This is a genomic window from Polaribacter sp. HA6-7 (genome assembly GCF_055693625.1).
On the sequence record NZ_CM146338.1, the window covers coordinates 2599387 to 2657057 of the forward strand.

Genomic DNA, 57671 nt, shown 5'->3' on the forward strand with positions numbered 1-57671 from the left:
TAGAGTTTAATCGAGATTGGAATCTGTTAACAAACAATGCAACTAAAAACTATTTTCAATCAGAAATAAACCTTCAAAATAAAAATAAAGATTACGTTTTATATAGTTTTAAAAATCTTAATTATTTAAACACTTACAACGGTAATAAACATCTTCTTGCATCTAAAATAAAACTTAAAAAAACCTCTTTTTTTGTAAATGCTAGTTTACTAAACAATACATCTACATTAGAAAATAACACATTTTTAAGGGCAAAAGCTACTATAGAGCATTCGTTTAAAAAAAGCTGGCTAGGTGCTTTTACTAATATAGAAACTAATAACAGAAAACTTACCGAAACGAATACCTACGCAAATACAAGCCACAGATTTAAAGAGTTTGAAACCTATTTTGGTTTAGGAGACACCACAAAAGTATTTGCGAAGTTTGGTTTTAATTACAGAAATAATGATAGTATTAAATCGAACGCTTTTTCCGAAATTAATAATAGAAAGTCTTTTTATATAAACAGTAAGTTAATCAAAAATGAAAGTACAAATTTAGCTATTTATGCAAATTACAGACTTACTAATAATGCTTTTACCAACGATGAAAAATCTTTAAACTCGAGAGTTCTTTTCAATCAAAAATTATTTAAAAACTTTGTTAACTTAAGCACTCTCTACGAAACCTTTTCGGTAATATTGCAAGGCAAGAATACGTTTATATTAAGACAGAGCCTGGTTTTGGTTTTTATACTTGGATCGATTACAACAATGATGGTGTGCAAGATTTTGACGAATTTGAAATTGCCGAATTTAAAGATCAAGCAAATTATTTAAGAATTTTAAAACCGAACATTCGTTTTATTGCAACACAAAAAGCAAAATTTAGACAAGCAATCAACCTAAATTTTAATCAATGGAAAATGCAAAAAGGATTTAAAAAATTAGTTTCTTATTTTAAAAATGAAAGCTTTTTAAGCATCGAAAATGAACAAGCTAGAAATGGAAACTCTTTTAATTTTAATCCTTTTAATTTTGATGAAAATAATTTAATTGGTCTTAATTATAGTTTAAGAAACAGTTTACATTTTAACAAAAATCTACAAAATTACAGTACAAGTTATACTTATGGCAATCAAAGGAATAAGCAATTGTATTTTATAGGAACGCAAGAAAACATAATTAAGATGCATCAAGTAGATTTTGCTCATAAATTTGCAACATTTTGGGTTTTTAATTTATTAGGAAAAAAATCTACAAATAATTTAGTTACAGAAAATTTTGATAATAGAAATTACAATATAGATACTTATGAATTTCAACCTAAAATAAGTTTTTTACAAAATCAAAACAACCGATTGTCTGCCTTTTATCATTTTAAAAACAAAGAAAACACCTTAGAAGATTTCGAAAGCCTACAACAACATAAATTCGGAATTGAATACTTTTATTTAGGCACTAAAAAGAATCAGATATCCGCAGGTTTAAATGTCTTTCTAAACGATTATAAAGGTGAGACGAACACACCTGTTGCCTACCAAATGTTAGAAGGTTTGCAAGAAGGAAAAAATTATACTTGGAACCTTCTTTTCAACAGAAAATTAAATTCGTTTTTAAATTTAAATTTAAGTTATTTAGGTAGAAAAAGTGAAAATTCTAAAACGATACACACAGGTAGTGTACAATTACGTGCAATTTTTTAATACATTTGGCTAAAAATCAATCTAGAATTATATGAAAAAAATTATCTTATTTGTATTGTTAGTATGCACTAGCATTCAATTAACAGCTCAAGAAAAAGAGAAATTCAAGTATCCGCAAGACAATGCAAAAAAACACGAACTTAAATTAAATGCATTTAGTTTGATTGCTTTTTCGTCTTTAAATGTTAGTTATGAAAATCTATTAAATAAAGATTCCTCTTTTGGTATCGATGTATTTTACAATTTTAACGATATCTCTGATGACTTATATTTTCCGAAGAAATTTTCTTTAACCCCTTATTATAGATGGTTTTTTTCTGAAACAAGATATGCTAGAGGTTTCTTTGTAGAAGGTTTTGGTATGTTAAACACTTATGAGGATCGTTATTATTTTTTTAATAACAATGATGAAACAATTGTAGAGACAGATTTTGCGTTAGGTATATCTGTAGGAGGAAAATTTATAACTAAATCTGGTTTTATTACAGAAATTTATTTAGGTGTTGGAAGAAACTTATTTAATAACAATGATGAAAACGGATTGGAAAATAATTTAATTACTAGAGGTGGTATTTCTTTAGGCTACAGATTTTAAGCAATCATATTTTTAGTAAATTTGTAAAAATTAATAACATGAAAAAAATAGTTTTAATATTAGGACTTCTAGTAAGTTCTTTAGGGTTTTCTCAACAAGAAATTAAGTTAGATGTTGCTGATGCATTAGTTATACGAAGTCTAGAATTTTCTTATGAAAATTATATAAGTGTAGAAAATTCTTTCGGGGTTTCTGCTTTATTTAATCTAGCGAAACAAGATATCGATTTTAGATATAACGAAAACACAATGATAACACCTTATTTTCGTCATTATTTTACTGCAGATGCACAATGGAACTTTTTTGGTGAAGGATTTGTAGGCATAAATTCGGAAAAACAGAAACTGTTAAAGATTCGGCGTTTACGATTTAAAATATACAGATGCTGCTTTAGGTGTAGCAATAGGAACTAAATATTCTTCTGAAGGTGGTTTGGTTATAGATATTTATGGTGGTTTAGGTAGAAACCTTTTTGGTACAGATTCGCCAATTCTTGTACCTAGGCTTGGTGTAAATGTAGGATGGAGATTCTAATATAAATAACAAACCTTTATAAAATAAAAAAACCAGCAAATGCTGGTTTTTTTATTTTATAATAACTTTATCTTATTAAACTACTGCCTCTTTTCTAATTGGCAAGTTTTGGATTAAATCTATATATAAATTCACTTCTTTTTTAAGGTCTTTACGCTCGTAAATAGCATCTAAGAAACCGTGTTCTAAGACAAATTCAGATTTTTGAAAACCTTCTGGTAAATCTTTACCTGTTGTATCTCTTACAACTCTTGGTCCTGCAAAAGCAATTAATGCATTTGGTTCTGCAATATTAATATCACCTAACATTGCATAAGAGGCTGTTGTACCACCTGTAGTTGGATCTGTACATAAAGATATATAAGGTATTTTTGCTTTAGCCAATTGCGCTAACTTAGACGAAGTTTTAACCAATTGCATTAAAGACAAAGATGCTTCCATCATTCTAGCACCACCAGACTTAGAAACCATTAAAAACGGAATGTTGTTTTTAATTGAATAATCGATAGCTCTTGCAATTTTTTCTCCTACTACAGATCCCATAGAACCTCCAATAAAAGCAAAATCCATGGCAGCAATAACTATATCTTTACCTAAAGATTTACCAACGGCAGTTCTTACAGCATCGTTTAATTTTGTTTTTGCTTGCGCAGCTTTTAATCTTTCTGGATATTTTTTTGTGTCTTCAAATTTTAAAGGATCTTTAGAAGTTAAACCTTCATTTAATTCTTTAAACTCATTATTATCAAAAAATAATTCGAAGTATTCTTTACTACCTATTCTTACATGATATCCATCTTCCGGACTAACGTATAGGTTTCTTTTAATTCTTCTGTATCTATAATTTTTCCGCTAGGTGTTTTATACCATAAACCTTTCGGAGTATCTTTTTTATCTTCTGTAGAAGTCTGTATTCCTTTATCTGTTCTTTTAAACCAAGCCATGTTATGTGTTTGTTTTAATTTAATATCTTAAAATAAAAATTCTATTTTAAAATAAATATGAAGTACAAATGTAAAAGATTTTTTCTAATTCTGGTTTCTTCTTTATGTGATTATTCTATTTGAGCTAGATATTTTCATAAAAAAAAGCATTTTGAAATAATTCAAAATGCTTTTTAATTAATTTAATAATAAATACTATAATGTATCTACGTTATTTAAATCTTGAAATGCTTGCTTTAAACGGTTTGTAAAAGTAATTTCCCCTTCACGTAACCATTTTCTTGGATCATAGTATTTTTTATTTGGTAAGTCATCTCCTTCTGGATTACCAATTTGAGTTGCAACATATGCTGCTTTACCATGCATATAATCTCTAATACCTTCTGTAAAAGCAAATTGTAAATCTGTATCGATATTCATTTTGATAACACCATAACCAATAGATTCTCTAATTTCTTCTAAAGTAGAACCAGAACCACCATGAAATACAAAATCGATATGATTATGACCAACATTGTACTTCTCTGAAATATACTCTTGAGAATTCTTTAAAATTTTTGGAGTTAATTTTACGTTTCCTGGCTTGTAAACACCGTGTACATTACCAAATGCAGCTGCAATAGTAAATTGTGGCGATACTTTTAATAATTCTTCATAAGCATACGCAACTTCTTCGGTTGTGTATATAATTTAGAAACATCTACATCAGAATTATCTACACCATCTTCTTCACCACCTGTAATACCTAACTCTATCTCTAAAGTCATTCCCATTTTACTCATACGAGCTAAATAAGTTTTACAAATTTCGATATTTTCTTCTAATGGCTCTTCAGATAAATCTATCATATGAGAACTATATAGAGGCTTACCTGTTTCTTCGAAATGCTTTTCAGAAGCATCTAATAATCCATCAATCCAAGGTAATAATTTCTTTGCACAGTGATCTGTGTGTAAAATAACTGGCACACCATAAGCAACAGCTAATTCGTGTATATGCTTTGCTCCTGCAATTCCACCAGCAATTGCAGCTTTTTGCCCTTCATTAGATAATCCTTTTCCTGCTTGAAATTGCGCTCCTCCGTTAGAAAACTGAATAATAACTGGTGCATTTAAATCTCTTGCAGTTTCTAAAACACCATTAATTGTATTAGAACCAACAACATTTACAGCTGGTAATGCAAATCCTTTTTCTTTTGCAAGTTTAAAAATTTCTTGAACTTCTTTACCTGTAGCAACTCCAGGTTTTATGTTGTGACTCATAGTTATGATATTTTAATTTGTTGATTCTTATATTTCTTCAAAAATACTAAAAATAGGCACTTTTATGTTTAATCGGAGCATAAAATAACGAAAACGTTATAGACTTTTAATGATTTTTTAAAAAGGATAATTAATACCTATATTATAAACTGCACTAGCAAAATTATAATTCTTAAACCACTTACCACCTTCTAAATAAGGTTCGTAGGTTTTAAAACCAACATCAAATCTTAATACAAAAAAATTTAAATCGTATCGAACTCCCATACCAGAACCTATTGCAATATCTTTTAAAGATGATAAACTATTAAATTTTGCGTCTTCGTCTACAAACTCGGCATCAGAAATATCCCAAATATTACCAGCATCTACAAATAAGGCTCCTTTAAAACTTCCTATTAAATTAAATCGATATTCTGCACTCGATAAAAATTTTAAACTACCAACATTAAATTCTAAACCACTGTTTCTGCTTCCTGGGCCTAATTCATATGTTTGCCACGCTCTAATATCATTAGAACCACCTGCAAAATAACTTCTTGTAAAAGGAATATCAGAATTGTCGTAGGTTAAAATAGCGCCTAAAAATGTTCTAAATCCGAAAACAGAATTTAAACCAACATCCCAAAATTGCTTATACTCTAAATCTGTTTTAAAATATTGTGCTAAGGGAATCTTTAAAAATGTTTTTTTACCATTTGCATTATAATCCTTAGAAAACAACCCTAAAATATTACCGAATTTGAAACTCTTAATTTAAAAAATGAAAAATTATTGTCTTTAAAATCTGATTGACTATTATATGTAAATGAATAAGCCAAAGTAGGAATTAAAAAATCTGAAGTAACAATATTGTACCTATTCTGAATATTTAATACAGTATTAAAATCATTTGGGTTTGAGTTTCTAAAACCAGCATTAGACGCAACACTTCTTATAAAAGCTAAAGATTCTGATGCTTGATTTTCTAAATCTGTAGCCAACGGAAAAAAAGATGTATTATTTTCTTGGTCGTAAATTTCTGCTACATTATTTAGGTTTGTAAATTCTGAACCATAAATATCAAAAAAACGATTTACATTTAAATTTTGAATGTATTGTGTGTTAAATATCTCTAACTGAATTGTTTTTTTACTGTTATATTGCCACTTATAATCAGATAAAATGGTAAACGTTTGCCTATCTAAACCAATGTTTTTCTGAAAACTAGATCCTAAAGAAAACAACGTTCTTGGCGACATTCTTTTTGGCACCAATTTATCTAAACCAAAAGGCGCTACCAATCTAGGAAATTCTAAAGATGCGTCTGCACCAATCTCCCAACCCGGACCATTATTCGCATTAAAATAAGAACCTAAAAAAGAAAACTTTAATAATTCTGCACCTTTAAAAGCATTTCTATTGGTTAGAGAAAATTTTGCTGATGAACCAATATTTCTAATATTAGAATGTGTTAGTTCTGTTTCAAAACCTAAAGTATATTTCTCTTTCGGAGACAGAAAAATATCCATTTTTAATTCATCATCTGTACCTTCTATCGGACTAAATGATATGTTTGTAGATTTAAAGTTTTTAAGCGATTTTAAATGATTTCTTGTTAAATTACTTAAAGTATCTTTATAAACATCGCCTGATTTAAAGAAAATAGATTGCGATAAATATTTAGGATTGTATTTTAATTTATCAATTGCTAAAAAATTAATTCCGTTATAATTTACAGAATCTTTATAAACCTCTTCTTTCTTAGTATAAGAATAATCTGTAACTACATTAATTTTACTAACTTTATGTACCTTATAATCTTTCTTCTCGTAAACACCATCTTTCTCTTTAAACCTATCTTTAGCAATTAAAAACTCTACATTGGTTTTGTGATCTGTTCTTGTAGAATCTACATAAAAACCAAGTGCAGATTCAGAAAAATAATAAATTCCGCTGTTTTTAAATAGCTTTACAACGTTACTAGCTTCTTTTCGAAATACTTTGTCGTTGTATTGATTACCACTAACTAACAAAGATTTTATTTTTGAATCCTTATATATAGAATCTAATACAGGCGATTCTATTTTAATCTTTATTGAATCTAATAATGTAGGCTCTCCTTTATTTATGTAATAACTAACTATTGCTTTTTTATCAGTAGAATCTCTATCTATGACTGTCTTAATTTTAGAATCAAAATAACCTTGGGTTTTATAAAAAGCCCATAAATTATCGGCTGTTCTATTCGCTTTACTCTCACTTAAAATTACAGGAGCATCGTAATTTAAAAACCAATTATTTAAACTGATAAAAGCATTTGCATAAGCAATACTTTGTTTTTCTGAAAAAATATTTTTTATAAAGTTATATTTCTTCGGATGCTTCAATCCCCATTCTGTTGGGGTTTTGGGCTTATTATGGTTTCCTATATTATGAAAGTACAGCCCAAAAGGCAAACCTAAAAGACGCGGATTTGGTTTTTGAAGCACGTACTTTTGTAAATCTGCACTTTTATTTTTTACACTGTCAACAAAAATATTATTTTGCGTTAGCATCTGCTTATCTTCAGCAACATGTTTTGTAGAATTACAGGCTGTCAAAAATAAAACAAGTAGAAAGTAAAAAGAAAGTTTTTTCATTACTTTAGCAATACATTTAACATCAAAAATAGTATTTTTCAACGGTTTATTTCTAATTAGATACAATTAATGAGCATCTCAAAAAATCAGTTAAAATTAATAACTAGTTTATCACAAAAAAAGTATAGACAAAAGCATAATTTATTTATTGCAGAAGGTATAAAAGTGGTAAATGAATTATTAAAGTCTTCTTTTGAAGTAGCAACATTATTTTGCACAAATGATTACGAAACTAATCTTACAGAAGATAAAATTGTTAGAATTGATGAAGCCGATTTAAAAAAAATAAGTTCTTTAAAATCACCTAACAAAGTTTTAGGATTGTTTAAAATACCCAAGCTAAATTCTATAAACAACTGGGGATTAATTGTAGCTTTAGATGCTATTAACGATCCTGGTAATTTAGGTACAATAATAAGACTTTGCGATTGGTACGGAGTTACACAATTAATTTGTTCTAAAGATACCGTAGATTGTTTTAATCAAAAAGTTGTGCAAGCATCTATGGGTTCTTTGACTAGAATTGCTATTAACTACGTTAATTTAGAAGCTTACTTAAACGAAACCCATTTACCAACTTATATTGCTGATATGGATGGTGACAATGTGTATAAAACACAATTACCCGCAGAAGGAATTTTAATTATGGGAAATGAAGCTAACGGAGTTTCTAACCAAATTAAAAAATTAATATCTAATAAGATTTCTATACCAAGATTTGGAGAAGTACAAGAAACCGAAAGCTTAAATGTTGCAACTGCAACAGCTATTTTGTTAAGCGAATTTAAACGAAATAGTTAAGATTTACTCGAACGCAAAATTTATAAAGATACCACGAGTTCCCATAAAATTAACTGGCGCCGTCCATCTACTATTTGGGTCATCATCATATTTTATCTCGTTATTCATTGCAAAAACTCCGCGAATTGATGGAGAAAATTTAAAGTAGTATAAATAGAAATCTACACCAACACCAACCTCGTACATAAAATTGTTTGTTTTCATTCGAAATTGTCCTGCAGAATTGTCGTCTTGATTGTCTTCGTTTGAAGAAAAATTATAATCATAGGAAACACCAGCAAGTAAATAAGGTCTAAAGTTTTTATATCTATCCGTACTAAATTTAAATACCAATGGCACATGTAAATATGTAGAACTTACCTCTCTAATGCTGTCTTGCGGATTTGCAGAACCTTTTAAGTGATTAAAAATTATATTTTTAGAGTTACTCATTAAACCAGGTTCTAAACGCAGGTTTAAATTTTTATGCAAACGCAAATCTGCTATTAAACCAACATTAAAACCAGTAGTAGATTCTACAGTAATATTTGCATCTGTAATACTACTTTCTTTAAGGTTTAGTTTAAAATCATTTTGATTTAAACCTAAGTAAAAGCCATAATGCAAAGGTCTTTTATCAAAAGTTGGTAAATAGTCTACACGTTCTCTTTGTGCAAAAAAAGAACTACTAACTAATATAGAAAAACAAAAAAATAAAATTCTTTTACTCATAATTATTTACGTGCTGTGTAAATTGTTGCAACACCAAATGTTACAGGATTATCTTCTGTATGTGTAAACCCATTTTTTTGTAAAATATTGTTGAAAGCTTTACCAAACGGAAAAGAATTTGCAGATTCAGACAAATAAGAATAGGCTACTTTGTCTTTAGAAAACAGTTTACCTACAATTGGTAAAAACAAATTTGTATATAATTTATAACCTTGTTTAAAAGGGAATTTCGTTGGATTAGATGTTTCTAAAATTACTAAAACCCCTGTTGGCTTTAAGACTCTTGCAATCTCTTTAATTCCTTTATCTAAATTGGCAAAATTTCTAACACCAAAAGAAACTGTAATAGCATCAAAAGTATTGTCTTCGAAAGGCATTTCTTCAGAATCACCTACAATCATTTCTATTTTATCAGAAAGTTTTGCTTTGGCTATTTTTTGCTTACCAACTTCTAACATTCCTGCAGAAATATCTAAACCAACAATTCTATCAGGGTTTAAACTAGACATCATTAAAGCTAAATCGCCAGTTCCTGTTGCAATATCTAAAATTTGCTTCGGATTATTTTCACCAACAATTTCTACAACTTTTTTACGCCATTTAACATCTATTCCTAAAGAAATAACTCTATTTAAACCATCGTAATTACCAGAAATATTATCGAACATTTGTGCAACTTGTTCTTTTTTTCCTAATTCAGAATCTTTATAAGGTTTTATAATTTTCGACATACGTTATTTCTTAAGGCTTAAATATTTTGTATTATTATCCGTTTATTGCAACCACTTCATTAATTTGGTTTGGTAGCATTTCTTTTAATAAATTTTCTATTCCGTTTTTTAATGTTGCTGTAGATGATGGGCAACCGCTACAAGCACCTTGTAGAACAACACTTACAACTTTATTCTCTTCATCAAAAGATCTAAAAGCAATATTTCCTCCGTCTCCGGCAACCGCAGGCTTAATATATTCGTCTAAAATATCTACAATTTGAGCAGAAATTCCTTCTAAGGCTACTTCAGGAACTGTTTCTGTAGTATCTGCAGAAGTTGATGCTTCTTGCTTTGGTAATTCTTTGATTATTATTTTTCCTTCCGCTAAATATTCTCTAATGAAAGATCTTACTTCTCCGTACACTTCATTCCATTCTACCATATCATATTTGGTAATAGAAATATAGTTATCAGAAATAAAAACTTCTTTTACAAACGGAAAATTAAAAATTGCTTGCGCTAAAGGAGATGACGTATTCGCTTCGTCTATATTTTTAAACTCAACATCTGTTTGAGTTAATGCTTTGTTAATACCAAACTTCATTACTGCTGGGTTTGGCGTAACTTCTGCATATACCTCTATAGCCTCTTTTTTAGAAGTTTTTTGTTCGTTTACAACAACATTACCTGCATTTATATATGCTTCAATCTGCTCTTTTACTTCTTCTTGTACATCAATCCATTGTACAATATCAAAACGTTGTATTGCTATAAAATTTGCTGTAACAAAAACCTTTTTTACAAATGGTAAATAAAATAATTGTTGTGCTAACGGAGAGTTTTTTGCTTCGTCTATGTTGTTAAACTCATAACTACCACCATTTATTAAAATAGTGTTACTGTTATATTTAATGATTGTATCATTAGTAGTTTCTTGTATGGTAATTTTAGTATCTGACATGTTCTAAAAATTGAATTGCAAAATTAAGGCAAAAAAGATAAATAAGATTATCTAATGCTAAAAACTTCAAGACTCTGTTAGATTTTATAATTAAAATATAAAATCTAACAGAGTCTTAAAAATAAGTTGTTAAATATACTATAGGTTTATAGAAACTGTTGCTGTAAAAAATCGATTATCGATATCTAAATCAGCAGCATTTACATTAAAACCTGAGTAAAAATTATAGGGTGTTGTTCTGTTATTATTACTGTAAGCTAAATCTATTTTAAAGTTTCCAAAATTATAACCACCACCAAAAGAATAACCTTCTAAGTTATCTGAATCTAAAGCCATTTTGTCCGGACTTTGCTCGTATTTATAACCTCCTCTTACACTAAATCTATCAAAACGCCATTCTGAACCAATGTTAATTGCATGTGTATTTCTTAATTCGTTGGCAAAAAAGTTATTTTCATCAGAAAAATCTCCTTCAGAAAGCTGCATATCTTTGTAATTCTTGTTGATATAATCGATGCTCAACAAGCCATTTTTTCCGAAGACAAAAGCAGCACTTGTAGTAAATTTACTAGGCGTCTTTAATCTATAAATTAATCTTTGAGAAGGAAAATTTCCGCCAAAAGTATTATCGTAAGTAGTATTGTTATTACTAACTGTTATTTCTGTATCACCATTATAACCATCATTATCAACAATATTCGTTTCTTCTAACATTTCTGTAAACCAAGTTGGTGTTTGATAAGACATGCCAAATCTAAAATTTTGATGTGCTTTATATATAAAACCGAAATTTAAAGAAACACCTGCACCTGTTGTAAAGTTTTCTTGATATATATTAGCATCTAAGGTATTTCCGTTTCCATCATTATTAAACTCGACCAAAGTAGAACGCTGACTAAAATTTAAATCGTAAAAATTTAAACCTGCACCAACATACAGTTTGTTTCTGTGCACAGATGAAAAAGCAATATTCATTTCACTCAACTCACCTTTATAATCATTAAAAAAACGCTGTTCTTCTGCAATATTGTAATCTATTGTTGGCGTATTGTTATCTAAAGGAAAATCTCTAAAAGTAGCAACACCACTATTACCCATAGCGCTAAAACTATTTGTAAAATCTTTTGTAATTCGATAATTAAAACCTATTGCAAATTTGCTCCAATCAGATTTATAAGCACTGTCAAAAACTAAAACTGCACCGGCTTGCGATAAATTTAAAAATTGTTCTTGATTATTAGTACTGTTTCCATAATACGTTGTGTTAATATCAGTATTTCTAGAATTTAAAGTGGCTGCAAAAGCACTGTTATTAAAAACCGCTAAACCTGCGGGATTGATGTTCATAACAGATAAATCTCCGCCAAGTGCACCAAAAGCACCACTCATAGAAGTAAATCTTGCTGTACCATTATTATCGTCTTGAGAGAAAAGCAATCCTAAATCTTGATATCCTAAAGACTGAGAATAAGACGTTATTGTTACTGCGAATAATACCGCTAATGTTATAATTTTTTTCATTTTAAATTTTGTATTTGTTAATGAATAAGAGTCTTAATTTCTTCTTCTAGACGAAGATGATGAACTTCTACCCGAAGATCTACTACTTCTGTTTGATGAACTTCTACTAGATGTATTTCTAGAAGAAGTTGAAGACGATCTAGAATAACTTCTATTAGAGCTAGACCTATTAGAACTAGTTCTAGAACTTCTATTTATAGTAGCATTATTTCTTCTTGTTGTAGAAGAACCAGATCTTCTTGTACTGCTAGATCCTCTTGAGGTATTACCGAACTTCTTCTAGTAGTATTCGTATTTCTAGAAGTGTTACCATAAGTTCTACTTCTAGTACTAGAAGATCTTCTTCTTGTAGTATTAGAATTTTGTCTTGTACTTGTGCTTCTTCTTCTAGATGAAACTGATGTGTTTCTAGAATTTACATTATACCTTCTGTTGGTGTTATTGTAAACTGTTCTTCTACCGTATGTAGAATTTCTATAATATCTGTTGTTATAATTGTAAAATCTATTATTTCTGTAAGGATTGTAAAATCCATAATAAGGATTTCCATAAAAGCCATAATTAAATCCCCAAGCAAAATTATTATGATAAGGATGCCAGTAAGGATTGTATCCCCAATAGTTATTCCATAATCTGTTTCTAAATCTCCAATTATTATTATAAAAACCGTTGTTAAAGCCCCAATTACCGTAATAAGGCCCAAAATTATTCCAATAAGGATCATTTATTAAATTTACCTGAACAACAACATCATTATTATCATTTGCACCCCAAGAAGGATTGGTATTGTAATTTAAATTGTCTTCTAAATAAATAGAATCTTGTGAATTATAAGAATTAACATCCGTAAAGATTTCAGTATCATTTAGATTTTCTAACCTTTCTAATTCTCTAGTAAAATAATCGTTATTGTAGTTATTATAACCCGCTTCATCTACTACTCTTACGTTACTTTCTGTAACATTAGAATCGCTACCGTAAATTCCGTCATCATTATAAGCACTTTGGTAAGTACCACAAGAAACTAAGAATAAACTAGTAGTTATTAAAAGAAGAATTAAGTTACTATTATTTTTTATGTGTCGTATTTTCATAAGGCGTATTTTATGTAGGTATTATTATTGTTGAAAAAGTACGTTAAACAAAAAAATCTAAACTTTACTTGGTCTCTAACCTTTTTGTAGTAATTTTGTATCGTTTGTATAGAAAAAATATTAAACAATCTTTTAACATAAATTTCACTTTAAAGGTAACAATATTTGTGCCAAACTTTTAATTATGAGTAAACATTTAACAAAAAGGGAAGACGATTATTCTAAATGGTATAATGAGTTAGTTGTTAAAGCAGATTTAGCTGAAAACTCTGCTGTAAGAGGATGTATGGTAATAAAACCCTATGGTTTTGCAATCAGGAAAAAATGCAAGCAGAGCTAGATCGTATGTTTAAAGAAACGGGGCATGAAAATGCTTATTTTCCTTTGTTTGTTCCTAAAAGTTTATTTGAAGCAGAAGAAAAAAATGCAGAGGGTTTTGCTAAAGAATGTGCAGTTGTAACACATTATAGATTACAAAATGACCCAGATAAACCAGGGAAATTAAGAGTAGATCCGGAAGCAAAATTAGAAGAAGAATTAGTAGTTAGACCAACCTCGGAAGCTATTATTTGGAATACATATAAAGGTTGGATACAATCTTATAGAGATTTACCATTACTTATTAATCAATGGGCAAATGTTGTTCGTTGGGAAATGAGAACTCGTTTATTCTTAAGAACTGCAGAGTTCTTGTGGCAAGAAGGCCATACGGCACACGCAACAAAAGCAGAAGCTATTAGCGAAGCAAAACAAATGCAAGAAGTTTATGCAACATTTGCAGAGCAATTTATGGCAATGCCTGTAATTAAAGGTTCTAAGTCTGACAGCGAACGTTTTGCAGGAGCAGAAGACACATTAACTATCGAAGCATTAATGCAAGATGGTAAAGCTTTGCAAGCAGGTACAAGTCATTTCTTAGGACAAAACTTTGCAAAAGCATTCGATGTTAAGTTTACTTCTAAAGAAGGGAAACAAGAACATGTTTGGGCAACTTCTTGGGGAGTTTCAACTAGACTAATTGGAGGTTTAATAATGACGCACTCTGATGATAATGGTTTAGTGTTGCCTCCAAAATTAGCGCCAATACAAGTTGTTATTGTACCAATATATAAAGGTGAGGAACAATTAGAAGCAATTTCAGAAAAAGTAAATGTATTTGTAAAAGAGTTAAGAGTTAAAGGAATTTCTGTAAAGTTTGATAATAGAGATACTTTTAGACCTGGTGCAAAATTTGCAGAATACGAACTAAAAGGTGTGCCAGTAAGAATAGCTATTGGTAAAAGAGATTTAGAAAACGGAACTGTAGAAGTTGCCGGAAGAGATACTTTAGAGAAGCAAACAATAAACCAAGTTGATGTTTCTGATTTTGTAAGTAATCTTTTAGAAGAAATTCAAGAAAACTTATTTACAAAAGCTGTAGACTTTAGAACAGCACACACAACATCTGTAGATACTTTTGATGAGTTTAAAGAAGCAATTAAAAATAAAGGTGGTTTTGTATCTGCGCACTGGGATGGTACAGAAGAAACAGAAGACAAAATTAAAGAAATTACAAAAGCAACTATAAGATGTATTCCTAATGATGCAAAAGAAGAAAATGGTGTTTGTGTTTTTAGCGGAAAACCGTCTTCTAAAAGGGTACTTTTTGCCAAAGCATATTAATTTTAAAAAAATGCATTTTTTTTAAAAAATAGTTGCAGAAGTAAAAAAAGGTTGTATATTTGCACCCGCAATTGAGACATACTAAACATATCGATTGATTGTTATGGTCCGTTCGTCTAGGGGTTAGGACGCATGGTTTTCATCCATGTAACACGGGTTCGATTCCCGTACGGACTACAAAGTTTTAATAAAAAAACGAATTAAGAAATTATGGCAAATCATAAGTCAGCATTAAAGAGAATTAGAAGCAACGAAGCTAAAAGATTACGTAACAAATACCAGCACAAGACAACTAGAAATGCTGTTAGAGATTTACGTACATCAGAAGACAAGAAAGAAGCAGAAGGAAAATTAAGTACTGTTATTTCTATGTTAGACAAATTAGCTAAGAATAACATTATTCACAAGAATAAGGCTGCTAACTTAAAATCTAAATTAACTAAGCACGTAGCTGCATTGTAAGATTTTAATTCTTAAGAATTTAAAAAAACTCTGAATATTTATTCAGAGTTTTTTTGTGCTTTACTTTTTAGACGATAAATATATTAGAGCTATTGAGTTTATTATTTAGTTAGTTAAATAACATCCAAAAAGTAATGATTCTACTTCATGAATTAATTAGTTCTATTAAATGATTTGAATTGGCAGATTGATATCATAAAAGATTTTTACAAACTAAAACATCAGAAACCAAATCAATAATTAAATAATCTATTATATTTTACGTCGATGGATTCACAATTAATAAGTGTTCATTTCAAGGATGAAATAATAAAGAATAATTAGCTTAAATTAGAGTCAAAATAAGGTTATTAAAAGACTTACAAATTATTAATAAGGTTGTTTACCAATCGTACTTTTTATGAGCATCTAGCCTAATAAAAATAAATAAAAGAATTGTAAATCCCCAAAGAGAAGAACCACCATAACTAAAAAATGGCAAAGGAATACCAACTGTAGGCAACAAACCTATTACCATACCAATATTTACAATTACATGAAAAAAAGTATCGAAGCTAAGCTGTAACCATAAATTCTACCAAACTTGTTTGTATGCGTTTCAGATAAATACAATATTCTATACATCATCAGCATAAAAAGAATAATCACAAGAGAGCTACCTATAAAACCCCACTCTTCTCCTATTACACTAAAAATATAATCTGTATGTTGTTCTGGCACAAAATCACCTTGTGTTAAATCTCCTTTTAAAAACCCTTTACCACTAACACCTCCGAACTTATAGTTAATTCAGATTGATAAGAGTTATAACCGATTCCCTGATTATCTTGCTTTAGCCCTAACAAAATTTCGAAACGATCTCTATGATGTTGTTTAAATACATTATTATAAGCAAAACCTGAACCTAATACAAACGCAGTAACTATTAGATAAACCCCAATAATTTTATACCAATTAAAACGAAAAAATCGTTTACCGCCTTTGTATAAAATGTAAGCAGTAAAAACAGATATTACTCCTAATAACGAAGATAAAACTATAGTTGTGCCAAATAATATGGTTAGTAAAAATAAAACTACAATTGCTACACCAATAATAATATAATATAAGGTTAAACCTTCTCTATGCAATACAAAGAAGAAAGAAAGATATATTAACGCAGAACCTGCATCTGGTTGTAAAATGATCAGAAAAGCTGGTAAAAAGATAATAGCAAATGCTTTTATCCGGTTTTTTACCAATTTAAAATTGTATTGTCTATCACTTAATAATTTTGCGACTGCTAAAGCTGTAAATGCTTTTACAAATTCTGAAGGCTGTAAACCAAGTACTCCAAAATTATACCAAGAAGTAGCACCATTAATTGTCTTCCCAAAAAGAAACAAACCAACTAAAGATAAAAGGGAAATAATATAAAGAATACTAGAAAATTTCTCGTAAAACTTAGAGTTAAAAAAAGAATAAGTACTATTAACGGAATTGTTAGACAAATAAAAATTAACTGTTTACCGTATTTAGTAGAAAAACTAAGAATCCGGATATCTTCTTCAGATTTAGAAGCAGAGTAAATGTTTAGCCAACCAAAACCGACCAAAACAACAAATAGTAATACTAATAACCAATCTATACCTGCAAAAATATTATTTCGTTCCTGACGCAATTTCTTCTTCTGTTTTAGGTATTAATTTATCATATTCAGATTTTAAACTGATGTTTAGCATATTTGTTTCTCTATACTTAGTTGCTTCTGATATTTTTCCGTTAAGGTATTTCTCTATCATCAAACTAGTAATAGGAGCCGCAATTCTAGAACCATATCCACCATTTTCTACAAAAATTGCTATTGCTATTTTAGGGTTATCTTTTGGCGCGAATGCGACCAATATAGAATGGTCTTCTAACTTAATTCTTTTACCGTCTACAACCGCATAATTTTCCGAAGTTCCGGTTTTTCCACAGATATCAATCCCTTTAACTTTTACGCCACTTCCTGTTCCTGTTTTAAAAACTTCATGCATTGCTTCAACAACAGGATCAAAATATTCTTTATTTATAGAAGTTACTTTCTTTTTTGTAAAATTAGGATTGTCTATTGGTTGATTATTAACTTTTTTAGAATATGCGGTGTATAAAAATAGCCTCTATTTGCAATTGCCGCTGTAAAGTTAGCTAACTGAATTGGTGTTGTTTGAACCTCACCTTGACCAATTGCATTAGAAATATTTGTAGATGCATTCCAAGAATATCGATACGCATTGTCATAATATTTACCTACCGGAATAAAACCAGGACTTCCTTGAGGTAAATCATAACCCAAATAATTTCCTAATCCAAAACTTTTTACATGATTTGCCCAACTATCTAATCCTTCTGAAGGTTTATTATCTTTTTCTACAATTCTTTTGTAGGTATTAGAAAAATAACTGTTGCAAGATTTAGCTATTGCTGTTTTTAGACTAATTGGTCTGTTATAAATATTACAATGGCAGCCCATAAACTCACCTTTTCTGCCACCATACCTGTAACCATTAAAGCATTTAAAAGTAGTACTTTCATTGATAACGCCTTCTTGTAAACCTATCAAAGCATTCATCATTTTAAAAGGTGAACCTGGAGGATATGAAGCCTTCAAACCTCTGTCATACGTTGGTTTTTCTAAATTATTAGGATCCATTAAAATAACTGAGTTTGGAGAACGTTTTCTACCAACCATCATATTAGGGTCGTAAGAAGGCGCCGTAACTAAGGCTAAAATTTCTCCGGTAGCTGGTTCTATTGCAACAATACCTCCTCTTTTATTTTTCATTAACTTTTCTCCGTATTGTTGTAAATCTAAGTCTAAAGTTAAAGTTAAATCTTTTCCGTTTTCCGGCAAAGTATCATAAGCACCGTTTTTAAAAGAACCAACAATATTATTAAGTTTGTTTTTTCTATAATACTTTTTTCCTTTCCTTCCTCTTAAAAAAGTTCGTATTGCTTTTCTACACCAGCTTTTCCAATTAATTCTCCTTGTTCGTAATACGTACTACTTTTTGCTAGCTGATTATTAACTTCGCTAATATAACCAACAACATTTGCCGCAGATTTAAAAGGGTAATCTCTAATGATTCTTTTCTGTATAAAGAAGCCTTTATACTTATGCAATTTTTCTTGAAGAAAAGCAAAATCTTCTTTTGCTAATTGTTTTAAAAAACGGAAGGTTTATAAGATGCAAAATTTACAGATCGATTAAATCTTTTGTGAAAATCTTCTTTGGTTATCTTTAATAATTTACAAAACTCTAAAGTATCTAACGGTTTTACCTTATTTGGTTGCACCATTACATCATAAGAAAGTTGGTTTGCAATTAATAACTTACCATTTCTATCGTAAACGTAACCTCTTCTCGGATAATCAAACTTTTTTCTACTGCAGAGTTATGTATAGGATCATAACTTTCTCCTCTAACAATTTGTAGTTGAAATAATCGACCAATAAAAACCAAACCCACAAGTGTGATTAAAGTATAAAGTAATAAACTTTTTTGCATTATTGCTTTTTAGAAAAAATAAACGTTGCCAAAAAATATATAATTAACGTAAAAATACTAGAGTAAATTGTGTTAATTATAACATTCGAAAAATTTTGAATACTAAAGTTAGCAAAAGAAAATAATATAAAATGATGAATTACTGTTAAAGTTACAACATAATTAAATCGTTTACCAAAAGGCTCTAAATTAAGTCTAAAAAAAGGAAAATCTACCTCAAATTTATTAAAATAGACTCTTACAAAAAACAAGCGAATATATGCTATAAACAAAGTAGAAAAAGCGTGTATACCGCCAGAATCTGAAAAAAAATCAATAATTAATCCCAATAAAAATGCCAGAAAAAGAAATACAAATCTATTTTTATTTAATGGATAAAGAAATATAAACAGTATATATAAATAAGGATTTACATAACCTAAAAACAAGATATTATTTAAAATAAAAACTTGTATCAAAATCATAAAAACAAACAGAAGTCCGAAAAAAATTGTCTTATTCATTTACTAGATTTTCTGTGTTCTTTATTTCTTCTTTATGCAAATTCTTAACAATATAAACGTTACCTAAATTACTCATATCATTAAATAACTTAACGTTAATAATATTTTCTACTGCATTGTTTTTATTAACACTACTAACGGTTCCTATTAAAATTCCTTCGGAAAAATTGTAGACTTACCACCTGTTTCGATAGTATCACCTACTTTTATAGAAGCTTGCCTTGGTATATCAATCAATTGTACTGTATTATAATCTAATCCATTCCATTTTAAAGAACCAAAATACTGGCTATTTTTTAACCTTGCATTTAAATTAGAATTTTTATTTAGAATTGATTGAACTCGAGCGTATCTTTTAGAAGTATTGTCTGTAATACCAATAATTCCTAAACTATTAATTACAGCCATTTCTTTTTGAACACCATCTTGTTCTCCTTTATCAATAGTTAAAAAATTAAATTCTTTAGCGTAATTATTATTGATAATTCTTGCGTTTGAAAATGTATATTTCTGAAAATAATTGATTGTATCTACAACCGTAGAATCTAGGTTTACAATTGAAATATTTTTTTGCTGTAATAAGTTTCTTAAGCGCGTATTTTCTTCTAAAAGAATATCGTTTGTATGCTTTAGACTAAAATATTCAGAAATATTAGAAACCTTATTGTACATACCACCCGTTAACGAGTTTGCAGAGTTTACATACTTACTTTTATGAAAGTTTAAGTTATTAAAAGTAAGTGCTAAAGCAATAAATTGCAGCAACATAAAAAATAAAAAATATTTAAATTTTTGTAAAAAGTAAATAAGCTGCTGCATACTAAACCGCTAAAGTTTTATTTCATTAATACATTTTTGTATTTATCTAATTCTTTTAATGCAATACCTGTACCCCTTACAACAGCTCTTAAAGGATCTTCTGCTACGTACACCGGTAAATCTGTTTTTCTAGAAAGTCTCTTATCTAAACCTCTTAACATAGAACCTCCACCTGCTAAATAAATACCTGTATTGTAAATATCTGCTGCCAATTCTGGCGGAGTTTTAGATAGAGTTTCCATAACGGCATCTTCAATTCTTAAAATAGATTTGTCTAATGCTTTTGCTATTTCTCTGTATGAAACTTGTACTTGTTTTGGCTTACCACTTAATAAATCTCTACCTTGAACCAACATGTCTTCTGGCGGAGTTTCTAAATCCTCTGTAGCAGCACCAATTGTTATTTTAATTTTTTCTGCAGTAGTTTCTCCTACATGTAAATTATGTTGCGTACGCATGTAGTACATAATATCATTTGTAAACAAATCTCCTGCAACTTTTACAGATTGATCACAAACAATACCCGCTAAAGCAATAACAGCAATTTCTGTTGTACCACCACCTATATCAATAATCATATTTCCTTTTGGCTCCATAATGTCTATACCAACACCAATTGCAGCAGCCATAGGTTCATAAATTAAATAGATTTCTTTAGCATTCATGTGTTTAGCAGAATCTCTAACAGCACGTTTTTCTACTTCTGTAATTCCTGATGGAATACAGATTACCATTCTAAGTGCTGGTGGAAATAACTTCTTTTTGATTGACGGAATTTGTTTTACAAACTCTTTAATCATCTCTTCAGAAGCCTGAAAATCTGCGATTACTCCGTCTTTTAACGGACGAATTGTTTTGATATTTTCATGGGTTTTTCCTTGCATTAAATTGGCTTCTTTACCAATTGCAATTATTTTACCGGAAATTCTATTTCTAGCAACAATAGAAGGACTGTCTATAACCACTTTTCCGTCGTGAATTATCAACGTATTTGCGGTTCCTAGATCAATCGCAATATCTTCCGTCATAAAATCAAAAAACCCATAAAATATCTTTAATGTATTATTTAAAGTAAGTATTACAAAGCTACTAAAAATCTCTCTGTAAACTTAATAATTTATTAATGTTTAAAATGTCTTGTTCCTGTCATTACCATCGATAAATTATTTTCATTACAATAATCTATACTTAGTTGATCTTTAATAGAACCACCTGGTTGAATAACACTTTTTATTCCTGCTTTATCTGCAATTTCTACACAATCAGGAAAAGGGAAAAATGCATCACTAGCCATCACAGATCCTTTTAAATCAAATTTAAAAGAAGTTGCTTTTTCAATAGCTTGATTTAAAGCATCTACTCTACTTGTTTGCCCTGTTCCTCCTGCTAATAATTGCTTATTTTTTACAAGAATAATTGTATTCGATTTTGTGTTTTTACATAACTTCGACGCAAATAATAAATCATCTAACTCAGATTGCGTTGGTTTATTGTTTGTAACGTACTTTAAATCTTCTAATTTATCTGTAATACTATCTTTATCTTGCACTAAATTACCATTTAAACAAGTTCTAATAGTTGTTGTTGGCAATGCAACTTCTTTTGCACAAGAATTATTCTGTTCTTTTTACCTTTTAAAATTGCTAAAGCTTCTTCTGAATAACTAGGCGCAATTACAACTTCGCAAAATAATTTATGAATTTCTTCTGCAGTTGCAGCATCAATTTCTGTGTTAGCAATTAAAATTCCGCCAAAAGCAGAAACAGGATCTCCTGCTAACGCATCTACATAAGCTTGTTTTATAGTTTCTCTTTGCGCAAAACCACAAGCATTATTATGTTTTAAAATTGCAAATGTTGGTGCTTCTCCTTTAAATTCTTCTATTAAATTTACTGCAGCATCAACATCTAACAAATTATTGTAACTTAATTCTTTACCATGTAATTTATCGAAAATAGCTTCTAAATCACCAAAAAAGTATCCTTTTTGATGTGGATTTTCTCCGTAACGTAAAACCTTAGCATTTGTTTCGCTAACTTTTAAGGCTGGAGTTTCATCAGCATTAAAGTAATTAAAAATTGCTGTATCGTAATGAGAAGAGATATTAAAAGATTTTGCTGCAAAACTCTTTCTTTGTTCAAGAGTAGTTTCTCCGTTTCCTTCATCTAAAATAGATAAAAAAGCATCGTATTGATCCATAGAAGAAACTGTAAAAGTATCTTTAAAGTTTTTTGCTGATGCTCTAATTAAAGAAATACCACCAATATCAATTTTTTCTACAATATCTTGTTCTGGCGCACCAGATGCAACAGTTTTTTCAAACGGATATAAGTCTACTATTACTAAATCTATTTGCGGAATGTTATACTCTTTAAGTTCTGCAACATCACCTTCGTGATCTTGTCTATTTAAAATACCTCCAAAAACTTTTGGGTGTAAGGTTTTTACTCTTCCTCCTAAAATTGAAGGGTAAGAAGTTACATCTTCTACAGGTACTACATTTATTCCTAAATCTTTAATAAATTTTTCTGTTCCTCCTGTAGAGTAAATAGTTACATTAAGTTCATTTAATTTTCTAACAATTGGCTCTAAACCATCTTTGTGAAATACTGAAATTAATGCGGATTTGATTGTTTTTGAAGTGCTCATCTAATGTTGTGTTGTTAAGCACGCAAATTTAGTAAAACCAAGTTTGAAAGACAATAAAAAGATAGTAACAAAAACCAAGTAATTAACAACTAGTTTACTTGCACTTTCGATTTAAAACTCTCTACAAGTGCGGTATAATCTCTAGGCACTCTTCTATCTTGATTTTTTTTGTTGAATATAAAATTTTTAGTAAAAAATTAGGGGTAATTTTTTTCATTTTAGGGTATTTAGTAAGTTTTTAGGGCTTTTATTACTCTGCAGTTTCTAAAAAGTTATGAAACCATTGCACAAACATGTGGGTCCATGATTGTTTTTTCTCTATAAAATTAGTTGAATTGTCGCTATTAGCAACAGAGGTAAAATGTTCTTTTCTCATCAGTTAGGGATTTAATGATTATAGAAATACTATAAATAATAAAATGTTGTTAACAAATATAAAAAAATCCTTAAGTAACAACTATCCTATAAAATAGTTGCTACTTTGCTACATACAAACTCTAAAAGCTCTTCATCTTTTTCTGTAAAAGTATTTGCCGTATGCGAATCTATATCAATTTGACCAATATTTTCTTCGTTTACAAAAATAGGTATTACAATTTCTGATTTCACCTTCCATCCACAAGAAATGTAATTATCTTGTTCAGAAACATCTTGTACAACAAAGTTTTCGTTAGAGACAGCAACTTGCCCACAAATACCTTTTCCAAAAGGAATAATTATATGCTCTGTTTCTTCACCTGTATATTGCGCTAATTTTAATTCGTTCTTATCTCCGTTTTTAAAATAAAAACCTACCCAATCGTAGTAAGAAATTTCTTGTTCTAACAAATCGCAAATAGCTTGTAACTTAACAGCTACATTTTCTTCTAAAGCAATAATGCTTTCTACTTTATTTTTTAATATATTAATATCCATTTTTGTATATTCGTTTATGCATAATTGTAAATTGCAAAATTAAATCATTTTATATTGTGAAAAAACATAAAAATGTAGTCTTTTTTTAATTAAGTTTTTTGCAACATACTTTATTTTGTTCGCAATTTACTCGTCTTACTTACAACGATCACAAACAAAAGTAGGCCAATTTAAAACGGCTTCTATAACAACTATTGTTGCAGATCAAACGGTAGATCTATTAGATTTTTTTGGTTATGATTCTGGCGCATATCAGCATAAAGAAGAGCTTTCTGTAAAATTATTAATTCACGGTAAATACACCGCTAGGGTTATAGAAGGTTGCAACTCTGTAAGCATTATTATTTTATTTGTTGCTTTTATTGTTGCTTTTGCGGGTTCTTTAAAAGCCACTATAATTTATTCTGTTTTAGGTAGTCTATTTATTTATGTTATAAATATTGCTCGAATTGCTTTTCTTGCAGTAATGATTTATAAATATCCGAAAAACAAGAATTTTTGCACAATTTAGTTTTTCCAGCATTAATTTATGGTACAGTATTTTTACTTTGGGTAATTTGGGTTAATAAATTTAGCAACTATAAACGATGAATAGGTACATAAAAATAATATTACTTTTTCTTTTTGTTTCTCTATTATTTGTTGTGAGAGCATTTTCTGCGGAATTATTTTACGATCCTTTAATTGCTTATTTTAAAAACGATTATTTATACACAAATATGCCTAATCTAAATATTTGGTCTTTAATTGTAGATATGCTTTTTAGATATGTTTTAAATTCTGTAATTACAATTGCAATTATTTGGGTTATTTTTGAAAGAAAAGATTATGTAAAGTTTACTGGCTTTTTCTTAATGACAGCTTTTTTAATTTTAATTATCATTTTTCTCTTTTACTTAGAGATCAATTTCAATCCGGATATTTATTACCATTTTACATCAGAAGATTTATTATTCATCCATTATTTTTACTGATACTTTTACCTGCATTTTACTTTCAAAAATTAAGTAATCGATAATTTAACTAAATTTTTTGTGTTTCTTATTGTAAATTTGCATCAGAAATGAAAAAATATCTAACTAAAATAACCGCTTTTTCTCTAGCATTTTTAGTACTATTTTCTACCTTTTCTTTTACGGTAGAAGCGCATTATTGTGGTGATTTTATTGTAGACATTTCTTACACAGGTGAAGCTGAAGTTTGTAAAACAGACATGACAAATGATCTTTCTATAGCTATGAAAGATTGCTGTTCTGATAAACAACATAAAATCGAAGGTCAAGATGAATTACAAGTAAACTCTGACAAACAATTAGATTTTAGCAAACAATTTTTCTTAACTTCATTTTTAACTTCTTATAAAAGTTTATTTGTTACAAAAGACTTTGTTAAGATTTATCATAAAAATCCGTATCCGCCGAGATACAGATAAAAACTTCTTGGTTTTATACCAAACCTTTTTAATTTGATTTTATTCTAATTCTTACTAAAAACTTCATTTATGAAGTAAAGTTTTAATTTTAATAAAGTCACATATCAATGAAAAAAATATACTTAGTGGTCTTATGCTACTATTTCCGATAATTATTCTTTCTCAAAACAATTTAAAAGGAATGATTATGGACAGAGAAAATCCTAAAAATAATTTAGGTGTTACAGGGGCAACTGTAAACTGGTTAAACACAAATATCGGAGCTATAACTAATGAAAAAGGTTGGTTTACGATACCTTATAAAAAAGAATATAAAAAACTAGTTGTTAGTTATATTGGCTACAAAACAGATACAATTAGAGTATTAGACTTAACACCAATTCATCATTTCATTACACCAGAAAGCAACTTAGCCGAAATTACAATTAAAAGTAAAAGAGATGCTGTTCAAAAATCTTTATTTGCAACTGCAAACAGTTTTACGGTAAATAACGATGAACTTCTAAAAGCTGCTTGTTGCAATCTAGCAGAGAGTTTTGAAACAAATCCGTCGATAGACGTTAGTTTTTCTGATGCTTTAACCGGCACAAAACAGATTCAAATGTTAGGACTAAAAAGTCCGTATTTACAAATAATGCAAGAAAACATTCCTTCTATTAGAGGTGCAGCACAAGCTTTTGGTTTAACTTTTACGCCAGGTACTTGGGTAGAAAGTATTCAAATTACAAAGGGAGCCGGATCTGTAGTTAATGGTTACGAAAGTATTTCGGACAAATAAACGCAGAATTAGTGAAACCTTTTTCTGACAATGCTTTCTTTCTAAATGCATACAGTTCTCTTAACGGTAGATTAGAATTAAACACACATTTTAATAAAAGGGTTTCAGAAAAATGGCAAACCGGTTTATACATTCATGGTAATTATAGAGGAGAGAAATTTGACAAAAACAACGACAATTTCTTAGACGCACCTTTATCAAATCAAATAAATGTTATGAACCGTTGGCAATATACAGATGCTCAAAATGGTTGGGTTAGTTTCTTAAATGTTCGTTATTTAAATGATGAAAAACAAACAGGAGAACTTAATTTTAATCCAGAAACAGATAAAGCTACAACCAATGCTTGGGGAAGTGAAATAGACACCAAACGTTTTGAAACCTCTGCAAAAATTGGATATGTCTTTCCGGAATTACCGTTTCAAAGTTTTGGTTTACAATTAGCTTATAGCAATCATCAACAAGACTCTTATTTTGGTTTAAATATATATGATATCAAACAGGAAAGTTTATACTCTAACTTACTTTTTAACTCTATTATTGGTGATACAAGATCAAAATTTAAAACAGGTATCAACTTTACTTATGATAACTTTGAAGAACTTGTAAACACCACAAATTATAAAAGAAAAGAAAATTCTATCGGAGCATTTTTTGAATATGCTTTTGACAATTTAGACAACTTTAGTGTAACCGCAGGTATTCGAGTAGATGCACATAATTTATTAGGCACATTTATTACACCTAGAGTTCACCTAAGATATGTTCCTTGGGAAAAAGGAGTTTTTAGAGCTTCTGCTGGTAGAGGAAAAAGAAGTGCTAATATTTTTGCCGAAAATCAGCAATTATTTGCAAGTTCTAGACAAATAAACATAGATGATATTGGTGGGAATTTCTATGGATTAAATGCTGAAACTGCATGGAATTTCGGAGTTTCATATCTACAAAAGTTTAATTTGCTTGACAATAAAGGAGATATTACTTTTGATTTTTACAGAACAGACTTTAGCAATAAAGTTGTTGTAGATTGGGAAAATCCGCAAGCAATTTCATTTTACAATTTAACAGGAAAAAGTATTGCAGACAGCTTTCAAGTTGAAGTAAATTACGAATTGGCTAAAAATTTAAACTTAAGAACCGCATATAAGTATTTTGATATTTCTACGGATTATAAAAACGGTAATCTGCAGAAACCTATACAGCCTAAAGATCGTTTTTTCGCAAACTTATCTTACGAAACAGTTGCTAAAGAAAATGGAAATCAATGGAAGTTTGATATAACTTATAATGCAATTGGTAAGCAACGTTTGCCTAATACTGCAAACAATCCTATCCAATATCGATTACCGGAATATGCAGATAATTATAGTTTATTAAACTCTCAAATAACCAAAGTCTTTTCAAATAAATTTGAAATTTATTTTGGTGGAGAAAACCTAACAAATGTGCAACAAGAAAACCCTGTATTAGGTAACGATAATCCTTTTGGACCGAATTTTGATACTACAATAGTATACTCACCAATATTTGGTAGAACAATTTATGCAGGTTTACGATTTAAAATAATATAACAAACTCTATAAAAAATTAATAAAAAATGAAAAAAATAATATTCGCATTCAGTCTATTTCTAATTGGGTTTTCTGCACAAGCACAAGACGTTAAAAAAGAAAAAAGAAAAATGCAAAAGTAAGTTTTACTGTAGACGGTATTTGCGGTATGTGTAAAAAAAGAATAGAAACAGCAGCTTTAAAAACAAAAGGTGTAAAGTTTGCTATTTGGGATGTTAAAACGCATCAAATTAATGTAATATTAGATGAACGAAAAACTCCTGTCGATACTTTAAAACAAAACATCGCAAATGTGGGCCATGATATAAAAGGTTTTAAAGCAACAGATGAAGCATACAACTCTGTGCATCCTTGTTGTAAATATAGAGACAGTAAAATTATAGAAGATCATAACGGCGAGCTGAAAAAACAGTAATAAAAAAAAGCTTCATTTATATAAATGAAGCTTTTTTTTGTAACAAACAATTCACCTAGAACTAAGATTACAATATGTTTCAACTAACTTAACAATAAACTTTATATATAAATCTCTTAGCTAATTTTTAAATATTTCAACCCAATATCAGAATACATTATCTACAACAAAATTGAATTTTTAATAAATTTAAATTATTAAAAACTGATTTTAAGAGAATATTATTGCAATAAATTTAATTAATTATGATTATTGTTAAATATTCCATACTTCAAAAAATTAAAAGTTTTATAACTTAGTAAGGTCAACTTTTTATAAAACACAAACAAATGAATTCAACAAATTTTAGTAGAAGAGAATGGTTAAAAAAAGGATCATTAACTCTTGGCGCATTGGCATTAGTACCTCATGATATCTCGGAGCAGCAATGTTGCTAACGCTCAAAAAAACAACAGTACTTTTTTATACAGTTCTAATAATTATTTTAATGAATATACACCACCATTAGTTAAAGAAGAAGCTTCTTTAACAATATTAAGGTCTAACGAAAATCCTTATGGGCCACCGCCAAAATCAGTAAAAGCATTTCAAAATGAAGTTTTTGGAGGAAATAGATATTCTTGGAAATCTTTAGGCGGATTAAAAGAAAAAATAGCTAAAAACGAAGGCATTAAAACCAATCAAATTTTAATGGGACCTGGTTCTTCAGATTTATTAGAAAAAGTTGCCATGGTTTTCTTTCAAAATGGTGGTAACGTTATAAGTGCAGATCCAAGTTATATGTCTTTAATTGTTGTTGCTAAATCTGTTGGTGGTAATTGGAAGTCATACAAGTTATTAGAAGACTCTCAGCATGATTTAGATGCTATGGAAGCAGGAATAGATGAAAACACTAAGCTAGTTTATATATGCAACCCTAACAACCCAACGGGTTCTATTACAGATGCTAAAAAACTAAGAGATTTTTGTAGTAGAGTTTCAGAAAAAGTACCCGTTTTTGTAGACGAAGCTTATTTAGAATTATCTAAAAATGGCTTAAGAGACTCTATGAATACTTTAGTTGCAGAAGGTAAAAACGTAATTGTTGCCGAACTTTTTCTAAAATACATGGTATGGCAGGTTTAAGAGTTGGTTATGCAATTGGTAAAAAAGAAACATTAGATATTATTAGGGAAATTACACGTGGCGGAATGGGAATTACCGGTCCTTCTATTGCTGCAGCATCTTCTAGCTTAGACAATCAAGAATTTTTAGATTCTTGTAAAACAAAAATTACCGATGCTAGAAATTATACCATTACATACTTAAAAGAAAACAATTTTTCTTGTTTGCCTTCTGAAACCAATTTTTTAATTTTTGAAATACCTATGGAAGGAAGAGCATTTCTAAAGAAAATTTACGCAAAAAATGTTGCCGTAAAATCTTTTAAATTCAGGGACAAAAATTGGTGTAGAGTAAGTATTGGTACTATGGATGAAATGAAGAAATTCACTAATGCTATGACAGAAATATTTGTCTAGTATATGGATGGTGCTTTAGAAAAATCTATTTCGTTTATTCTCTTTATAATTATAGGAATCATCTTAAAAAGAAAATTTCTGTAGGCGATGAAACCAATGGATTAAAAAAATAATTCTTACACTTGCATTACCCGCAACTATTTTTATTGCTTTATTAAAAGTTAAAATTGATGGCAACCTGGTGTTATTTCCATTATTAGCATTAGCTTTTAATGTAATACTTTTTGCGGTTACACCGTTGTTATTAAAAATTATTGGTGTCGACCCTAATTCTGATAAAGGTAGAAGTGCTAAACTTTTAATACCTTCTTTGGCCCCTGGACTTTCTTGCTTTGCTTTTATTTTAGAATTCTTAGGTGATGGATATTTAGCAAAAGCTGCTATGGCAGATTTAGGAAATAAATTTTTTGTGCTTTTTTTACTTTATTTAGTAGCATTAAAATGGCATTATAACAATGCAGACTTCGAAGCAAACTCGTTAAAAACAAAACTTAAAGGTCTTTTAAAAGCTTTATTATACGAACCTGTAAACATTTTTATAATTGTTGCATTGGTATTAGTTTCTTTTGGAATTACTTTAGATAAAATTCCGAATTTTTTATCGATGACGTTAAGTAGACTAAGCTTTATAATGACGCCTTTGGTATTGCTTTTTATTGGTTTGGCGGTTAAAATTAAAAAACAACAATTCTTTCAGTTGTTTTCTTTATTGCTTTTAAGGGCTTCGTTTACCCTTTTATTAATTGCTGCCGTAATTTCTTTTGCAGACTTAACTGTTACTAAAGATATTTTAGTAATGATTGCTTTCGGATTAAGTTCTGCTAGCTTTTGGCCTTTTGCTCATATTTCTGCAATACATTTAAAAGAAACCAAAGAAAAAACGGTTAAAAGAACTTTTGATATCAATTTCGCATTATCAATATTAGCACTTTCTTTACCAATTTCTGTATTATTAATCTTAGGAATTTTAACTGCTGGAGATACTTTTGCTAAAACTAGCAACATTTTTATACTATGTGGCATCCTGTTTTTTATAGGTGTTTTGTATCCTATATATCTAAAGATTAATAAAAAAGTGAGTTTAAAAAAAGTGAAATTCAACTTTCTGTAGATAAATAACATAATTATTTATACTTTATAAGTTCTAAAAAAACCTTTCAATTTATATTTGAAAGGTTTTTTTTAGTTAAAAACTCCAGTTTTTATAACTACTAGAACTTTCTAACCTTTCTTCTAAACCATCTTCTAGTTCTTTAAAAAAGTCGATACCTGTTAATGCTTCTATTTTATTTACAGAAACAACAAATTTATACAATGGTAACTTCGAGTCTTTATGTGGTACTAAAAAAGCAATCATTTTTATTTTGCTATTCGTCTTGTCTAAAATTACTTTATAAAATTTTTTTGGCACAGCTACATTTTCGCTTCCAATTGTTTGTAAATTGTTTTCTAAAACACCGCCTGTTATTACAAAAACACCATCGTTTTTCCTTGCCCAATAACGTACTTTTTGTTCTAACCGATTCCGGATACCAGCATTAAATGCATGTTTTTGCGGACTGATATTACTTGTTAAAAATGTTTCGTCGTGCGCTGTTTTTGTAAACTTTCTATCTCCGGCAGGACATAAATGACCTCTATCATAACCCGAATTTTTGTAATTACGCCAATGTGCTGCTTTTGTTTTTACTGCATTATCTATTTCAAAATAAGGTCTTTTAAAATTATTTCTACTTAAATCTGATGCTTTTAATTCGTAAGCAACCCATTCTGCTTGTTCGTGTTTTTCGCTATAAGATAAAGAGTAGTGTTGATGATGCACTACTTGATTTGTAGTACTTGTTGGCAAAAAATATTGATTTGTTGCTGCTTTTGGTTTTTTACCTTCTTCAATTATAAAATCTTCTTTTTGGTTGTCTAAAAACTGTTCGTAACCTAGAACTGCAATTAAAATAACAACTGCTATAATAGAGAGTATTTTCTTCTTTGTCAAGATTGGTTTGTTTAAAATTCTTAATAACTGTAAAGGTATGAAAGAATGTTAAAATTAGGCAAGTAAGTATGCGTTAAGGATTGAACGGTTTGTTTGAGCTCTTTTTGAGGAACGAAAAAAAGCGAGTAGTGAAAGCCTGTTAAAACGCCCAAAATAAAAAACTCTCTCAAATTAATGAGAGAGTTTTGAGTTTTAAAAAATTGTTTTGTCATTTATTTCTAGTAACGACAAAACGTTGTCTTTTATTAGTATCTGTAATGTTCCGGCTTAAATGGTCCTTCTACAGTTACACCAATATAAGAAGCTTGCTCGTCTCTTAATTCTGTAAGCTCTACTCCTATTTTTGCTAAGTGTAATTTTGCAACTTTTTCATCTAAATGTTTTGGTAACATGTACACATCGTTTTTATACGCGTCTGCATTTGTCCAAAGTTCTATTTGAGCCAAAGTTTGGTTTGTAAAAGAATTAGACATTACAAAACTTGGGTGCCCAGTTGCACAACCTAAGTTTACTAAACGTCCTTCTGCTAAAACAATAATATCTTTGCCGTCTATAACGTACTTGTCTACTTGTGGTTTTATAGTATCTTTTGTGTTACCGTGGTTTTTATTTAACCAAGCCATATCAATTTCGTTATCGAAATGCCCAATGTTACATACTATAACTTTGTCTTTCATTGCTTCGAAATGACGCCCTTGAATAATATCTTTATTACCAGTTGTTGTAATAATAATATCAGAATTTGCAACTACAGTTTCTAATCTTTTTACTTCGAAACCGTCCATTGCAGCTTGTAATGCACAAATTGGGTCTATTTCTGTAACAGTAACAATAGAACCAGCACCTTTAAAAGAAGCTGCTGTACCTTTACCAACATCACCATAACCACAAACTGTTACTCTTTTACCAGCTAACATAATATCTGTTGCTCTACGAATTGCATCTACTGCAGATTCTTTACAACCATATTTGTTATCGAATTTAGATTTTGTAACAGAATCGTTTACATTAATTGCTGGCATTGGTAACGTTCCGTTTTTTACTCTTTCGTAAAGTCTGTGAACACCAGTTGTAGTTTCTTCAGATAAACCGTTAATTCCGTCTGCTAATTCCGGATATTTATCTAACACCATGTTTGTTAAATCTCCACCATCATCTAAAATCATATTTAATGGTTTTCTGTCTTCACCAAAAAATAAAGTTTGTTCTATACACCAGTCAAACTCTTCTTCTGTCATATCTTTCCAAGCATAAACCGCAGTACCAGCTTCTGCTATTGCAGCAGCAGCTTGATCTTGCGTAGAAAAAATATTACAAGAACTCCAAGTAACCTCTGCACCTAAAGCTTGTAAAGTTTCTATTAAAACAGCTGTTTGAATTGTCATGTGCAAACATCCTGCAATTCTAGCTCCTTTTAATGGCTGCTCATTTTTATATTCTTCTCTTAAAGACATTAACCCTGGCATTTCTGCTTCAGCTAATAAAATTTCTTTTCTTCCCCATGCAGCTAAAGAAATATCTTTAACTTTATTTGGTACGTAAGCTATTTTTGTGCTCATATTATGTATATTTATATTCTAATTTTTCGAACTACAAAGTTACGACATCCATTTTAAAAAAGTATGCCTCTTTACAAAAGTTTAACGGTAAATAATAACACCAAAGTACTAATCTGGAAGATTGATGAATCTTTTAACGAATTAAATAAGAACGTTTTACTAACCCCAAAAAGTAGAACTCGTTTAGAGAGCATGAAATCTGATTTGCATCAAAAAGGTTTTTTAAGTGTAAGGCACTTACTTAAAGAGGTTGGTTATAGAGATGAAGATTTAATGTATGATGAATTTGGAAAACCGCATTTAAAAGATGGTAAATACATTTCGATTACGCATTCTTTTACTTTTTCTGGCTTGATAATTTCTGATAAACTTCATGTTGGGATAGATATTGAAATGCAACGAGACAAAATTTTAAAAATTGCACATAAATTTACACCAATAGAAGAATATAAAACAATTGCAAATCATGATGCATTGGTAAGCAAATTAACCATAGTTTGGGGTGCAAAAGAAAGTTTATATAAAATCTACGGAAAGAAAAAATTACTGTTTTTACATAATATTTATATTGAAGATTTTAAGTTTGAAGATCAAAAAACAACAGGAGCTATTAGATATGATGGCGAAGAATTCTCTTACAACATAGAGTTTTTAGAGTTTGATGGTTTTACCTGCGTGTTTGCTTATTAATTATCGTTATTGTGAAGAAATAAAGTAATCTTTAATGTTTAAAATAAGATTACTTGGTCATTCTTACAGAAACAAGTTCTGCATAAATCCTCGTAATCACATTCAGCTTTTGTATTTTCGCATTCGTGAATATTTACCAAAACATTTTATTAGCAAAAAAAGAAGGCAAAAAGTTATTGGCTGTTCTTATAGATCCAGAAAAAATAGATTTAGAAAATATTGCTATTTTCTTTGAAAAAGTTCACCAATCTATTGCAACACATATTTTTATTGGCGGAAGCACAGATGAAAATAATCAAACAGAAAATGTAGTTTCTGAAATTAAAAAAACCACACATTTACCCGTAGTTTTATTTCCTGGTGATGTTTCTCAGATTTCAGAAAAAGCAGACGGAATTCTATTTTTAAGTTTGCTTTCCGGCAGAAACCCGAGTATTTAATAGAACAACAAATAAAAGCGGCACCAATATTAAAAAACATTCATTTAGAAATTTTACCTACAGGTTATATTCTTATTGATGGAAAAAAAGAAACTGCAACTCAAAAGGTAAGTAACACAAAACCAATCGCGCAAGAAAATGTAGATTTGATATTAAATACTGCTTTGGCAGGCGAATTCTCTGGCAAAAAGTTAATCTATTTAGAAGCAGGTTCTGGTGCAACAGTTCCTGTGCATAATAGTATCATCAATGTTGTAAAAAAACTTGTCAATTCCATTAATTGTTGGTGGCGGTATTCGTTCTAAAGAACAATTAGATATAACTTTTAATGCTGGTGCGGATATAGTTGTAATTGGTACTGCTTTTGAAGATGATGAAACCTTTTTTGAGGACTTAAAAAAATAAAAAATGACAGAAATTTTTAACTTCTTGTTTGAGCAATACAAAACATACGAAACAATAGATATTGTGTTAGAAATTATTGCCGTTATTTTTGGGTTTTTATCGGTTTGGTATTCCAAAAAAATAAAGTTTTAGTTTTTCCGACAGGAATGATAAGTACCTTAATTTTTGTGTATTTATTGCTAAAATGGGAACTTTTAGGAGATATGATGATTAATGCTTATTATTTTATAATGAGTATTTATGGTTGGTATATTTGGACCTACAAAAGCGATGGAGAACACGAAACACCAATTTCTAAAACTACTTATAAAGAGAAAAAAATAAGTGTTTTAATATTTATAGCAACATTAATTTTTGTGTACGCTGTTTATACTTATTTTGAAAAATGGACAAATTGGACTGCTTATGTAGATACATTTACAACTGCCATTTTCTTTGTAGGTATGTGGTTAATGGCGAAACGTAAAATAGAAAACTGGATTTTTTGGATTATTGGAGATTTAATTTCTGTACCTTTATATTTATACAAAGGATTTACCTTTACTAGTTTTCAATATTTCGGATTTACTTTTATTGCCATTTTTGGCTATTTAGCATGGAAAAAGAACTTAAACAAGAACCCATTAACATCGTAAAAGTTGTTTTATTTGGCCCTGAATCTACAGGAAAAACAACACTTTCTAGACAATTAGCACGCTATTATAATACGGTTTGGGCTCCGGAATTTGCGCGCGAATACCTGCAAGATAAATGGAACAACGAGCGTAAAACTTGTGAGAAAGAAGATTTATTACCAATTGCAATTGGGCAAATGAAACTAGAAAATTCGTTAGCAAAAAAAGCAGACAAAATACTTATTTGTGATACAGATTTATTAGAAACAAAAGTATATTCAGAAGAATTTTATGGTGGTTTTGTAGATGATAAACTAAATGAAGCAGCTACTAAAAACCAATATGATTTATATCTTTTAACCTATATAGATACTCCTTGGGAAGAAGATGATTTACGTGACAGGCCGGAGGAAAGACTAGAAATGTTTAAAGCATTTGAAAAGGCCTTAATTAAAAATAAAAGACCCTATCTTTTGTTAAAAGGAGATAAAGAAACAAGATTAAAAAACGCTACAGAAGCTATCAATAAAATTATTGAAACGAAAGATAACTTACACTCATTTTCAAATTCATTATTAGATTTAGATATGCATTTTTTACATCAGAATTCTGCAGATTTCGGAAATTCTTTAGATTATTAAAATGAATTTAGAATTATTATTAAAAGAATTAAATTTTAAAGCAATTAGAAGTTACGGTGCTGGTGGGCAACATGTTAATAAGACATCTTCTAAAATAGAATTAACTTTTAGTTTAGAAAATTCATTTGCTTTTTCTAATGAAGAAAAAACTTTACTCAAAAAAACCTTTCATCAAAACTTACTAAAGAAAACACTTTAATACTCTTTTGCGAAGAAACTAGATCTCAGCACAGAAATAAAGAACTTGCTATCAAACGGTTTTTAGAATTAATTAAAAAGAATTTAATTGTCGCAAAAAAGCGAAAAAAGTCGAAACCTTCTAAAAGTGCCATCAAAAAAAGATTAGATTCTAAACAGAAAAACTCGGTAAAAAAAGCACTTAGAAAAAGACCTAAATTAGACTAAGTACTGCTTAATAAGCTTCAGCAATATTTACGTAAAAGTTACCATCTGTTTCGTTACCAGCACCATAATCAAATCTTATATTTAATTTCTCTTTTTTATCTAACATAAAGCGAAGTCCTACACCATAATTTAACTTTAAATCGCCAATATTTAAATCAGTAGTTTTATTAAACACATCTCCTGCACCAATAAAACCTACCAAACCAAATCTACTATCTTTAAACGTTTTTCTATATTCAATTTGTGCTGCTAATAAATTTTCTTCAATAAATCTTCCTTCTAAATAACCACGCATTATTTGTTCGTTTCCTAATAATGCTAACTCAGATAATGGCACATTTCCATTCGCAAAATGCCCTACTGCTTGTACTGCAATTACATCATTATTAGATACTGAAACTTTAAAATAATGACGTAAATCGAAACGTGTTAAATCAAAATCATGCGTTCCGCCCATAGATGTGTTATAAAAACCTCTAGTTAACTCGAAATACCAACCTTTAGATGCATTTAAAATATTATCTCTACTATCATACAAAACTGCCAACTCAACTCCTGTAGAAGTAGAACCATCATAACCTGTTGGTCTTGTTGCATCTAACAAACCATTTTCTTCAACTTTAGTTTTATAAACTTTGTTGTATCTAACTCCACCACCTAAAAATAAATATCTTGTAAACGCTCTTTTTAGCAAAATTGGTTCAATTAAAAATTGATACGTATCATAAATTTCTTCATTAGATTCTGGTGTATCTGTACCAATTCCGTAGTAATATTTTGGATAATTTTGAAAACTCAAATTACCGAAATCACCCACTCTTCTTGATTTGTAAAAATCTCGAATCCTGAGTAAATAAAAAACTGATTATTTAAAGTGTACAACATAGAAACAGGCATATTAGACGTTCTTGTTTCGTCTCCACTTCCTTTAAATTTAAACAAATATTTTGCACCAACACCAAACCCTAAACTAGTTTCTCGGCGAATAACTAACAATTGGTGCTGTAATTATTTTTGATAAATACAAGGTAGAATCTTTAGCTACTTTATCTTTATTCGGATAAAATGTAAAATATTCTACAAATTTATCTAAACCGGTTTCTTTTTTAGATTCACCTTCCTGAGAATAAGCAGATAAAGTGAAGAGAAAAACAAAAAATAAATTAACTGTTATTTTATAAAGGTTGTTTGATGGATTATATTTCATGATTGATTGATATTTTATACAAATTTAGTGCTGATTTTTTATACATATTAACTCATATAAAATTTTACTTATCGGTAATGGTTGTTTAAAGACTTAACTAAAAGTTAAAATAAATCACTTTTTAGTTCCGCATTAAACTATTCTAGCTTAATTTTGCATTGTTCTCATAAAGGGGTGCTTTAAAAAGGCTGAGATCATACCCAAAGAACCTAGAACAGGTAATGCTGTTTAGGGATTTACAACAAAGTCATTAAGAAGTTTTAACTACAGTAGGTTTAAAAAAATAAAACACTATTACGTTGCAAACTCTTCTAAATGCCAAAACTAATTATTCAAAAATAGTCACAGAATAATTGCCTCTTTTTATTCGTTTTATATTATTTAAAATGAAAAAAATTACAATTTTTTTATTCTTATTAGTAAGTATACTTACAAATGCACAATCCTTTAAATTTTCCGGAACTGTAATAGACGAAAACGAAAACCCTTTACCAGGAGCATCTGTTTACATTAAAGAAATTAAAAAAGGAACATCAACAAATTTTAAAGGAAATTTTAGTTTGCAACTTAAAAAAGGTACTTATACAGTAGAAGTTTCTTTTATTGGTTACAAAACTATTTCGCAAAGAGTTTTACTTTCTAAAAACGAAGAGTATTTTATAAAACTTAAAACAGGTTCTATGGTTTTAGACGAAGTTTTAGTTGCTGCCGTAAGAGCAAATACCGATGCTCCGGTAACATTTTCTAACTTATCTAAAAAAGAAATTGCAAAACGTAATCTAGGACAAGATATTCCTATTCTTTTAAACTACATGCCTTCTGTTGTTTCTTCATCAGATGCTGGTGCAGGAGTTGGTTACACATATATGAGCGTGCGTGGTTCTAACGGAGAAAGAATTAATGTAACCGTTAATGGTATACCTTATAACGATGCAGAAAGCCATGGTACTTTTTGGGTTAATTTAGGTGATTTTGCATCTTCAACTCAAAACTTACAATTGCAACGTGGTGTTGGTACTTCTACAAATGGTTCTGGTGCTTTTGGGGCAAGTTTAAATATTTTAACAGATGCTGCTCAAGAAGAAGCATCCGGAGAAATATCAAACTCTTTTGGCTCTTTTAACACAAGAAAACATACAGTAAAATTTAGTACAGGTAAAATTAACGATCATATAGAAATTGCAGGTCGTTTGTCTAATATTTCTTCTGATGGATATATCGACAGAGCATCATCAGACCTAAAATCTTACTTTTTACAAGGAAGTTATATTGATGATAATACCTTAATAAAAGCAATTACTTTCGGAGGAAAAGAAAAAACCTACCAAGCTTGGTACGGTACGCCTAAAGTAAGATTAGAAAATGATGCTCAAGGTATCGAAGATTATATTACAGATAACTTTTTAAGTGATAGCGAAGCAGAAAATTTAAGAAATTCTGACAGAAGATATAATTATTACACTTATGATAATGAGGTAGATAATTACGAGCAAAACCATTATCAATTGCACTGGAATGAGCAATTAAACGATAATTGGTCTACAAATTTAGCATTAAACTACACAAAAGGTTCTGGTTACTTCGAACAATATAAAGTAGAAGAAGATGCAGCAGATTTTAATAATTTAATTATTGATGGTTCAGATGTTATTGTAAGACGTTGGTTACAAAATGACTTTTATGTTGCTAACTTTAATGCTAATTACAAAAACGAATCTTTCAATGTAATTTACGGTGTTTCTTATTCAAATTATACCGGAGATCATTTCGGAGAAGTGATTTGGGGAGAAGATTTAGCACCAAACACAAGTATTAGAGATCAGTATTATTTTTCTGATGCTAAAAAAACCGACTTTTCTGTTTTTGCTAAAGCAAACTTTAAAATTTCAGAAGATCTTTTTGGTTACTTAGATTTACAAGGTCGTTTTGTTAACTACCAAACAAATGGTATTACTTCTGATTTAGAAAACATTGCAGTAGATGCAAATTTTGATTTCTTTAATCCTAAAGTAGGACTAACATATAAAGTAAATCCTAATAATAGTTTATATACTTCTTTTGCTGTAGCTAATAGAGAGCCAAATAGAAATGATTTTGAAGGTGGTGTAAACACACACGAAACTTTAAATGATTTAGAATTTGGTTGGAGATTAAAAAGTGAATATGTAAAATTAAATACAAATGTGTACTACATGAATTATAAAAACCAGTTAGTATTAACTGGTGCTTTAGATGACGTAGGTGCACCTATTAGAGCTACTCGGAGACAGTTATAGATTAGGTTTAGAAATAGATGCAGATATTTATTTAAATGAATATTTCTCAATTAAACCAAATGCAGCTTTTAGTTCTAATAAGAATAAAAACTTTGTTGCCAAAATAGACGGTACTTTACAAAATTTAGGAAATACAGACATTTCATTTTCTCCGGACGTAGTTGTTGGAAATATGTTTATCTACAAACCATTAGAAAACCTACAAATTTCTTTCTTATCTAAATATGTTGGCAAACAATATATGAGTAACTTAGGTAGCAAAGTTTCTAATAGTGATATCATAGACAGTTATTTTACTTCAGATTTAAACTTTGTGTACGAAGTAAAACCTACTAAAATTTTTAAATCAATTGTATTTACTGCTTTAATAAACAATATTTTTGATAGAGAATATGTAGACAGAGGTTACTATGGTACTTTTGATGACACTTGGTCAGATCCAAATAAAACAACTACTTTAGATTATGCCGGTTTTTACCCTCAAGCAACTAGAAACTTCTTAGTTGGTGTAACGCTAAAATTCTAAAAAAACATACTTTTTTAATCAATTTTGGTTAATAAAATCACAAAACGAGCCTTTTTCTTTGAAAATCGCTCGTTTTTCTGTATATTGAAATTCTATGAAAAAACTTTTAAACTTCAATTTTTTTAGCATAAAAACTACGCTTTTCTACAGTGTTTTTATCAAGAAGTTTTACCCACAAGTTTTCTAGACATCTTATCCCTTTTCTTTTTTCTCTTTTAAAGAACAAATCTAATTAAAAGAGTAGCTCACTTCATTCAAAAAAATAAACTAAAAATTTATGAGACAACTTAAAATTGTAAAGCAAGTAACTAACAGAGACGCAAAATCTTTAGAAAAATATTTTCAAGAAATAAGTAAAATAGGTTTAATAACTGCAGATGAAGAAGTAGAATTGGCTCTAAAAATTAAAACAGGAGATTCAATTGCGTTAGATAAATTGGTAAAGGCTAATTTAAGGTTTGTAGTATCTGTAGCTAAGCAATATCAAGGGCAAGGTTTAAAACTATCAGACTTAATAAACGAAGGTAATTTAGGTTTAGTAAAAGCGGCAAAACGTTTTGATGAAACAAGGGGTTTTAAATTTATTTCTTATGCTGTTTGGTGGATTCGTCAATCTATAATGCAAGCTTTAGCAGAACAATCTAGAATTGTAAGGTTGCCATTAAATAAAATTGGTAGTATTAGTAAAATCAATAAAATTTACGCTAGACTAGAGCAAAATGAACAACGAATGCCTACAAATAAAGAAATTGCGCAAAGTTTAGACATGACAGAAACAGAAGTAGAACAATCTATTAGAAATTACGGTAAATCTTTATCTATGGATGCACCTTTTAAAGACGGAGAAGATTCTAATTTATACAATGTTTTGCAGTCTGATGAATCTCCGAAACCGAGACAAAGATTTAATGAATCAATCTTTGAAAATAGAAATCGATCGAGCTTTAAACACTTTAACATCTAAAGAAGCTAAAGTTTTAAAAATGTATTACGGTATTGGTAATGAAGTTGCTACAAGTTTAACTGAAATAGGCGAAAAATTCGATTTAACTAGAGAAAGAGTAAGACAAGTAAAACAAAGAGCAATTAGACGATTGCAATCTAAATCTAAAAATCAAATGCTAAAAACATACTTAGGATAAAAAAAATACTTTTAAAATAAAAAATCTCAAAATTTACATTTTGAGATTTTTTATTTTTATGAATCTATTCTGCCAATAGCGCAACTAACAAATGACTTTGCTTTATGAGCTATGGTGTTTTTATCTCCTACTTCCGGATATCCTAATTTAGATAATTTTTCTTTTATCAAATCTAAATTTTCGTTTTCTGATGTTATGGTAACCGTAGAATCCTCTACTTCAACTTGCACATCTGTAACTTCACTTATACTTAATAAACCTTTTTTTATTGTAGCTGCACAACCACCACATTTTAAATTTTCTATTTTTATTTCTGAAATCATACTATCTAATTTTCTTTTTTCCATTGATTATATCCACCTAAAACATTAACGCACTTAAAACCTGCTTTACTTAATATTTTAATGGCTTTTTTACTTCTATTTCCGCTTCTACAATACACAAACACTTTTCGATTTTTATCTAACTTTCTTGAGGCATTATTATAAAAATTTGCATCAAAATAATCTGCAAAAATCGCAGTTTTTATAAAACCTTGTTTAACTTCTTTCGTTGATCTAACATCTAATAATTGTATGCTATCTTCTTCTAAAATACGTTTTAATTCTAAAGTAGTTATATTATTTGTATCACTTTGAGGTTTACAAGCAATAAAAAACATACATGTAACTAATAAACAAATAAAATGCTTCATTAAAACTATTTTAAAGTAGACGGACAAACGGCTGCAGTTGTCTCGATATCAGTTTTTCTTATTGCACCAAAACCACCTGCCACATCAATTACGTTATGAAATCCTCTAGCTTTAAGTATCGAAGCAGCAATAACAGAACGGTAACCACCTGCACAATGTATATAAAAATCTCCTTTTTTTGGAAATTGTGAAATATGATCGTTTAAAAAATCTAAAGGTGTGCTTTCAGCAACATTTATATGTTCGCTAGAAAACTCCCCCGGCTTTCTTACATCAAAAACAGGCATATTTTCTTTTATTTTTTCTTCTAATACAGATGCAGAAACAGATTCTAAAGTATCAATTTCTTTTCCTGCTTGTTTCCAAGCATCAAAACTACCTTCTAAATAACCTAATACATTATCAAAACCAACTCTAGATAATCTTGTAATTGTATCTTCTTCTCTACCTTTTGCAGCTACTAATAAAATTGGTTGTGTAATGTCTTTTATTAATGCGCCAACCCAAGGTGCAAATCCGCCGTCTATTCCAATAAAAATAGATTGAGGAATAAATCCTTTTATAAATTCTGTTTGATGACGTACATCTAAAATAATAGCGTCAGTTTCGTTTGCAACCAATTCAAAATCTTTTACAGACAATGGTTTTGTAGATGTTTTTATAACATCATCTATAGATTTATAACCTTCTTTATTTAATTTAACATTTAAAGGAAAGTAAGCTGGTGGTGGTAATAAACCATCTGTAACTTCTTTTATAAACTCTTCTTTTGTCATGTTAGCTCTTAATGCATAATTGGTTTCTTTTTGATTACCAATTGTACCTACAGTTTCTTTGCTTAAATTTTTACCACAAGCAGAACCTGCACCATGTGCTGGATAAACAATAACATCATCTGCTAACGGCATAATTTTAGTTCTTAAACTATCAAATAGAAAACCAGCTAAATCCTCTTCTGTAATATCTCCTTTTTGAGCTAAATCTGGTCTACCAACATCACCTAAGAATAATGTGTCTCCGCTAAAAAGAGCATGGTTTTTACCATTCTCATCTTTTAATAAATAACAAGAACTTTCCATTGTATGACCAGGTGTGTGTAATACCGTTATAGAAATATCTCCTACTTTAAAAACTTGATTATCTTCTGCTATTATTGCATTAAAATTAGTTTTTGCCGTTGGACCATAAACAATATCTGCTCCTGTTTTTTCTGCAAGAGTTACGTGCCCACTAACAAAATCTGCATGAAAATGTGTTTCAAATATGTACTTAATTTTTGAATTAGCTTTTGCTGCTCTATCAATATAATCTTGTACTTCTCTTAAAGGATCTATAATTGCTACTTCTCCTTTACTTTCAATATAATAAGCACCTTGTGCTAAACAACCTGTATAAATTTGTTCTATTATCATAATCTGTTCTTCATTTATTACACTTCAAAATAACATCAATAGTGTAAATTACTAAATGATATTTATCAGTTTTAAGTTAAAGCTTAATCGTAAGCTTGATGTATATATTTCGCGTATTTCTCTTGATGCGATCGATCTCCGGTTTTATAGAATTTTACCGCTTGATTTGCGCGCATAAAGAAATGTTTTAAGTCAATAATTTCTAATATTCCACTTCTAAATAAATCGTCTCTTACGGGACCTTTAACACCTGCAAAATAGAATGTAATATTTCTTTTTTGACAATATTTAATTCGTTCTTTAAGCATTTCAACTCCTGTACTGTCTACTCTATTAATACTTTCTGCATCTAATACAATCAATTTTAATGCAGAACCTTTTCTACACATCATTTCATCAAGTTTATCTCTAAAATAACTAGAGTTTGCATAAAATAATTGTGCATCAAATCTAAAAACTAGAATATCATCATCAATTACAACTTCATCAAATCTATTTTTATTTCTGTAAAAATTAGAGTTTGGCACTTTACCTAACTCTGCTACATACGGTCTCGAGGTTCTAAAAATTAAAATGATTAGAGATAAACCTACACCAACAATAATACCATATTCAATTCCAAGTAATAATGTGGCCAAAAAGGTTGCTAACATTAACCAAAAATCGAGTTTATTTGCTTTCCATAAAAAACCCGCTTCTTTAAAATTTACCAAACCAAATACAGCTACAATAATAATAGCTGCTAAAACTGTTTTTGGTAAATGATAAAATAAAGGTGTTAAGAATAACAACGTAATTACCACCATAATTACAGATATTAATGCTGCCATACCTGTTTTAGCGCCACTTTCTTGATTTATTGCAGATCTAGAAAAACTAGAAGTACTTGGGTATGCTTTAAATAAAGAACCAACCATATTACTAATACCTAATGCTATTAATTCTTGATTTGGTCTAATTCTATATTCGTCTTGTTTAGCTTCTAAAGATTTACCAATAGAAATGGTTTCTAAATAACCAACCATTACTAATGTTAAAGCAATAGGCATTAACTCTTTAATCTGATCAAAATCAAAAGTTGGTAGTTCAAACTTTGGTAATCCTGACGGTATGTCTTTTACAATAGATACATCTTCAAAGCTTTTACCAAAGTATTTCATTGTGATAATACCAAGAATAACAACAATTAATGCATTCGGAATTTTCTTATTTATCTTACGAAAGAAAATAATTACGATTACAGAACATAAACCTATAACAGTTGTATGATAATTATAATTACTAATATTATAAATAATATCTTCTAAAATTATCTGAATTTGGTCGCTCTGAACAAAATCTACACCCAATAAATTTCTAAATTGATTAAAACCAATTATCAATGCAACTGCAGATGTAAAACCTGTAATAACAGGTTTTGATAGAAAATTTACGATAAAACCGAGACTAAATACTCCCATTATAAACTGAATAGCACCAACCATTAAAGCCAATAAAATTGCAATAGAAATATAACTTTCAGATCCTGCCAAAGCTAAGGTAGAAACACCTGTTGCAACAATTAAAGAATCCATTGCTACCGGACCAATTGCTACTTGTCTAGAAGAACCAAAAATAGCATACATAATCTGTGGAACCAACGCACAATATAAACCATAAATTGGTGGTAAACCTGCAATTAAAGCATAGGCAATTCCTTGTGGAATTAAAATAATTCCTACAGTTATACCCGCTACTAAATCTCCCTTAAACAGCGAAGAATTGTAGTTTGGCAACCATTCTAAAATAGGTATTATCTTTTTTAAGTTCATTAAAACAATTCTCCTTGATTTGTTCCTTTTGTTCTTCCTAAATGCTTATATGCTAACTCTGTTACTTCTCTACCTCTTGGAGTTCTCATTATAAATCCTTGTTGTATAAGAAAAGGTTCATAAACTTCTTCTATTGTTTCTGTATTTTCAGAAACAGCAGTTGCAATTGTACTAATCCCAACAGGTCCTCCTTTAAATTTATCGATTATTGTAGCCAAGATTTTGTTATCCATTTCATCCAAACCATGGGCATCAACATTTAATGCTTTTAAAGAATATTTAGCTATTTCAATAGTGATATTCCCTTCACCTTTAATCTCTGCAAAATCTCTAACTCTACGTAACAAAGCATTCGCAATTCTTGGAGTTCCTCTGCTACGACCAGCAATTTCAATCGCTGCTTCCATAGAAATAGGAACGCCTAAAATGTGCGCACTTCTTTGAATAATAGTGGTTAATAAATCCGTTTTATAATAATGTAATCTACTACTAATTCCGAATCGTGCACGCATTGGTGCAGTTAATAATCCAGATCGAGTGGTAGCACCAATTAAAGTAAAAGGTTCTAAGTGAATTTGAACTGTACGTGCATTTGGCCCAGATTCAATCATTATATCTATTTTGTAATCTTCCATTGCAGAATACAAATACTCTTCTACTATTGGACTTAAACGATGTATTTCATCAATAAATAAAACATCTCTTTCATCTAGATTTGTAAGTAATCCTGCTAAATCACCCGGTTTGTCTAAAACAGGTCCGAGAGGTAACCTTAATCCCTACTTCTAATTCATTTGCTAGAATATGTGCAAGTGTCGTTTTTCCTAAACCAGGAGGACCATGAAATAATGTATGATCTAAAGCTTCATTCCTTTTATTTGCTGCTTGAACAAAGACTTTTAAATTATCAATAGCTTGATCTTGACCAGTAAAATCATCAAATGATAAAGGTCTTAACTTCTTTTCAACATCAAAGTCTTCATTAGAAAAGTTACTATTGTCAGGATTTAAATTTTCGTTCATAAAACAAAGATAATATTATTTAAAATACTAAAATGTAAGTTTTGTTACACAAAAAAAACCTTTCCATTGCTGGAAAGGTTTTTTAAATTATATTTTATAATTATTAAGATGGTTCTTCACCGTCTAATAATGGTGTTGTTTGTAAAACAAAATCTTCACCATGTAAATAATCACTATCATCATCATTAGGATCTACACGCTTACTGTAATCATATGCCCATCTATGAACTTCGGTAATTTACCTGGCCAGTTACCATGTACATGTTCTACTGGTGTTGTCCATTCTAAAGTGTTTGATTTCCATGGATTTTGTGTAGCTTTTTCACCTCTATACATAGAGATAAAAAAGTTAGCAATAAAGAATATCTGAGCAATACCACCAACCAAAGCAAAAATAGTAATAACAACATTGATATCTGCTAAATCATCAAACATTGGAAAGTTAGTGTTTGTATAATATCTACGTGGTAAACCTGCTAAACCAATAAAGTGCATTGGCCGAATACTCCGTAAGCACATATAATACTTAACCAGAAATGCCAATAACCTAAAGTCTTATTCATCATTCTACCATACATCTTTGGGAACCAGTGATAAACACCAGCAAACATACCAAAGATTGCAGAAACACCCATTACTAAGTGGAAGTGAGCCACAACAAAGTAAGTATCGTGAATATTAATATCTAAAGCAGAATCTCCTAATACCAATCCTGTTAAACCTCCTGTTACGAAAGTAGAAACTAAACCAATAGAAAATAACATCGCAGGATTTAATTGTAAGTTACCTTTCCATAAAGTTGTTACGTAATTAAAAGCCTTTACTGCAGAAGGGATTGCAATTAATAAAGTTGTAAATGTAAACACAGATCCTAAGAAAGGATTCATTCCTGAGATAAACATATGGTGACCCCAAACAATTGTTGATAAAAATGCAATTGCCATAATAGAACCAATCATTGCCCTATATCCAAAAATTGGCTTTCTTGCATTTGTAGAAATAATTTCTGATGTAATACCTAATGCAGGTAATAATACAATATATACCTCCGGGTGACCTAAGAACCAAAATAAGTGTTCAAATAATACTGGTGATCCTCCTTGGTAGTGTAATACTTCACCGTAAATAAAAATATCTGATAAGTAAAAAGATGTACCAAAACTTCTATCGAAAATCAATAATAAAGCAGCCGATAATAATACAGGGAAAGAAACTACACCAATTATTGCTGTAATAAAGAATGCCCACATTGTTAATGGCAATCTTGTCATTTTCATTCCTTTTGTACGTAAGTTAAGAACGGTAACTATATAATTTAATGATCCTATTAAAGAAGATGCAATAAATATAGCCATAGAAACCAACCATAAAGTCATACCCATACCGTAACCAGGAATTGCTTGTGGTAAAGCACTTAATGGAGGATAAATAGTCCAACCTGCTGCTGCTGGTCCTGCCTCAACAAATAAAGACATAACCATAATTACACTAGATAAGAAAAATAACCAATAAGAAACCATATTTAGGAATCCTGAAGCCATATCTCTAGCACCAATTTGTAATGGAATTAATAAGTTTGAAAAAGTACCACTTAATCCTGCTGTCAATACAAAGAATACCATAATAGTACCATGTATTGTAACTAATGCTAAATACATATCAGGATCCATAATACCATCTGTTTGGTGAGAACCTAAAAATGCTTCAACAATTGAAAAAGAAGTATCACGGCCATGCAAGTTGTAAACGGAATAACATAGACATTAAAACGGCTATAATACCCATAAACATACCAGTTACTAAAAACTGTTTAGAGATCATTTTATGATCTTGACTAAAAATATATTTTGTTACAAAAGTTTCTTTATGATGATGTTCTGACATAATCTTACTTGTTTGTAGTAATTTTATTATAATTTATTTAATAACTTCAGCTAATGTTGGTTGTTCTGATAACCACTTGTCGTATTCTTCTTGTTCTACAACAGTAATTTTCATTTGCATATTATAGTGAGATGCACCACAAATCTTATTACATAATAATAAATAATCAAACACATAAGGATCTTCGCCTTTAGCTTTTCTTATTTTATTAATACCAATAGACTTTTCTATAACTTCGGTTGATCTCTCATTTCTAAAGTCGTGTACTTCGGTGTAAATCCAAATTCTGTAACCATACCAGGCACACAGTTCATTTGAGCTCTAAAGTGCGGCATATAAGCTGAATGTAATACATCCTGAGAACGGAACTTAAAATGAATTTTTCTTCCTTTTGGTAAGTACAACTCTGTAACTTGTTTGTCATCTGCAGAATTTTTATCAGACATATCAACCCCCATTGTGTTAATACCTTTAATAAAGTTTACATTACCTAATCCTAAAGTGTTATCTGCACCAGCATAACGAGCATCCCATCTAAACTGTTGAGAATAAACTTCTATTACAATTGGATCTTCTGCATCAGATAAATCCATTACGTTATTCCATTGCCATAAACCGTATCCTATTAATAATACTAAAACGATGGCTGGAGTAACTGTCCAAATAAATTCTAACTTATGACTGTCTGCATAAAACTTAGCTTTTCTGTCTTTACTTCCTCTATACTTAAATGTGAAATAGAAAATTAAGAATTGCATTATAAATTGAACAATACCAATTAACCAAAAAGTAATATCGAATAAGTTGTCATCATGCTCACCTTCATAAGAAGCTGATTCAGGTAACATAATTACGTTCATAAAAATTAAACAGTAAATCATCATAGCATATAGAAAAGCCATGAAAGCAATTGCAAATTTACCTTGAGCAGCATTATCTTGATCATTGGCAATAGAACTTCTAAAATCCATGATTCTAGTAATTTGCCAAACGCTTACACCAATTGCAACACCTATAAAAATATAAAATAGAGCTAGCATATTTATCTTGTCTTATTTATTTTAATTAAATTATTTATTAATGATGATCTCCTGAATCTTCTCCAGAATGTTCAATATTATAGTAATGGAAATGTTCACTTTCTGCTAAAAATGGATTTCCTTTTGGTACAGGATTCGCTTTAGCAAAAGAACTTAAAGTTGTATAAATTATTAAACCAATAAAGAATAATAAAGCACTAATTTCTGGAATTCCGAAGAACCATTGTGCACCAACTGTAGATGGCATCACCATAATAAATACATCAATATAATGTCCTGCTAATATTACAACTCCTCCAATAAAAACAAACCAAGGTTTACTTTTAAAATCACTATTAATTAATAATAGTACTGGAAAAGCAAAGTTCATAACAACCATACCTAAAAATGGTAATTTATACTCAGTAAATCTTGCTACATAATATGTTGTTTCTTCTGGTATATCTGCATACCAAATTAACATAAACTGAGCAAACCATAAATATGTCCGAATACTGAAAAACCAAACATAAACTTAGCTAAATCATGAATATGACTATCATTAACTCCTGGTAAAGCATTTTTAGATCTTAAGTATATTGTAAAGAATGCAATAACTGTTAAAGCACTAACTAATAATGTAGATAATACATACCATCCAAATAATGTAGAGAACCAGTGAGGATCTAATCCCATTATCCAATCCCAAGACATCATAGATTCTGTAATCATAAATACAAATAAGAAAATAACAGACGCATTATAATTCTTCTTGTATGTTTTGTTACCATCATTTGCAGTATCTTCTTTAATAGAATTTTTTCTGATGAAAAATCTATAAGCATTCCAAAGGATTAAATAAATTATACTTCTTACAAGAAAACCGGTTGAATTTATCCACCATGATTTACCATCTACAATAGGATCGTAGTTTTCACTTGAAGGATCAAAAGTACCTTCGGCCATCCAAGGGAATAAATGATTTAAATGCATAACTGATGCAATTACAACCACTGCCATTAAGATAGATACAGGTAATAAATTTCCCGTAATAGCTTCCATAACTCTTAAAATAACTACAGACCAACCAACTTGTGCTACTCTTTGAATTGCGTAGAAAGTTAAAACTAATAAAGTTAAACCAAGAGAAAAGAACAATGCTACATAAAATGCAGACCATGGTCTATTTTGTAATTGATGTAAAACATGTTCTGCATGAGAATCATCGTCATGAGCACCATGACCACTCATTGTAGTGTCAACACTTCCTTCTCCGTGATGAACACCGGAAGCATTATTATCTACTTTTGAACTATCTGCATTGTGAGGAGCCTCGATTGCATCACCATGTGAACCACCATGACCATCATTACTAGCTGCTTCAATTGCATGTTTAGCATCTTCTATAGTAGTTTGTGAACCACTGTAAAAACTGAATGCTATTCCTATAACACCTAAAACAATAAGTGCTAATGAGAATGTCTTTAATTTACCTGAGAATTGATACATATCTTTCGTATTCTATCTTTTTGTATTTTATTTTAACAAATCTGCACGTAAAACTTCTACGTATTGAACAATTTGCCAACGCTCTTTATAAGTCAATTGAGAAGAATGAGATCCCATCAAACCTTTACCGTGCATAAGTACATGATAAATGCTTCCTTCTGTAATATCTCTATCTTTATAATTTGGTACACCTGCAAATTTTTCTGAAGTTGCTAAGTAACCCTGACCGTCTCCTTTTTTACCGTGACAAGAAACACAATAAATGGTATACATTGCTTTACCATTTTCTAAGTTCTCGTCATTTTTTTCTAATGGAGATTTAACTTCAACCTTAGCTGTATCGTATCCTTCAATAGTATCAGGCACATCATATGCTGGTGCTCCGCCTCTTGGAATTGTACCTGCAACAGGTTTGCTGTTTACAACGTTACCATTAACACTTTCTTCACCGTCTGCATTGTAAGGTATAGATTCATACATGTCTGGCATGTATTGAACTTGTCTATTCTTATTGTCGTTACAAGAAATAATACTTGTAAAAACCATTAAACCGATAATTAATTTTAAATTCTTCATTATCTATTTATTAGTGCTTATCTACTACATTAATTTCTACAGCTCCTGTTTTAGCTAATAAAGAAGTTAAAGCTTCCTCATTATTATGTACAGGTATTTCCATTAAAAAATGATCATCTGTAGTTCTTGGATCTGGGTTTTCAGCTTCTTTAAATGGCCAAATTCTACTTCTCATGTAAAAAGTAATTACCATTAAGTGTGCTGCAAAAAACACAGTTAATTCAAACATAATTGGTACAAAAGCTGGCATGTTTTCAAACCATGAAAAACTTGGTTTACCACCAATATCTTGCGGCCAATCTTGAATCATTATATAATTTGTTAACCAAATTGCAACTCCTAATCCAGTAATACCATAAAAGAAAGCTGTAATAGCTAACCTTGTTGGTGCTAATCCCATAGCTTTGTCTAGACCATGAACAGGAAATGGACAAAATACTTCTTCGATATGATGGTGTTCTGCTTTAACAGCTTTAACTGCATCAACTAAAACTTCATCATCCGTATAAAATGCATGAATAACTTTATTAGCTTCCATATTTATTCGTTTATATTGTTATCTAAGTTTTCCTTTTTAACAGCTGTATTGTTAACTACAATTGCTGGTTTAGTAGGAATACCTTGTTCGCTTCTCTTCTTGTAAAATTCACCTGAAGACTTTAATATCGTTTTTACTTCTGCTTGTGCTATTACAGGGAAAGTTCTCGCATATAATAAAAATAGTACAAAGAAAAATCCAATTGTTCCGATAAAGATACCAACATCTACAAAAGTTGGTTCGAAACGCCACCAAGTAGAAGGTAAATGACCTTTACTTAATACAATCGCAATAATATCAAAACGCTCAAACCACATACCAATATTGATAAATATTGAGATTACGAAAGTCCATATAAAGCTTCTTCTAATTTTCTTAAACCATAATAACTGAGGAGTTAAAATGTTAAAGAATAATAAAGAATAGAATGCCCATGCATAAGGTCCTGTTGCAGCACCTACAGATAAATATGTATAGTTTTCATAAGGAGAACCTGTATACCATGCGATAAAGAATTCTGTTGCATAAGCTACAGCAACAATACCACCTGTTAAGATAATTACAATATTCATATACTCTACGTGCATACGAGTAATGTAATCTTCTAGGTTAGTAACTTTTCTCATGATACCTAATAACGTTTGTACCATTGCGAATCCTGAAAAGATTGCTCCAGCAACGAAATAAGGAGGGAAAATTGTTGAGTGCCAACCTGGATTAATAGATGTAGCAAAATCCATTGATACAATCGTGTGTACAGATAATACCAAAGGTGTAGCCAAACCTGCAAGTACTAAAGAAACTTCTTCAAAACGTTGCCAGTCTTTTGCTCTACCGGACCAACCAAAAGATAATAAAGCATATATTTTCTTCTGAAAAGGTTTAACAGCTCTGTCTCTTATCATTGCAAAATCTGGTAATAAACCTGTCCACCAGAAAACTAATGATACAGATAAATATGTAGAAATTGCAAATACATCCCATAACAATGGTGAGTTAAAGTTTACCCACAAAGAACCAAACTGATTCGGTATTGGTAAAACCCAAAATGCATTCCATGGTCTACCCATGTGAATAATTGGAAACAATCCTGCTTGAAATACAGCAAAAATCGTCATTGCTTCTGCAGAACGGTTAATTGCCATTCTCCATTTTTGACGGAATAATAAAAGTACTGCAGAAATTAATGTTCCTGCGTGACCAATACCTACCCACCAAACAAAGTTAGTAATATCCCAAGCCCATCCAATGTTCTTGCTCAATCCCCAAACTCCAATTCCTGTTCCTACTGTGTAGAAAATACATCCAAATCCCCATAACATTGCTGCTAAAGAAATATAAAATGCTATATACCAATTCTTATTTGCTTTACCTTCGATAGGTTTTGCAATGTCTTCGGTAATATCGTGGTAACTTTTATCACCTAATACTAAAGGTTCCCTTATGGGTGCTTCGTAATGAGACATGTTTTTATATCTTAAAAATTAATTACGCTTCGTTTGTGTTTCTTACTTTAACTTGATAGATTACGTTTGGCTTCGTTTGAAGGTAATCTAATACGTTATAAGCTCTTTTATCTTCTGCTAATGCAGCTACTTTATCTTCTTTGTTATTAACATCACCAAAAACCATTGCTCCTGTAGTACAAGCAGAAGAACAAGCCGTTTCAAATTCATCAACATTTACCTTACGACCTTCTTTTTTAGCTTTAAGAATTGTTGCTTGTGTCATTTGAATACACATAGAACATTTCTCCATAACTCCTCTAGAACGCACTACAACATCAGGATTTAAAACCATCTTACCATACTCGTTGTTCATATTGAAATCAAACTCGTTATTATTTGCATAATTAAACCAGTTAAATCTACGAACTCTATAAGGACAGTTGTTTGCACAATATCTTGTACCAACACATCTGTTATACGCCATTTGATTTTGACCTTGACGACCATGTGAAGTTGCTGCTACTGGACATACAGTTTCACAAGGAGCGTGATTACAGTGCTGACACATCATTGGTTGAAAAGTAACTTCCGGATTTTCTGCTTCAGTTTCTAAAGCCTCATAAGTAGCTCCTCTACTTAATCCTAATTCTTTTGCTTCTTCTCTAGTTTCAACTTCAGAAGAGTAATATCTATCAATACGCAACCAATGCATATCTCTACCAACTCTTACTTCATTTTTACCAACTACTGGCACATTGTTTTCTGCATGACATGCTACAACACATGCCCCACAACCTGTACAAGAAGTTAAATCGATAGATAAATTAAAGTGATGACCAACTTCTCTGTTGTGTTCATCCCATAAATCTATTGTATTTGCTTCTACTTCTTTATGATCATAAGATACATAAGCTGGCTTGTTCCAACCATGATGATGATCTTTTGGATCTACATTCTTGTAATCTTTTAATGAAGTAACTTTTAAAATATCATGACGTCCTGCAATTGTTTTCTGTACTTGAGTACAAGCAAACTTATGAGTTCCGAAACTTTTTCTATAGAAACATTATATTGAATGTTATTACCTCCTTTGTATAAAGGATAAGCGTTAACACCAACTTTCATTTCGTCTTTTAAACCGAATGTTTTACCAAAACCTAATGATAAACCTACAGAACCTTTTGCTTGTCCTGGTTGAATCATTACAGGAACTACAACTTCTTCACCATTTACGGTTACTTTTGCGTAATCTCCATTAATTGCTCCGTTATCTTTAACAGGATTTTCAAAACCTAACGCTTTAGCATCTGCTATTGACATTGTTAAGTAGTTATCCCAAGAAGCTCTTGTAATTGGATCAGGGAATTCTTGTAACCAAGGATTGTTTGCTTGTTTACCGTCTCCTAAACCTGTTTTAGTATATAAATTTAACTCCATTTCTGAAGCTTTTGTACTCTTTTTTAAGTTTGATGCAACTTCTGCAATTGAAACTTCTGAAACAAATTCAGATACAGAACTAGCATCAACAGCTTTACTGAAATAACCATTATGTAAAGCTTTATTCCAAGACGAACCTCCTAAAACATTATCAGACCAAAATGACTTTAAGAAATCATAGTAAGTAGTAGAACTACCGGACCATTTTAATAAAGTATCTTGTACCTGACGCGTGTTAAATAAAGGCTGAATTGCAGGTTGCATTAAACCGAAGTTTTCTTCAGAAAACTGAGTATCACCCCAAGACTCTAAGAAATGTGGTGCTGGCAATGCATATTCCATTGCATTTGTTGTAGCATTGTTTTCTACAGACAACGACACCTTTAAATCAACTTTACTTAATGAGTTTGTAAACTCATTTGAATTTGGCAAAGTATAGGCAGGATCTACATTAACAGCTAATAAACCACCAACATTACCTGATTTCATATCAGAAACTAACGCTTCTACATCTTTAAAATTACCTTTACGGATATTTAAAGAGTTTTTAGCATCTAAAATCTCACTACTTAAATATTGATTGATTGCTAAAGAAATCAATTGAGCATTAACATCGTTAACACCTGTCATTACAACACCTTTAGAACCAGCCTTTTTCAAAGCTTTTGCCAACTTCTTAATTTCAGCATCAATAGGAGTACTATTAGACGCTACTGAATTTCCTGTTAACTCTTTGTAAAGATTCAACAATGAAAAAACAACATCAGAAGGTTTAGCTACCAAACGCTTATCTGCATTGGCACCACTTAAAGACATATTACTTTCTACCTGAACATGGTAAGACATTTTACCTGTTTCCGGTTTTCTACCATCAATATACGCTTTCTCAAAACCACCATGAAAATCTCCTAAGAAATCTGCACCAAAAGAAACTATTGTTTCAGCATTTTGAAGCTTATAATTTGGCAAAGCTCTTCTACCATACATTTTCTCAAAAGCATCTGCTGCTGCTGATTCTGAAACAGCATCATAAACAACATGCTTAGCGTTAGGATATGTAGTTAAGAACTCACTTATAACTTTATCTGTAGAAGGGCTAGCCATCGTTCCTGTTAACAAAACAACTTGCTTACCTGCTTCTTTAAGACTATTTAATTTTTGACCTATTTCCTTATCTGCTTCAGCCCATGAAATAGCTGCTCCAGCCTTAGTAGGTTCTTTCAAACGTAACTTCTCATCATATAAAGAAAGAACTGAAGCTTGCACTCTAGCACTTGTTGTTCCGTTTGCTTCTTTATTAGGCATTATTTGAATTGGTCTACCTTCACGAGTTTTTACTAAAATATTCGCAAAATCATAACCATCTGCCATAGAAGTAGCGTACCAATTTGCTACACCAGCAATAATATCATTTGGTTTAACAACATAAGGAATCGATTTAACAACCGGTCCTTCACAAGCTGCTAATGAAGCTGCCGCTGTAGTAAAGCCAACATACTTTAAGAAATCTCTACGAGAAGTAGAAGACGCCTCTAATGTTTCTTTATCTCCTAAAAAATCATCTGTAGGAATATTCTCTACAAATTCATTTTTACTCAGCGTTTCAACAACAGAACTATCTTTTAGTTCTTCAACACTTTTCCAGTATTTTTTGTTTGAAGCCATTTATACTTTTTTATTTAATGATTGAAAGATTTATAAAATTGATCAACAATTTTTTCCTCTTTTAACTTTGAATCTTTAATTCTTTGTTTAGTAATGACATTTACCACATTCTAAACCACCTAACTGAGATATAGTTACTTTATCTACACCATATTTCTTAGCTAACTGATCATGAATTTTTTCGTAATACTCATTTCCTTTTAAATCTACATTCGTCTCTCTATGACAATCAATACACCATCCCATTGTTAATGGAGAATATTGATACATCTCATCCATTTCTTCTACAGGACCATGACATTTTTGACATTTAACACCTGCAACAGTTACGTGCTGAGCATGATTGTAATAAGCAAAATCCGGAAGATTGTGTATTCTAATCCATTTTACCGGCCTTTCCTCTCCTGTATAAGCCAACTCATCTGGATCCCATCCTGCAGCTTTATAAACTTTAGCAATCTCTTGATCCAACTGCTCTTTACCATAAGTCTGACCGTTCCACTGAATCTCAGTTCCTTCAGCAACTTCTGAAATACCTTTATGACAGTTCATACAAACATTAACAGAAGGAATTCCTGAATGCTTACTATGTTTTGCCGAAGAGTGACAATATTGGCAATCTATTTTATTTTCACCTGCGTGAATCTTGTGCGAAAATGCTATTGGCTGAATTGGCTGATAACCTTGATCTACACCAACTTTAAACATCGTACCGAAAACAACGTAAGCACCAATCAATAAAACTAAAATAGTACCTAAAACTTTTAAGAAAGTATTTTCTTTAACACCAACCCAAAGCTCTTGTAAATCTCTTCTTAAATTAGACTCTACACCCGATTTCTTATTTCCTTTTAACTCACTAACTTGTTTTAACAAACTTGCGATCATTAAAAACGCCACAACAATTGCTGCCGCTAAGAAATAAATCAACCAATCTGGCGCACCACTTTTTTCCAACACTTGAGTTGTAGCACCTCCAGCTCCTGGAGCTGGTGCCTTTTTTATATCACCAACAGTTGTGTAATATAAAATATTGTCAATATTTTCATCAGTTAATT

The 57671-nt window shown here is 30.1% G+C and carries 37 protein-coding genes, 1 tRNA gene and 19 pseudogenes (2 of these 57 only partly in view); 22 read left to right on the forward strand and 35 right to left on the reverse strand.

Annotation, left to right across the window (positions count from 1 at the left end; translation table 11 throughout):
- The 4 genes in view from ACZ1HD_RS14630 to ACZ1HD_RS14645 are tightly spaced (at most 38 nt apart) and all read left to right on the forward strand, a layout consistent with a single transcriptional unit that may run on beyond the window.
- A protein-coding gene (locus tag ACZ1HD_RS14630) for a hypothetical protein (protein ID WP_472687876.1) crosses the window boundary here: on the forward strand, positions 1-821 show its 3' portion. It extends 505 nt beyond the left edge of the window; 821 of the gene's 1326 nt are visible here — the last part of the coding sequence; the start codon falls outside the window, past its left edge; the stop codon is at positions 819-821.
- Positions 764-1687: a hypothetical protein gene (locus ACZ1HD_RS14635; RefSeq protein WP_472687877.1), complete on the forward strand. Its 924-nt coding sequence runs from the start codon at positions 764-766 to the stop codon at positions 1685-1687. The genes ACZ1HD_RS14630 and ACZ1HD_RS14635 overlap by 58 nt, the downstream gene beginning before the upstream one ends.
- Positions 1688-1718: 31 nt before the next feature.
- Positions 1719-2282 carry a DUF3575 domain-containing protein gene (locus ACZ1HD_RS14640; protein WP_079737379.1) on the forward strand — a complete coding sequence of 188 codons (564 nt, stop codon included), beginning with the start codon at positions 1719-1721 and terminating at the stop codon, positions 2280-2282.
- A gap of 38 nt (positions 2283-2320) precedes the next feature.
- Positions 2321-2695 (forward strand): hypothetical protein, encoded by a 375-nt coding sequence (locus tag ACZ1HD_RS14645; protein ID WP_472687878.1) that lies wholly within the window; start codon positions 2321-2323, stop codon positions 2693-2695.
- Between the two features lie 196 nt (positions 2696-2891).
- Here the strand turns inward: ACZ1HD_RS14645 and accD are convergent.
- The 4 genes and pseudogenes from accD to ACZ1HD_RS14665 form a co-directional block, all read right to left on the reverse strand.
- Positions 2892-3760 (reverse strand): annotated as a pseudogene (accD, locus tag ACZ1HD_RS14650) (acetyl-CoA carboxylase, carboxyltransferase subunit beta).
- Positions 3761-3955: 195 nt separating this feature from the next.
- Positions 3956-5022 (reverse strand): annotated as a pseudogene (fbaA, locus tag ACZ1HD_RS14655) (class II fructose-bisphosphate aldolase).
- A gap of 117 nt (positions 5023-5139) precedes the next feature.
- Positions 5140-5745, reverse strand: coding sequence for a BamA/TamA family outer membrane protein (locus ACZ1HD_RS14660; protein WP_472687879.1), 606 nt, complete (start codon positions 5743-5745; stop codon positions 5140-5142).
- Positions 5746-5747: 2 nt separating this feature from the next.
- Positions 5748-7685, reverse strand: coding sequence for a BamA/TamA family outer membrane protein (locus ACZ1HD_RS14665; RefSeq protein ID WP_472687880.1), 1938 nt, complete (start codon positions 7683-7685; stop codon positions 5748-5750).
- 27 nt (positions 7686-7712) lie between these two features.
- Between ACZ1HD_RS14665 and ACZ1HD_RS14670 the strand changes: the two genes are divergently transcribed.
- Positions 7713-8444 carry a TrmH family RNA methyltransferase gene (locus ACZ1HD_RS14670; protein WP_472687881.1) on the forward strand — a complete coding sequence of 244 codons (732 nt, stop codon included), beginning with the start codon at positions 7713-7715 and terminating at the stop codon, positions 8442-8444.
- Positions 8445-8447: 3 nt separating this feature from the next.
- On the opposite strand, the gene porT is transcribed toward ACZ1HD_RS14670, so the two are convergent.
- The 5 genes from porT to ACZ1HD_RS14695 all read right to left on the reverse strand — a co-directional run bounded on the left by porT (position 8448) and on the right by ACZ1HD_RS14695 (position 13444).
- A complete protein-coding gene (gene porT, locus ACZ1HD_RS14675) occupies positions 8448-9155 on the reverse strand; it encodes a type IX secretion/gliding motility protein PorT/SprT (protein ID WP_375240517.1) in 708 nt (235 codons plus the stop codon).
- 2 nt (positions 9156-9157) lie between these two features.
- Positions 9158-9886, reverse strand: a complete 729-nt coding sequence (gene ubiE, locus ACZ1HD_RS14680; RefSeq protein WP_472687882.1) for a bifunctional demethylmenaquinone methyltransferase/2-methoxy-6-polyprenyl-1,4-benzoquinol methylase UbiE — start codon at positions 9884-9886, stop codon at positions 9158-9160.
- 34 nt (positions 9887-9920) lie between these two features.
- Complete coding sequence (locus tag ACZ1HD_RS14685; RefSeq protein ID WP_472687883.1) at positions 9921-10829, reverse strand: NifU family protein; 909 nt, start codon at positions 10827-10829, stop codon at positions 9921-9923.
- 138 nt (positions 10830-10967) lie between these two features.
- Positions 10968-12350 (reverse strand): OmpP1/FadL family transporter, encoded by a 1383-nt coding sequence (locus ACZ1HD_RS14690; protein ID WP_472687884.1) that lies wholly within the window; start codon positions 12348-12350, stop codon positions 10968-10970.
- A 194-nt stretch (positions 12351-12544) separates the two neighbouring features.
- Positions 12545-13444, reverse strand: a complete 900-nt coding sequence (locus tag ACZ1HD_RS14695) for a hypothetical protein (protein WP_472687885.1) — start codon at positions 13442-13444, stop codon at positions 12545-12547.
- Positions 13445-13628: 184 nt separating this feature from the next.
- Here ACZ1HD_RS14695 and proS point away from each other — a divergent pair.
- From proS to rpsT, 3 genes and pseudogenes are all read left to right on the forward strand, one after another.
- Positions 13629-15106: pseudogene (gene proS / locus ACZ1HD_RS14700) on the forward strand (proline--tRNA ligase).
- 105 nt (positions 15107-15211) lie between these two features.
- Positions 15212-15283, forward strand: a tRNA-Glu gene (locus ACZ1HD_RS14705).
- A gap of 33 nt (positions 15284-15316) precedes the next feature.
- Entirely contained in the window at positions 15317-15568 is a 252-nt protein-coding gene (rpsT, locus tag ACZ1HD_RS14710; protein WP_077810216.1) for a 30S ribosomal protein S20, read from the forward strand.
- A 382-nt stretch (positions 15569-15950) separates the two neighbouring features.
- On the opposite strand, the pseudogene rodA reads toward rpsT, so the two are convergent.
- From rodA to ACZ1HD_RS14750, 8 genes and pseudogenes are all read right to left on the reverse strand, one after another.
- Positions 15951-17228, reverse strand: a pseudogene (gene rodA / locus ACZ1HD_RS14715) (rod shape-determining protein RodA).
- Positions 17209-19097: pseudogene (gene mrdA / locus ACZ1HD_RS14720) on the reverse strand (penicillin-binding protein 2). Before mrdA ends, rodA begins: the two co-directional pseudogenes overlap by 20 nt.
- On the reverse strand, positions 19097-19600 hold the full coding sequence (gene mreD / locus ACZ1HD_RS14725) for a rod shape-determining protein MreD (RefSeq protein ID WP_472687886.1): 504 nt from the start codon (positions 19598-19600) through the stop codon (positions 19097-19099). The pseudogene mrdA and the gene mreD overlap by 1 nt, the downstream one beginning before the upstream one ends.
- A 147-nt stretch (positions 19601-19747) precedes the next feature.
- Positions 19748-20368, reverse strand: coding sequence for a rod shape-determining protein MreC (mreC, locus tag ACZ1HD_RS14730; protein WP_472687887.1), 621 nt, complete (start codon positions 20366-20368; stop codon positions 19748-19750).
- A gap of 68 nt (positions 20369-20436) precedes the next feature.
- On the reverse strand, positions 20437-21447 hold the full coding sequence (locus tag ACZ1HD_RS14735; protein ID WP_472687888.1) for a rod shape-determining protein: 1011 nt from the start codon (positions 21445-21447) through the stop codon (positions 20437-20439).
- A gap of 92 nt (positions 21448-21539) precedes the next feature.
- A pseudogene (gene purH, locus ACZ1HD_RS14740) lies at positions 21540-23068 on the reverse strand (bifunctional phosphoribosylaminoimidazolecarboxamide formyltransferase/IMP cyclohydrolase).
- A 250-nt stretch (positions 23069-23318) separates the two neighbouring features.
- Complete coding sequence (locus ACZ1HD_RS14745; protein WP_302849546.1) at positions 23319-23444, reverse strand: hypothetical protein; 126 nt, start codon at positions 23442-23444, stop codon at positions 23319-23321.
- An 86-nt stretch (positions 23445-23530) separates the two neighbouring features.
- Complete coding sequence (locus ACZ1HD_RS14750; RefSeq protein WP_340932377.1) at positions 23531-23983, reverse strand: GAF domain-containing protein; 453 nt, start codon at positions 23981-23983, stop codon at positions 23531-23533.
- Between the two features lie 115 nt (positions 23984-24098).
- Here ACZ1HD_RS14750 and xrtF point away from each other — a divergent pair, with 115 nt between their 5' ends.
- The 7 genes and pseudogenes from xrtF (at position 24099) to ACZ1HD_RS14785 (ending at position 30810) form a co-directional block, all read left to right on the forward strand.
- Positions 24099-24494, forward strand: a complete 396-nt coding sequence (gene xrtF, locus ACZ1HD_RS14755) for an exosortase family protein XrtF (RefSeq protein ID WP_472687889.1) — start codon at positions 24099-24101, stop codon at positions 24492-24494.
- 76 nt (positions 24495-24570) lie between these two features.
- Positions 24571-24926: pseudogene (locus ACZ1HD_RS14760) on the forward strand (exosortase F system-associated membrane protein); the annotation flags it as partial.
- A 120-nt stretch (positions 24927-25046) separates the two neighbouring features.
- Entirely contained in the window at positions 25047-25415 is a 369-nt protein-coding gene (locus ACZ1HD_RS14765) for an HYC_CC_PP family protein (protein WP_472687890.1), read from the forward strand.
- A gap of 187 nt (positions 25416-25602) precedes the next feature.
- A pseudogene (locus tag ACZ1HD_RS14770) lies at positions 25603-27764 on the forward strand (TonB-dependent receptor).
- Between the two features lie 148 nt (positions 27765-27912).
- Entirely contained in the window at positions 27913-28179 is a 267-nt protein-coding gene (locus tag ACZ1HD_RS14775; protein WP_472687891.1) for a heavy-metal-associated domain-containing protein, read from the forward strand.
- 408 nt (positions 28180-28587) lie between these two features.
- Positions 28588-29699 (forward strand): annotated as a pseudogene (locus ACZ1HD_RS14780) (pyridoxal phosphate-dependent aminotransferase).
- A gap of 181 nt (positions 29700-29880) precedes the next feature.
- Entirely contained in the window at positions 29881-30810 is a 930-nt protein-coding gene (locus ACZ1HD_RS14785; RefSeq protein ID WP_472687892.1) for an AEC family transporter, read from the forward strand.
- 75 nt (positions 30811-30885) lie between these two features.
- Here ACZ1HD_RS14785 and ACZ1HD_RS14790 read toward each other — a convergent pair whose 3' ends face one another.
- A complete protein-coding gene (locus ACZ1HD_RS14790) occupies positions 30886-31692 on the reverse strand; it encodes a DNA/RNA non-specific endonuclease (protein ID WP_472687893.1) in 807 nt (268 codons plus the stop codon).
- Between the two features lie 245 nt (positions 31693-31937).
- The gene (ahcY, locus tag ACZ1HD_RS14795; RefSeq protein ID WP_079737404.1) at positions 31938-33251 is read right to left on the reverse strand and encodes an adenosylhomocysteinase; all 1314 of its coding nucleotides are present in this window, start codon (positions 33249-33251) and stop codon (positions 31938-31940) included.
- A 63-nt stretch (positions 33252-33314) separates the two neighbouring features.
- On the opposite strand from ahcY, the gene ACZ1HD_RS14800 reads away from it, so the two are divergent.
- The 5 genes and pseudogenes from ACZ1HD_RS14800 to arfB all read left to right on the forward strand — a co-directional run bounded on the left by ACZ1HD_RS14800 (position 33315) and on the right by arfB (position 36446).
- Positions 33315-33941 carry a 4'-phosphopantetheinyl transferase family protein gene (locus tag ACZ1HD_RS14800; RefSeq protein WP_375240504.1) on the forward strand — a complete coding sequence of 209 codons (627 nt, stop codon included), beginning with the start codon at positions 33315-33317 and terminating at the stop codon, positions 33939-33941.
- Positions 33942-34066: 125 nt separating this feature from the next.
- Positions 34067-34786: pseudogene (locus ACZ1HD_RS14805) on the forward strand (phosphoglycerol geranylgeranyltransferase).
- Positions 34787-34789: 3 nt separating this feature from the next.
- Positions 34790-35421, forward strand: a pseudogene (pnuC, locus tag ACZ1HD_RS14810) (nicotinamide riboside transporter PnuC).
- Positions 35382-36041, forward strand: a complete 660-nt coding sequence (locus tag ACZ1HD_RS14815) for an AAA family ATPase (protein ID WP_472687894.1) — start codon at positions 35382-35384, stop codon at positions 36039-36041. The pseudogene pnuC and the gene ACZ1HD_RS14815 overlap by 40 nt, the downstream one beginning before the upstream one ends.
- Position 36042: 1 nt before the next feature.
- Positions 36043-36446 (forward strand): annotated as a pseudogene (arfB, locus tag ACZ1HD_RS14820) (alternative ribosome rescue aminoacyl-tRNA hydrolase ArfB).
- 7 nt (positions 36447-36453) lie between these two features.
- Here the strand turns inward: arfB and ACZ1HD_RS14825 are convergent.
- From ACZ1HD_RS14825 to ACZ1HD_RS14835, 3 genes are read right to left on the reverse strand one after another with little or no spacing between them, the layout of a single operon-like run.
- Positions 36454-37263: a BamA/TamA family outer membrane protein gene (locus tag ACZ1HD_RS14825; RefSeq protein WP_472687895.1), complete on the reverse strand. Its 810-nt coding sequence runs from the start codon at positions 37261-37263 to the stop codon at positions 36454-36456.
- Positions 37242-37442 (reverse strand): hypothetical protein, encoded by a 201-nt coding sequence (locus tag ACZ1HD_RS14830; protein ID WP_472687896.1) that lies wholly within the window; start codon positions 37440-37442, stop codon positions 37242-37244. Before ACZ1HD_RS14830 ends, ACZ1HD_RS14825 begins: the two co-directional genes overlap by 22 nt.
- Positions 37417-37653, reverse strand: coding sequence for a hypothetical protein (locus ACZ1HD_RS14835; protein WP_472687897.1), 237 nt, complete (start codon positions 37651-37653; stop codon positions 37417-37419). Before ACZ1HD_RS14835 ends, ACZ1HD_RS14830 begins: the two co-directional genes overlap by 26 nt.
- A 386-nt stretch (positions 37654-38039) precedes the next feature.
- Between ACZ1HD_RS14835 and ACZ1HD_RS14840 the strand changes: the two are divergent.
- Positions 38040-40455: pseudogene (locus tag ACZ1HD_RS14840) on the forward strand (TonB-dependent receptor).
- Between the two features lie 277 nt (positions 40456-40732).
- Positions 40733-41597: pseudogene (locus ACZ1HD_RS14845) on the forward strand (sigma-70 family RNA polymerase sigma factor).
- Positions 41598-41653: 56 nt separating this feature from the next.
- Here ACZ1HD_RS14845 and ACZ1HD_RS14850 read toward each other — a convergent pair.
- The 13 genes and pseudogenes from ACZ1HD_RS14850 to ACZ1HD_RS14910 all read right to left on the reverse strand — a co-directional run.
- A complete protein-coding gene (locus ACZ1HD_RS14850) occupies positions 41654-41920 on the reverse strand; it encodes a heavy-metal-associated domain-containing protein (protein ID WP_472687898.1) in 267 nt (88 codons plus the stop codon).
- A gap of 5 nt (positions 41921-41925) precedes the next feature.
- Positions 41926-42291, reverse strand: coding sequence for a rhodanese-like domain-containing protein (locus ACZ1HD_RS14855; protein WP_472687899.1), 366 nt, complete (start codon positions 42289-42291; stop codon positions 41926-41928).
- 5 nt (positions 42292-42296) lie between these two features.
- Positions 42297-43703, reverse strand: a complete 1407-nt coding sequence (locus tag ACZ1HD_RS14860) for an MBL fold metallo-hydrolase (protein ID WP_472687900.1) — start codon at positions 43701-43703, stop codon at positions 42297-42299.
- Between the two features lie 83 nt (positions 43704-43786).
- Positions 43787-45514, reverse strand: a complete 1728-nt coding sequence (locus tag ACZ1HD_RS14865) for a SulP family inorganic anion transporter (protein WP_472687901.1) — start codon at positions 45512-45514, stop codon at positions 43787-43789.
- Positions 45514-46537 (reverse strand): annotated as a pseudogene (ruvB, locus tag ACZ1HD_RS14870) (Holliday junction branch migration DNA helicase RuvB). Before ruvB ends, ACZ1HD_RS14865 begins: the two are co-directional and overlap by 1 nt.
- Before the next feature lie 103 nt (positions 46538-46640).
- Positions 46641-48421, reverse strand: a pseudogene (locus ACZ1HD_RS14875) (cytochrome c oxidase subunit I).
- Between the two features lie 33 nt (positions 48422-48454).
- Positions 48455-49461 (reverse strand): annotated as a pseudogene (locus ACZ1HD_RS14880) (cytochrome c oxidase subunit II).
- Positions 49462-49498: 37 nt separating this feature from the next.
- A pseudogene (locus tag ACZ1HD_RS14885) lies at positions 49499-50949 on the reverse strand (quinol:cytochrome C oxidoreductase).
- A 27-nt stretch (positions 50950-50976) separates the two neighbouring features.
- Positions 50977-51525: a c-type cytochrome gene (locus ACZ1HD_RS14890; RefSeq protein WP_340932340.1), complete on the reverse strand. Its 549-nt coding sequence runs from the start codon at positions 51523-51525 to the stop codon at positions 50977-50979.
- Positions 51526-51535: 10 nt separating this feature from the next.
- Complete coding sequence (locus tag ACZ1HD_RS14895; protein WP_077810258.1) at positions 51536-52063, reverse strand: DUF3341 domain-containing protein; 528 nt, start codon at positions 52061-52063, stop codon at positions 51536-51538.
- 2 nt (positions 52064-52065) lie between these two features.
- Positions 52066-53529 carry an NrfD/PsrC family molybdoenzyme membrane anchor subunit gene (gene nrfD, locus ACZ1HD_RS14900; RefSeq protein ID WP_077810259.1) on the reverse strand — a complete coding sequence of 488 codons (1464 nt, stop codon included), beginning with the start codon at positions 53527-53529 and terminating at the stop codon, positions 52066-52068.
- 22 nt (positions 53530-53551) lie between these two features.
- Positions 53552-56613, reverse strand: a pseudogene (locus ACZ1HD_RS14905) (TAT-variant-translocated molybdopterin oxidoreductase).
- Between the two features lie 87 nt (positions 56614-56700).
- A protein-coding gene (locus ACZ1HD_RS14910) for a c-type cytochrome (protein WP_472687902.1) crosses the window boundary here: on the reverse strand, positions 56701-57671 show its 3' portion. 331 nt of this gene lie beyond the right edge of the window; only the last 971 of its 1302 coding nucleotides appear in the window; the start codon falls outside the window, past its right edge; its stop codon occupies positions 56701-56703.

What these genes read in the sequence shown, in the direction of transcription:
- ACZ1HD_RS14765 (WP_472687890.1), top strand. Translation starts at nt 25,047, where the DNA reads ATGAAAAAATATCTAACTAAAATAACCGCTTTTTCTCTAGCATTTTTA.
- ACZ1HD_RS14890 (WP_340932340.1), bottom strand. Translation starts at nt 51,525, where the DNA reads ATGAAGAATTTAAAATTAATTATCGGTTTAATGGTTTTTACAAGTATT.
- ahcY (WP_079737404.1), bottom strand. Translation starts at nt 33,251, where the DNA reads ATGAGCACAAAAATAGCTTACGTACCAAATAAAGTTAAAGATATTTCT.
- ACZ1HD_RS14815 (WP_472687894.1), top strand. Translation starts at nt 35,382, where the DNA reads ATGGAAAAAGAACTTAAACAAGAACCCATTAACATCGTAAAAGTTGTT.
- ACZ1HD_RS14800 (WP_375240504.1), top strand. Translation starts at nt 33,315, where the DNA reads ATGCCTCTTTACAAAAGTTTAACGGTAAATAATAACACCAAAGTACTA.
- ubiE (WP_472687882.1), bottom strand. Translation starts at nt 9,886, where the DNA reads ATGTCGAAAATTATAAAACCTTATAAAGATTCTGAATTAGGAAAAAAA.
- ACZ1HD_RS14685 (WP_472687883.1), bottom strand. Translation starts at nt 10,829, where the DNA reads ATGTCAGATACTAAAATTACCATACAAGAAACTACTAATGATACAATC.
- ACZ1HD_RS14775 (WP_472687891.1), top strand. Translation starts at nt 27,913, where the DNA reads ATGTGTAAAAAAAGAATAGAAACAGCAGCTTTAAAAACAAAAGGTGTA.
- ACZ1HD_RS14745 (WP_302849546.1), bottom strand. Translation starts at nt 23,444, where the DNA reads ATGAGAAAAGAACATTTTACCTCTGTTGCTAATAGCGACAATTCAACT.
- ACZ1HD_RS14695 (WP_472687885.1), bottom strand. Translation starts at nt 13,444, where the DNA reads ATGAAAATACGACACATAAAAAATAATAGTAACTTAATTCTTCTTTTA.
- ACZ1HD_RS14670 (WP_472687881.1), top strand. Translation starts at nt 7,713, where the DNA reads ATGAGCATCTCAAAAAATCAGTTAAAATTAATAACTAGTTTATCACAA.
- mreD (WP_472687886.1), bottom strand. Translation starts at nt 19,600, where the DNA reads ATGAATAAGACAATTTTTTTCGGACTTCTGTTTGTTTTTATGATTTTG.
- mreC (WP_472687887.1), bottom strand. Translation starts at nt 20,368, where the DNA reads ATGTTGCTGCAATTTATTGCTTTAGCACTTACTTTTAATAACTTAAAC.
- ACZ1HD_RS14735 (WP_472687888.1), bottom strand. Translation starts at nt 21,447, where the DNA reads ATGACGGAAGATATTGCGATTGATCTAGGAACCGCAAATACGTTGATA.
- ACZ1HD_RS14860 (WP_472687900.1), bottom strand. Translation starts at nt 43,703, where the DNA reads ATGATAATAGAACAAATTTATACAGGTTGTTTAGCACAAGGTGCTTAT.
- nrfD (WP_077810259.1), bottom strand. Translation starts at nt 53,529, where the DNA reads ATGTCTCATTACGAAGCACCCATAAGGGAACCTTTAGTATTAGGTGAT.
- ACZ1HD_RS14895 (WP_077810258.1), bottom strand. Translation starts at nt 52,063, where the DNA reads ATGGAAGCTAATAAAGTTATTCATGCATTTTATACGGATGATGAAGTT.
- ACZ1HD_RS14835 (WP_472687897.1), bottom strand. Translation starts at nt 37,653, where the DNA reads ATGAAATATAATCCATCAAACAACCTTTATAAAATAACAGTTAATTTA.
- ACZ1HD_RS14865 (WP_472687901.1), bottom strand. Translation starts at nt 45,514, where the DNA reads ATGAACTTAAAAAAGATAATACCTATTTTAGAATGGTTGCCAAACTAC.
- ACZ1HD_RS14855 (WP_472687899.1), bottom strand. Translation starts at nt 42,291, where the DNA reads ATGAAGCATTTTATTTGTTTATTAGTTACATGTATGTTTTTTATTGCT.
- ACZ1HD_RS14850 (WP_472687898.1), bottom strand. Translation starts at nt 41,920, where the DNA reads ATGATTTCAGAAATAAAAATAGAAAATTTAAAATGTGGTGGTTGTGCA.
- ACZ1HD_RS14750 (WP_340932377.1), bottom strand. Translation starts at nt 23,983, where the DNA reads ATGGATATTAATATATTAAAAAATAAAGTAGAAAGCATTATTGCTTTA.
- ACZ1HD_RS14645 (WP_472687878.1), top strand. Translation starts at nt 2,321, where the DNA reads ATGAAAAAAATAGTTTTAATATTAGGACTTCTAGTAAGTTCTTTAGGG.
- ACZ1HD_RS14640 (WP_079737379.1), top strand. Translation starts at nt 1,719, where the DNA reads ATGAAAAAAATTATCTTATTTGTATTGTTAGTATGCACTAGCATTCAA.
- porT (WP_375240517.1), bottom strand. Translation starts at nt 9,155, where the DNA reads ATGAGTAAAAGAATTTTATTTTTTTGTTTTTCTATATTAGTTAGTAGT.
- rpsT (WP_077810216.1), top strand. Translation starts at nt 15,317, where the DNA reads ATGGCAAATCATAAGTCAGCATTAAAGAGAATTAGAAGCAACGAAGCT.
- ACZ1HD_RS14690 (WP_472687884.1), bottom strand. Translation starts at nt 12,350, where the DNA reads ATGAAAAAAATTATAACATTAGCGGTATTATTCGCAGTAACAATAACG.